The sequence below is a fragment of the Aeromonas sp. R10-1 genome, assembly GCF_040908465.1.
GTDB classification, from domain to species: domain Bacteria; phylum Pseudomonadota; class Gammaproteobacteria; order Enterobacterales; family Aeromonadaceae; genus Aeromonas; species Aeromonas caviae.
Genome location: NZ_JBFODT010000027.1, coordinates 54837 through 110454 on the forward strand (window position 1 = coordinate 54837; position 55618 = coordinate 110454).

Genomic DNA, 55618 nt, shown 5'->3' on the forward strand with positions numbered 1-55618 from the left:
CTGGCCTTCCTGAGCGAAGCCGAGAAGGCCGAGCTGAGTGCCCGCGCGGCTCAACGCTGAGCAGGGGTAAAACCCAATAAAAAACCGCCGAAAGGCGGTTTTTTATTGTCCAACGACATTGCCCGGCCTAGATCACCCGGGAGAACTGCTGCTGGCGCGTCTTGTTGCGCAGGTAGACATCGAAGCACATGCAGATGTTGCGGATCAGCAGCTGACCGGTGGAGACCACCTCCAGCCCCTCTTCGGTCATGCGCACCAGACCGTCGTCGATGAAGGTCTGCAACAGCTTGAGATCCTCGGCAAAATACTCCTTGAACACCAGGCCGTGGGCCTGCTCCACAGCGGCGAAGTTCAGGGAAAAATCGCAGATGAGGCGCTTGATCACCTCACGACGGATCAGATCGTCCCGATTGAGGGAGCACCCCTTCCACTGGGCATGGCCCAGTGACTCGACCTGGGCATAGTAGGTTTTGAGATCCTTCTGGTTCTGGGAATAGGCATCCCCCATCATGCTGATGGAAGAGACCCCCAGCCCCAGCAGATCGCAATCCCCCTGGGTGGTATAACCCTGGAAGTTGCGATGCAGCTTGCCCTCGCGCTGGGCGACGGCCAGCTCGTCATCGGGCTTGGCAAAGTGGTCCATGCCGATGAACTGATAACCCTGGCCGGTCAGGAAGGCAATGGTGTCTTGCAGCATGGCCAGCTTCTCCTGCGGCGCCGGCATGTCCGCTTCTTTCAGCTTGTGCTGGGCGGCAAAACGGCTCGGCAGGTGGGCATAATTGAAGATGGAGAGGCGAGCCGGGTCGGTCTTGAGCACCTCTTCCAGGGTGTGATGGAAGCTCTCCCGGTTCTGGTGCGGCAGACCGTAGATGAGATCCAGATTGGTGGAGCGGAACCCCAGCTCGCGGGCACGGACCAGCATGGCGCGGATGAAGTCGTTGTCCTGCTCCCGATTGACCGCAACCTGGACCGCCTTGTTGAAGTCCTGAACGCCAAGGCTGATGCGGTTGAAACCGAGCTCCCGCAGCACATCCAGCATGGACAATTCGATCTCGCGGGGATCCACCTCGATGCTGATCTCCCCCTCCTCGGCGAAGTGGAAGTGCTCCCGCAACATGGCCATCAGGCGACGAGTCTGGGGTTCGCTCAGATAGGTGGGTGTGCCGCCACCCCAGTGCAGCTGGGTGACCAGTCTCTCCTTGAACAGGGGGGCCTGGGCCTTGATCTCCTGTTCGAGGTAGTCGAGGTATTGATCTGCCTTGTGCTGGTGCCGGGTAATGACCTTGTTGCAACCGCAGTAGTAGCAGAGCTTGTGACAGAAGGGGATATGCACGTAGAGCGACAGATTGCGTGCAGGATACTGGCCCGCTGCCTGGACAAAGTCCGGATAGCCGAACCCCTCGTTGAACTCCAGCGCAGTGGGATAGGAGGTGTAACGCGGACCACTGTAGTTGTATTTTTCGATCAGGGCCTGATCCCACACAATCTGTTCTGCTTGCACGCTTGCTTCCTCTGTCTTTGTTATGGGCTCACCGGCTTAACTGAAAATCCTTCAGTCTGGCGACATCCTCAAGGATCTGCGCCTCCAGCTCGGCCTCGTAGCCGCTGCGTTCGAGATCCATCTTCATCACTTCATTGCGCTTGAGTGCCCGCCTCGCCTCATGGGTCGGCATCTCCTTCACCTTCTCATAGAGGCCGTAGAGCCCCGGGAACTCGGTGGCAAAGGCGCGGCCCCCCTTTATTTGCAAGGCATCCAGCAGATTGGTCAGCCGGATGGCACCTTCTGAGTAGTCGCACTGACCATCTCGTACCGCGTGGGCGATCACCCTGACACTCTCCAGGATCCGCTCGTTGCGGGCCGTAATGGCGTGCTGCTGCATCTCTTGCTGGCGTTTGAGACGCGCCATCAGGGTGCCGGCATAGACGGCCAGCCCCAGCAAAATCAGGCCACCCAGCAGGGCGGCCAGCATCCATCCACTCATCACTTTTTCTTCGGCTCGGGTTTGGCTTCAGGCTGGTAGTCTGCCTGAGAGAAACGTTCCCACAGCTCCTCTTCGGAGGCAGGCTGACTCGGCTCGTCAAAATCGGCATCATCAAAATCCATGTCGCCATCTTCGTCATCGTCGTTGTCGATGATACCGAGCTCGTCCATCAGCTCCTGATAACGGTCAACCCGCTGATCGACCCATGCCTGCTCTGCGGCCTCCAGGGTTTCACCGGCATCCAGACGATCCAGCAAGGCATTGAGGCGATCATCATTCTCGATGGACGCCAGCTCCTGCTCGGGGGTCATCACCACCCGCTTCTCTTTCGCAGGCTTGGTCGCCACCGGCTTGCTGCCCTTCTCGTCGGCAATCAGCGCGATGGGCTTGCGAGAGCCGATGCGTGGATCCTTGGCCTGCTTGGAGCCGCTCTTTTTGCCCGCCTGCTCGACCTGTTGGCGGGAGCCCGCCTTCAGGCCCTTGCGCTTGGCGGCGCGCTTGCGCTCACGACCTTCCTGGGCACTGGCATCTGATTCTTTGCGCTTGCCGGTAGGCTTGCGGTTGGGTTGTTTGGCCGACATGAATGACTCCGACAAATAACTGAATGGAAACCCCCGGAGCGTGTCGTCCGGGGAGGATGCTGAAGCGGGGAACAGTAAATATGGAACAAGAGTGGGATCCCGCACCAATTCGACCACTTTGAGTCGCTGAACACCGCAGGATCGGCATCCTCTGGGCATGTTGCTGGTATTTTGACACAGAATGTCTTGGCGGGTTAATGACCCAATAGAAAAAAGGCAGCCGAAGCTGCCTTTTTCCATCATGCGAGTGCCATTCCCTGGTAGCCAATCGCCTTATCCCTAGGCGAACCACGGCGCATCATTTCGTTGGATCATCCTGATCCTTATTGACCAGTCCTGAGTGTGCGTGTGTTTGTTTGTCTAACCCAAACCGGCGACATCCTGCCTCCCATCGGGGTGGTTGCCTCCCGCAGCCCCGCTCATCCCTGGCGGTCACCATCCTGGCTTTTTGCATCTATTGCTCATCGCATGCTCCGAGCCGACATCCTGTCAAACCGAAGACGAGTCTTGCACCCTCTCTCCGGCCAATCCTGATTGCCTACTGTAACTTCTTCGCTGGATGACTCAATCAACCAAAGCACATTTCGAACTGGTACAAAGTGATGCTCTATTTCTTAATTCATTGAAAAACAAAACATAAAAAAATATACGTGAGCAATCTTTCAGACACGACCAGCCCCGTATATAGAAGATCTCTTACAGCAACGCAGGCTGTTTACGGGCGATCGCTACAACCTCAAAAAAGAACAGGGAACACAATGGTTCCCTGTTCTTTTCAACAAGATAACTAACAGGCTATATCAGTGAAGCCCCGCCACATACTTGGAGAGCGCCTCGATGTCCTGATCCGTCAGCTTCTTGGCCACATCCCGCATCATGCCATTGGGATCGTTGTCGCGGGTCGCCGAACGAAAAGCGGTGAGCTGGGCCTTGATATAGGCGGGATGCTGCCCTGACAGGCTGGGGTACTTCGCTTGCTCGACGCCGGAACCCCGTGGGCCATGACAGGCGGTACAGGCGGCCAGGCCTCGCTCCATGTCTCCCCCCATATAAAGCGCCTTGCCTGCGGTAACCACATCATCGGGCACGGCAACCGGCGTCACCTTCTGGCTGGAGAAATAGGCGGCAAGATCGTCCATATCCTGCTCGGACAACGGCAACGCCATGGGTCCCATGACGGGCGCAACCCGACCAGTTTGGCCAGAAGCTGCAGCCTTCAGTTCAACTAATTGTTTTTTGATATATGATGCGTGCTGACCAGCAATCTTGGGATACATGTCGACTGGGCTGTTGCCGTCCGGTCCATGACAGGCCGCACAGACGGCAGCCTTGGTTTGTCCCGCAGCGGCATCGCCCTTGGCTTGTGCCATCCCAGTTACGCCAACCATCAGAGCAAGTGTAATGACTAGGTTCTTCATGGCGTTCCAACTTTCTCGTTATTAGGCTTCCAGATCCCATGCCGCTGAAGGCATGTTAAAATAAACGCGTTCAAGCGACGCCATTTTACACTATTTCACAAAAAAGTAACTCTATAACCCTCTATCTCTATGGGGAATTTACGTTGGATACACAAACTCTGAATTTCAATAAGGTGCATTTTGTGACCAGCGCACCCGACATCCGCCACCTGCCAAATGATGGGGGTGTCGAGATTGCGTTTGCCGGTCGTTCCAACGCTGGCAAATCGTCTGCATTGAATACCTTGACCAAACACAAGAACCTGGCGCGTACCAGTAAGACCCCTGGCCGTACTCAGCTGATCAACCTGTTTGAGCTGGAGCCGGGCAAACGCCTGGTTGACTTGCCTGGCTATGGATATGCCCAGGTTCCGCTGGAAATGAAGCTCAAGTGGCAAAAGTCACTGGCTGAATACCTGCAGCGACGGGAGTCCCTGAAAGGTCTGGTGATCCTGATGGACATCCGCCATCCGCTCAAGGAAACCGACATGAACATGCTGGAATGGAGTTCACACCGTGAACTGCCGGTGATGCTGTTGCTGACCAAGGCGGACAAGTTAAGCCCGGGGCCCCGCAACAACCAGGTGATCAAGGTTCGTCAGGCGGTGGCAGAACTGGGCCCGCAGATCCAGGTTGAAGCATTCTCTTCTCTGACCAATATCGGCGTCGAGAAGCTGGCCCAGACCCTGAGCGGCTGGTATCTATCCGAAGCAGACAACGCCCAGGCAGACGACGAAGATCATCAGAACGAGGAGTAAACGACTCCTCTCCCTGGCTGCAATTGGCGGAGTTGGACCTCCGCTGATTGAAAGGCTTTCATGATCCCCCCATCTCCGAGCCCTTCCTCCCCGCCTTCGCCATCTCTGAAGAATAACCTCAAAAAATATATTTAAATCATACTGATAGCATATTTCGACGCGAAAAGAATTAACTAATCATCAACATGATACCGTTTTCATGGATATCGAGTAAAAAATCAAAATTGAAGGCTGTAACAAACGAAACTGAAATTTAATTACACGATGAGGCAATGTAGGGATAAAAATGAGGCCGGTCTTGCCATTGCAAACCGGCCTGAAGAAATGAGTTCAAAAATTTGGGAAAAAGCGAGTTCTCGAGAACAAAGACGATTGGTTTTCCTCAAGAAACGCCTTCATTCTAACAAAGAACGGCAACAATTAAAGCATTTACTCTAAATGTTGCTCATAAAAAAACGCCCCGACAATGACTCATCGGGGCTGCTATTCAGCCACATTCAATTACGTGAAATAAAAGGTCTGAAAGATAGAACATCTTACCTCTGTACCCTACGCCGACAACTGTACAGCAAAGCAGCAGAAAGTGAAAGTAATTTATGTAATTTAGTTTCAAAGATAGGGAAGGAAAAAAATATTCATAATTTTCATGCAGATAAAAAAATCCCCAGTACGAATACCGGGGAGTTATAAAGGTGACTAGCTAGCACTTCCTCAACTATCCAGTTAGTCAGCAGTCCGTTACAGAAGTTCCGCTGCTTTGAGAAAAAACTCAAAAAAATTCTGCGAGTGACGGCAAAGTAAAAGTAACTTATTGTTATGCAATGGTTTTATAAAAATGGCACCTGTTCTGCCACACACCCACCGCAGAACGACCGTTTCACATCACACGTGCCGTGCCGCATCACGAGGGAGCCCTTATCCAGAGATGCAGAATCTCTACATCAGATCTGCCGACAGCCCAATATAACGCACAAGCTGGTTCACACGACGCCCAGATTGCGCTGCAACTCTCTCAATACCTGCTTGGTGCCGGGCCGGATCCCTCGCCATACGGTAAAGGCCTCAGCAGCCTGCTCGACCAGCATGCCCAATCCATCCATGGTATGGCGCGCGCCATGTTGTTTGGCCCAGCCGATGAAGGCTGTGTCCGTTGCGCCATACATCATGTCGTAGATCGCGATGTCCGGGTGGATGAGGGTTGGCGCCAAAGGTGGCAACTCTCCTTGCAGACTCGCTGAGGTGGAATTGATGATGAGATCGAACGGCCCCACCAGCTGTTCATAGGATTGAGCATTGATGCTGCCCAGATCCCTGAACTCCACAGCCAGCTGTTCCGCCTTGGCATGGGTACGGTTGACCACGACGATCTCGCCCGGCGCTTCCGCCAGCAGGGGGGCCAGGGCACCACGAGCTGCGCCACCGGCCCCCAGAAGCAGGATCCTGCTACCGGCAAGGTTCACTCCGTGAGCCTTGAGATCGGCGACCAGCCCGGCGCCGTCGGTATTGTCACCCAGCAGCACACCATCATCAGTCAGTTTGATGGTGTTGACCGCTCCCGCCCGCTTGGCCCTGGGGCTCAGCCGCTCCACCAGCACGAAGGCTTGCTCCTTGAAAGGCACGGTCACGTTGCACCCCTTCCCTCCTTCGGCGAAGAAGTGGTTCAGAGCGCTGGCAAACTCATCGACAGCAGGTTCTGCCAGACCATACTCCAGCTCTTGCTGGGTCTGCCTAGCAAACAGGGTTTGAATGAAGGGAGATTTGCTGTGGCGCACGGGGTGGCCAAAAACCAGATAACGATCCATCAAGGCGTTCCTTTTGAGAGCAATATCCCGATTTAACGGGTTTTCTCATGAAGGAACAAGCCGAATATCGGCAATAAGAAGAGGCCATCATGGCCCCTCTGGTCACAACCACTCGCGCGGTTTGAGGTAGTCGCTATAGAGCAATGCCTCCGGGCTGCCAGCCTCCGGCTGCCAGTCGTACTCCCAGCGCGCCAGCGGCGGCATCGACATCAGGATCGATTCGGTGCGCCCCCCCGTCTGCAGTCCGAACAGGGTCCCGCGGTCGTAGACCAGATTGAACTCCACGTAGCGGCCACGGCGATAAAGCTGGAACGCCCGTTCCCGCTCCCCATAAGCAAGCTCCTTGCGTCGCTCGATAATCGGCAAGTAGGCCGCCAGGTAACCCTCACCCACTGCACGCATGAAGGCAAAGCAGTCGGCAAAGGGCCAGCGGTTCAGGTCATCGAAGAAAAGACCACCCACCCCGCGCGTCTCGCCCCGATGCTTGAGGAAGAAGTAACGATCGCACCAGGATTTGAACTCGGGATAAATGTCGGTGCCGAACGGCTGACAGAGCTCATGGGAGACCTGGTGCCAATGCCTCACGTCCTCTTCGAACGGATAGAAGGGCGTCAGGTCGAAGCCGCCACCAAACCACCAGATCGGCTCCTCCCCCTCTTTCTCGGCGATGAAGAACCGCACATTCGCATGGCTGGTCGGTACATAGGGATTATGCGGGTGGATCACCAGCGACACCCCCATGGCCTCAAACCTGCGGCCAGCCAGTTCGGGACGATGTGCGGTCGCGGATGCCGGCATGGCATCGCCATAGACATGGGAGAAGTTGACCCCACCTTGCTCGATCACCGCCCCCTGGCGCAGCACCCGTGTTCTACCGCCACCACCACCTTCGCGACTCCAGGCATCTTCCACAAAGTGCCCGCATCCATCGGCCTGCTCCAGGCCACGGCAGATATCATCCTGCAATTGCAGCAGGAAGGCTTTTACCTGGGCCACATCCGGTTTGCTCATTTTATCTCCTGTCAGACAGGCATCATGCATGCACAGCCTGCACTTCTCGTATTGTCATGACCTCATCGCACAACCTGCATGAAACAGGGTCGTGCCCAACTCAGGATGGGCGAATGATGGCCCCGGTGCGGGCGTCCTTGATTTCGGACGGGTTGGCTTGCCCCCCGACTTCGCCGGGCAGAATGTAAGCCAGCTGGCTTGCCAGCAGATCGCCAATATCAGCCACCCGGCGAGCGGGTTCCTCACCGGTTAGATTGGCACTGGTGGACACCAGCGGTTTGCCAAATGCCCGGCAAAGCCCTTGCACCTGGGGATGGCCTGTGACCCGCACCGCCAGGGTCTCGAACTGACCGGTCAACCAGGACGGCGTCGTCGCGCGAGCGGGCATGATCCAGGTGAAGGGACCAGGCCAGCTCGCCTGCACGCGAGCAAGCTGCTCATCGCTGAGCTGGCTCAGGTCGATGTAGTCCTGCAATTGCGCCAGATCTGCCGCGATCAGGATCAATCCCTTCTCCACCGGCCGCTGCTTGATGGCCAGCAGCCGCTGCACGGCGGCTTCGGAATCAGGATCACACCCCAGACCAAACACGGCTTCGGTGGCATAGGCGATAACCCCTTCTCCTTGAAGGGCGGCAACCGCTTGTTCAAATTCATTTGGCATAAGCACATGCGACAGCCACGCTGCCGCCTCTCATCACTGGATTGTATGTTGAACCGACATGACGGCATCGGGGCCATCACTGCTGCGATATGGGCTATATCCCTGCTCCTCTTCAGTCATGCATTTCGGCTCAGACGCTTGCGTGCATCAGTGAACCGAACAACCGCAGGGAGCTTGAGATGGCGATCAGGAGCAGGGCGACTTGGGCGATGCGCATCGGCTCACAACCTCACGCTGACCAGCCATCCGCCTGCCTGATCACGGGCGGCGAGATTATACCCGCTCAATCTGGTGGGAGCATTTCTTTTGCGGGCAGACCCAGCGCAGGTTTCCCCGCACCTTCTTCTCGACCATGATGCCCCAGCCACACTCGGGACAGGGTATGGGAACCGGCTTGTCATTCACCACATACTTGCAGTGAGGATAGGCGTCACACGAGTAGAACTGTTTGCCATAACGGGATGTGCGGCTCACCAGATGACCTTTGCCACACTCCGGGCAGAGGATCTGGGTATCGTCACTCTCCTGAAGGGATTCGATATGCTGACAGGCCGGGTACTGGGTACATCCCACAAACAGACCGTAACGACCCTTCTTGATGGCCAGTGGATGGCCACAATCCGGACAGGACGACCCCTCGAGCACTTTCTCTATGTCGCGGCCAGAGGGGTTGAGGGAGCGAATGTAATCGCAAGCGGGATAGGCTGAACAACCAAGGAAGGGACCGTGCTTGCCCTGGCGGATCACCAGTTCAGCACCACACTGCGGGCACGGCTCGCGCTCGAAGGCATGTTCGTGGGCAGAGAAGAGGTGGTGATCGATCTTTGACATGGGCCGCGCCTTGAAATCCAGATGGCCTGAATTCTACCAGCGCGGCACCGGGCTGTCAGTGGATGACGCCGTCCGACTCGTCAAACACCAGCTCTTCCATCTGCTGGTAGGCGTTTTCGCTGCCTGGCACATTGAACAGCACCATCATGACGACCCACTTCAGATCGTCCAGCTCGATGTCCGGCTTGTCCAGCTCGAGCAACCGTTCGATGCAGATTTCACGGGTTTCGGCATTCAGCACTTGCGCCTGCTCCAGGAACAGCAGGAAACCGCGACATTCAGTACTGAGGCGAACCAGCTCCTGCGGCGCATAGATCCGCATAGAGCCCTGCTGGCTTGCTGTGACATAGACTTCCCGCTCGCTGTCGTGCAGGTTGGCCAGTCGCTCCAGCCAGTTGAGCGCTTTCTCGATCTCGTCCTTGTCGAAACCGGCCCGGCTCAGTTCGTCGGTGAGTTCATCCTGCTCGACCATCACATCTGCATCGCTGTGGATGTAGGTCTCGAAAAGGTACATCAATACATCAAACATGATTCGCCCTCCTCGCTCTGACGTATCCACCGGCTACCGCCATCACTGCACCAACCAGCTCCAGCTCTACCAACCTGCCCAGTACGACATCGACAGGAAGCCGGGCCCGTTCGGCAACGGTATCCACGCTCGTGGTCTCATAATCTACGTTATCCAACAAATCGGCATAAGGCAATTCGCTATTATGCTGCGCCTCGGAAGAACCGTTGGCGGGTCCAGGGGGCAAGACCAGCCTTGGAAACTCTTCTAGGATATCGGCGGCATTCAAGACCAGCTTGGCACCCTGTTGAAGCAGACGGTTGCACCCTGCTGCCTGTGCATTTTGCGGGGCGCCGGGAACGGCAAAGACCTCGCGGCCCTGCTCCAGCGCATAACGGGCCGTGATGAGCGAACCACTCTGTTCTGCCGCTTCCACCACCAGTGTCCCCAGCGACAGGCCACTGATGATACGGTTGCGGCGAGGGAAGTGTTCAGCCAGGGGGCCTTGCTGGGGCGCCAACTCGGAAACAAGCAGACCTTCCTGCTCAAGGATCTGCATCGCCAACCCCTGATGACGCTTGGGGTAGAGACAATCCAGACCGGATCCCAGCACCGCCAGGGTGATTCCGCCCGATGCCAGCGCCTGCTGATGGCAGACTCCATCGATGCCCAACGCGAGGCCGGAGGTGATCGCCAGACCACAGCCCACCAACTCGGCACACAAGCGTGTCGCATTGTCTTTGCCGGCATAGGTGGGGTGGCGGGTACCCACCATCGCCAACTGTGGCAGGGAGAGGGATGAGACGTTCCCGCGGCAGTAAAGCAAGAGCGGGGCGCCGGGAATCTCTTTGAGCAGGGCAGGATATGCGGGGTCATCGGGACAGAGGAGGTGATTGCCGGACTCGGCGGCCCAGCTCAATCCCTGCTCCACGACAGGAAGAGGCCATCTCATCTGCTGAATCTGGGCACTCTGCAGACCAAGAACTCGCAGGGCGCCATCGTCTGAGTCAAACAGAGTTGTGATGTCACCACCCACATGAGCCAGCAGGCGAGCGGCGGTGACCGGGCCTATGCCTGTAACGGCATCCAGCGTCAGCCATAGCGACAACCGCTCCAGTGGCAAGGACACGTCAGAAATTACTGACCTGATAACCAGAGCCGACCAGATCCTGACTCTGCAGGATAAGACCGTAACTCAATTTGTCGTAGACCTTGAACAACATGACTCTGGCAACGGCCTCGGCAGGCAGCGATGACTTGCCGGCAGAATAGAACGCCTTGTCATAGACGGATGAATATTCCCGGTATGACACCTTGCCATTCTTGTCCACCATCTCGGCTCCCGGGCGCAGGATCTCGAGCACATCGCCCGGGGCCACCTGATCACGCTCCCCCTTGTTGATGAGTACCACATCAAATTTGCCCCCACCATGTACCTTGCTCGGCAGCTCGATCACATAGCCGGGGGAAATGGAGGGTGCCGCCTTTGGCATGAACACGGCAGAGATGCTCTCCTGCGATGGCAGCGGCATCACCTTGTCGCCCTGATACACCTCACGCCGGTTATGGGTCAGCGTCACTTTGGTGGTGTCGTGGGCAAGGTACTCCTCTGCCCGCACCGTGCCGACAAAAATCGCCTCCTGACCGAGCGACTCGCCGGTATGCTTGTCCTTGTATGCCACCCCCGGGCGATAGAGGCCATAACTCTGGCCCGGGTTCAGGGCTCCTTTCACATAGAGAATGTCGCCCTCCAGCATCCCGACATGCTTGTCATTGTTGCCGAGCACATAGGGCAGATCCTTGCTCTGCTGGCTGTTGGCCAGAATGTGGTCGGTCTGCAGGAAGGGCGCTATCTCGCTCAGAGGCAGGGTCGGTATGGGATTGGCCTTGTTTTCATAGCGGTTCTTGGGCGAGAGACGGATGACCTGCTTGCCCCCCTGACTGGCTTTGCCGAGCCGAGGCTCACCATTGACCCAGCTCAGGTGCAGCACGTCACCGGGATAGATCCAGTGGGGATTGGCGATCTGCGGATTGATGTTCCAGAGGCGTGGCCAGAGCCAGGGTTCGGCCAGATACTGGCCCGAGATGTCCCAGAGGGTGTCCCCTTTTTGCACCACATAAGTCTCGGGGTAACCGGATTTGAGCGTCAACTGCTGTGCCATGGCGCCACCGGCCAGGGCTGTCGCCAGGCAGGCGACGACGATTTGCTTCAGATACATAACACTCCCTGTTACTTCTGCACGCAAAGTGTTGCTGTTTTTTGTCGGCGTAAATGACTAGAATTACGTCAATATTGACTGCGTTTATATGAAACTAAAGAAAAAATTATGGCCATTCTAGATGTATTGCGTTTCCCCGATGAGCGTCTGCGCACAGTCGCGGCCCCTGTCGAAGCCTTTACACCCGAGTTACAACACATTGTAGATGATATGTTCGAAACCATGTACGCGGAGGAAGGCATCGGCCTGGCCGCGACCCAGGTCGACATTCATCAGCGCATCATCGTCATCGATGTCTCCGAGAACCGCGAAGAACAGCTGGTGTTGATCAACCCGGAGATCCTGGAGCAGTCCGGCAGCACCGGCATCGAAGAGGGCTGCCTCTCCGTGCCCGGCAACCGTGCTCTGGTTCCGCGCGCCGAGTGGGTCAAGGTCAGGGCGCAAGATCGCCACGGCAACACCTTCGAGCTGGAAGCGGACGATCTGCTCGCCATATGCATACAACATGAGATGGATCATCTGGTCGGCAAGCTGTTTGTGGATTACTTGTCCCCGCTCAAGCGCCAGCGCATTCGTCAGAAGCTGGAAAAGATGGCCCGTGAAGATCGCAAAGTCCTCTGAGGATCCGCTCCATTGAACAAGCTGAAACTGATTTTTGCCGGTACCCCCGACTTCGCCGCCCGTCATCTGGCGGCGTTGTTGTCTTCCGGCCACGAGGTCGTCGCCGTTTATACCCAGCCGGACAAGCCCGCCGGTCGCGGCCAGAAGCTCACTGCCAGCCCGGTCAAGGAGCTGGCGCTAGCCCACAATCTGCCGGTCTATCAACCTGCCTCCCTGCGCAATGAAGCGGCGCAGGCCGAACTGGCCGCTCTGGGTGCCGATCTGATGGTCGTCGTGGCTTATGGCCTCATCCTCCCCAAGGCGGTGCTCGATACGCCGCGTCTGGGTTGCATCAACGTGCACGGCTCCCTGCTGCCGCGCTGGCGCGGTGCCGCCCCGATTCAACGCTCCATCTGGGCGGGGGATGCCGAAACCGGCGTCACCATCATGCAGATGGACGTGGGGCTGGACACCGGCGCCATGATCCGCAAGGTAACCTGCCCCATCGCCAGTGATGAGACCTCTGCCAGCCTCTATGACAAGCTGGCCGGTCTGGGCCCGCAGGCACTGGTCGATACCCTGGACGCCATGGCTGCCGGCGACACCGCCGCCGAGCCCCAGGACGATGCGCTGGCCAACTACGCCGAGAAGCTCTCCAAGGAAGAGGCCCGCATCGACTGGTCGATGGACGCCGTTGCCATCGAGCGCTGCATCCGAGCCTTCAACCCCTGGCCCATCAGCTGGTTCGACGTCGCCGGACAGACCGTCAAGGTGTGGCAGGCCGAGGTCGTCGCACAGGATCACGGCCAGGCAGCCGGTACCCTGCTCAAGGCCGACAAGCAGGGGATCGAGGTTGCCACCGGTCAGGGCGTGCTGCGCCTACTGACCCTGCAACCTCCCGGCAAGAAGGCCATGTCCGTTTCGGATCTGCTCAACTCTCGCCGCGACTGGTTTGAACCTGGCACGCAACTGATTTGATCTGGATTGAATTGACACAAGCGGGGCCCTGGCCCCGACTTGTGCATCTAAGGTAACGCTATGAAAACACGCGCACAGGCTGCTCTCGTCATTCAACAGGTGCTGGATCAGGGTCAATCTCTCTCCGCCGTTCTGCCTGCTGCCCAGGAGAAGGTCGCCCCTCGCGATCGCGCCCTCCTGCAAGAACTCTGCTACGGCACCCTGCGCTGGCTGCCCCGCCTCGATGCGGCGGTCAGCGAGATGATGGACAAGCCGCTCAAGAACAAGAGCCGCATCTTCCACTACCTCATCCTGGTCGGCCTCTACCAGCTCATCTATACCCGCATTCCGGCTCACGCCGCCGTGGCCGAGACCGTCAACGCCGTCAAGCTGCTCAAGGGCTCTTCCCTGCGCGGCCTCATCAACGGCGTACTGCGCAACTTCCAGCGCAGCGCCGAAGTGATCCTGCTGCGCATCGACCGCATCCCCAGCGTCCGCCTCGGCCACCCCGAATGGCTCACCAAGCGCCTGCGTCAGGCCTATCCCGATGACTGGGAGTTCATCATGGAGGCCAACAACCAGCGCCCGCCCATGTGGATCCGCAACAACAGCCAGCGCCAGAGCCGCGAGGCCATGCTGGCCCGCATGAGCGAGGCGGGCATCCCGGCCATGGCCGGTGTGGAAGGGGAAGATTGCATCCTGCTGGAGCGCCCCTGCGACGTGACCAAGCTGCCCGGCTTCGAGCAGGGTGACTGCTCGGTGCAGGACGGTGCCGCCCAGCAAGCCGCCGCCCTGCTCGATCCCCAGCCGGGCGAGTGGGTGCTGGACGCCTGCGCCGCCCCCGGCGGCAAAACCGCCCACCTGCTGGAACGCCAGCCGGCCCTTGCCGGCGTGGTTGCCGTCGACGCCGATGACAACCGCCTCAAGCGGGTGCAGGAGAACCTGGATCGCATCGGCCTTCAGGCCCAAGTGATCCACGGTGATGCCAGCACGCCGGATCTGTGGTGGCCACAGGGGCAGTTCGACCGCATCCTGCTGGATGCCCCCTGCTCCGCCACCGGCGTCATCCGCCGTCACCCCGACATCAAGTGGTTGCGCCGGGATCAGGACATCCGCGAACTGGCCGAGCTGCAACGCCGCATTCTCGATGCCCTCTGGGGCAAGCTGAAGCAGGGCGGCACCCTGCTCTACGCCACCTGCTCCGTGTTGCCGGAAGAGAACCGGGAGCAGATCCGCGCCTTCCTGGCCGATACCCCGGATGCCCGCCTGGTGCCGTTGCATGCAGAAGACACCCCGGCCTGTCCGGGTCGCCAGTTCCTACCCGGCGAGGCGGAGATGGACGGCTTCTACTATGCCAAGCTCATCAAGCTGTAGGCCGAACCGGCGGATGGCAGGCCCGGTGACGGGTCGCCTCATTACGAAGCAACAACCTTGAGTAAGATGGCCTTATGAAAATCATCATTCTGGGCGCAGGTCAGGTGGGTGGCACCCTGGCCGAGAATCTCGCCGGCGAGAACAACGACATCACCATCGTCGACACCGACAGCGAGCGCCTGCGCGAACTGCAGGACAAATTCGACCTGCGGGTGGTGAACGGCCACGGCGCCCATCCCAGGGTGCTGCGCGAAGCCGGCGCCCAGGATGCCGACATGCTGGTCGCCGTCACCAACAGCGACGAGACCAACATGGTCGCCTGCCAGGTCGCCTACTCCCTGTTCAACACCCCAAATAAGGTGGCGCGCATTCGCTCCCCCGCCTATCTGGTGGAGCGGGATCGCCTGTTCCTGCCCGAATCCGTCCCCGTGGATCACCTGATCGCCCCCGAGCAGCTGGTGACCGACTACGTGCGTCGCCTGATCGAGTATCCGGGGGCGTTGCAGGTGGTGGATTTTGCCGACGGCAAGGTGGGCCTGGTGGCGGTCAAGGCCTATTACGGCGGCCCCCTGGTGGGCAATGCGCTCTCCACCCTGCGGGAACACATGCCCAACATCGAAACCCGGGTCGCCGCCATCTTCCGCCAGGGGCGCTCCATCCGCCCCCAGGGCACCACCATCATCGAAGCCGATGACGAGGTGTTCTTCGTGGCCGCGGCGGGCCATATCCGCGCCGTGATGTCGGAGCTGCAACGCCTCGAGAGCCCCTACCGGCGCATCATGATCGTCGGCGGCGGCAACATCGGCGCCGGCCTCGCCCGCCAGCTCGAGAAGCGCTACAGCGTCAAGCTCATCGAGCGCAACCAGAAGCGGGCGGAGCAGCTCTCCGAGCATCTGGAACACACCATCGTCTTCTGCGGCGATGCGGCGGATCAGGAGCTGCTGGCGGAGGAGCACATCGACCAGATCGACGTCTTCATCGCGGTGACCAACGAGGATGAGGCCAACATCATGTCGGCCCTGCTCGCCAAGAAGATGGGGGCCAAGAAGACCATGGTGCTGATCCAGCGCGGCGCCTACGTGGACCTGGTACAGGGCGGCTCCATCGACATCGCCATTTCCCCCCAGCAGGCCACCATCTCTGCCCTGCTGACCCATGTGCGCCGTGCCGACATCGCCAACGTCTACAGCCTGCGCCGCGGGGCGGCCGAAGCCATCGAGGCGATCGCTCACGGGGACGAGAACACCTCCAAGGTGGTGGGCAAGACAGTGGGCGAGCTCAAGCTGCCCCCGGGCACCACCATAGGCGCAGTGGTGCGCGGTGATGAGGTGCTGATCGCCCACGATCGTACCCAGATACAGCAGGATGACCACGTGGTGATGTTCCTGGTGGACAAGAAGTACATCCCGGAAGTGGAGCGTCTGTTCCAGCCCAGTCCCTTCTTCCTGTAAGCCGGCCATGTCTCTGGCAACGGTATCCGGACCCGGCCCCTTTTCTCAGGAAAGGTCCGGGTCTTTTTTCAATCAACGACCAGGTTATCTTGCATGATCAAGCTGCATCCCATCGTCTTCACGCTCGGGCTGGTACTCTCCAAGCTGGCGCTCTTCATGTGGCTGCCCACCCTGCTGGCCCTGCTGACCGGTTCGGAAGGTTTCGTCGAATTTCTCAAGTCGGTCTTGATCACCCATGGTGCCGCCCTGCTCTGCCTCCATTACGGTCGCAAGGCAGAGTTTCACCTCGGCGTGCGGGAAATGTTCCTGCTCACCACCTCGGTCTGGGTGGTCGCCTGCGTCTTCGGGGCCCTGCCCTTCGTCTTCATCACCCATATCGACTTTGCCGACGCCTACTTCGAGACCATGTCGGGGGTCACCACCACGGGATCCACCGTGCTGTCGGGGCTGGACGGCATGGCCCACAGCATCCTGCTGTGGCGATCCATCCTGCAGTGGCTGGGCGGGGTCGGCTTCATCGTGATGGCGGTGGCGGTGCTGCCCTACCTCAACGTCGGTGGCATGAAGCTGTTCCAGACCGAGAGCTCGGATTGGTCCGACAAGAGCGCCCCCCGCGCCAAGACGGTGGCCAACAACATAGTGCTGGTCTACCTGGTGCTCTCCATGCTCTGCTTCCTCGCCTACTGGGTGAGTGGCATGAACCTGTTCGAGGCGGTCAACCACGCCATGACGACCCTCAGCACGGGCGGCTACTCCACCTCGGACCAATCCATGTCCCACTTCTCCCACGCGGCGCACTGGATAGGCACTCTCTTCATGTTCCTCGGCGGTCTGCCCTTCCTGCTCTATGTACAGGCCCTCTCCCGCCGTGACAACAGCCTGTTCAAGGATGCCCAGGTGCAGGGCTTCTTCTGGCTGATCGTCTGGGTGACCCTGGTCGTCACCTTCTACCTCTGGGTGAGAGATATCTACGGCTTCATGGATGCCTTGCGCATCAGCAGCTTCAATATCGTCTCCGTGCTCACCACTACAGGCTACGGCCTCGGCGACTTCGGCACCTGGGGCCCGCTCACCACCATTATCTTCATCATCCTGCTGGCGCTAGGTGCCTGCTCTGGCTCCACGTCGGGCGGCCTCAAGATCTTCCGGGTCCAGGTGGCCTTTGCCCTGTTCAAGAAACAGATGCGCCAGCTGATGCACCCCTCCGCCGTGTTTCCCCAGAAGTACAACGGCCGTCCGGTCAATGACGCCATCATCCGCTCCCTGATCTCCTTCGTGCTGGTCTACTTCGCCATCATCCTGCTCATCGCCGCCCTGCTCGCCGCCATCGGGCTGGACCCCCTGACCGCCATCTCGGGCTCCATCACCGCCGTGGCCAACGTGGGCCCGGGCATGGGGCCTGTCATCGGTCCCAGCACCAACTTCGCCAGCCTGCCGGATGCGGCCAAGTGGATACTGTCGTTCGGCATGCTGCTGGGACGCCTCGAGATCCTGACGGTGGCGGTGCTCTTCTTCCCCTCCTTCTGGAAGCAATAAGCAGCCGTCCAGGCTGTTGCATGAAACGAAAAGGGCAGCCAATGGCTGCCCTTTTCGTTGTCCCGGCGAATGACGACTCCCCTCAGTCCGCCGACTCCTCCCGCTCCAGCGCCCTGTCCACCAGCGCGTCCGGCAAGGGCTTGGTCACCTCGACCCCCAGCTCGCGAAAGCGCTCGGCCTGGGCGATCAGGTTGCCACGACCGTTCACCAGCCGGCCCATCGCCTTGTCGTAGCTCTCCTGCGCCTTGTGCAAGCTGCCCCCCATCTGCTGCATCTCCTCCACGAACAGCCGCAACTTCTCGTAGAGGCGACCGGCCCGCTCCGCTATCTGGCGCGAGTTCTGGTTCTGCCGCTCGTAGCGCCACAGGTTCTCTATGGTGCGCAGCGCCACCATCAGGTTGGTAGGGCTCACCAGCAGGATGTTGTGTTCCAGCCCGTAGCGCACCAGGGAAGGGTCCGCTTCAAGGGCAGCGAGGAAGGCAGGCTCCACCGCCACGAACATCAGCACATAGTCCAGGGTGCGCACCCCGGGCAACTGCTGGTAATCCTTGCGGCCCAGCTCACGGATATGGTTGCGCACCGAGGCGACGTGCTCCTTGAGCGCCACCGCCTTCTCCAGATCGTCAGCGGCGTTGTACCAGCGCTCATAGGCGGTCAGCGACACCTTGGCGTCGATGATGATGTCCTTTTCCTGGGGCAGGTGGACGATGACGTCGGGCTGGTAGCGCTTGCCCTTGTCCACCTCGATGTTGACCTGGGTGTGGTACTCATGCCCCTCGCGCAGGCCGCACTCTGAGAGGATCCGCGCCAGCACCACCTCCCCCCAGTTGCCCTGCTGCTTGCTGTCGCCCTTGAGGGCCCGGGTCAGCGCCGCCGCCTCTTCGGTCATGCGGGCGTTGAGCTCGGCAAGGCGCTCCAGCTCGAACTTGAGGTTGTGGCGCTGGGCCGTCTCCTGGGCGTGGGTCTCTCCCACCTGGCGGCGAAAGCCCTCCAACTGCTCCTTGAGTGGAGTCAGCAGGATATCCATGCTGTTCTGATTCAGTTCGCGGAAGTTGCCGGCATTTTGTTCAAAAATACGATTGGCGAGGTTCTCGAACTGCTGGCTGAGGCGCTGTTCAGCCTCTTGTTGCAGTTGCAGCTTCTCGGCGCTGGCGATGCGCTCGCTGCGCAGGGTCGCCTCGGCTTCCTTGAGACGGGCGGTGAGCTTGAGCAGCAGGGTCTGCTGCTGATCCAGCTTCTGCTGAACCAGCATCTTCTCGTCCTGCAGCGCGTCCCAGCGATCCTGCAACCCCTGATGACGCTCCTCCAGCAGCAGCGCCTCTTCACGGCCGCTGCGTCGCCCCCACCACCAGCCGAACAGCAGCGCCAGCCCGCCAGCCAGCATGGCAGGCCACCAGGTCAGCAGCGGGGTCATCGGCGCCCCCGCTGGCGCAGGAAGAGTTCGAGATAGCGGTTGAGCAGCAACCAGATCAGCACATAGAGCAGATAGGCCGCCAGCACCACCCACTTGTGGCTGTTGACCCCGGTATCCAGTTCACTGAACTCGATACCCTTGAGATGGCAGTAGGCCCACATCAGCAGGGGGAAGACATAGAGCAGAGAAGCACGCCACAGAAATAGCCACATGAGTTCATTCAATCCCGCAAAAAGACCCGCCTAGCTTACACAAGGGCAACCCGGCTTGCGATCCTGCCCGCCGCTATTCTCTGGCTTGCCGGCCTAAAACTGGATAAAATTAACCCCTAATAGGTATAGGGGTGGGCATGACGCATTTTTTCTGTCGCTGGCTGGCACACGCATGGGGGAGCCCCCGCAGACCCGAGGTGGTCTGCCATGAGGCACGCCCGCCCTGGGCCATCGACGAGTCCCAGTTCCTCACCCTCTGCACCCGTTGTGGCGACTGCTTCAAGGCGTGTCCCAACGGCCTCATCAAGCCCGCCGATCGCCCCGAATATGACGGCAGCCCCATCGCCGGTACCCCAGTGCTGGATCTCGCCTGTGGCCAGTGCAGCTATTGCGGCAGCTGCGCCAGAGCCTGCCCCACGGGCGCACTGGATCTCTGCCTCGGCCGTCAGGTGCAGACCCGGGTCAGGATAGAGGCGAGCTGCCAGGCCCGTCAGGGCTACTACTGCCTGCTGTGCGAAGATGCCTGCCCCCAGCAGGCGATCAAGGTCGGCAGCGAGGGAGTGACCGTCAACATGGCCGCCTGCGATGGCTGCGGCGCTTGCGGCCTCGCCTGTCTGCACGGAGCCATCACCCTTGTGCCCCAGCTCTGACCGCTGGCAATGACAGAGGGGCCCGCAGGCCCCTCTGTCATTCACCGTGGCATCATGCCATGGTCAGGATATTATCCTGCTCTATGCCGAGAAGGTGGCACAGACGAGTGGGATCCCGCACCGCATCCGCCAAAGTGTACTCCCCCAGCACCTCCAGGAAGGCGTGCATGGCGCGGCGCAGAATGCCCTGGATGCGGCAGCCCCCGGAGAGACGGCAGTTTTCGCGCTTGCAGTCCACCGGGCAGAGCACGTGCTCCATGTCCATCACCACATCGCGCAGGTTGATGGAGACGGCGGCACGGCCGAGGCGGATGCCCCCATGCTTGCCACGCACCGTCTCGATGTAACCCTTGATGCCGAGCTGATGCACTATCTTGACCACGTGATTGCGGGAGATGGCGAAGGTGTCGGCCACTTCCGTGATGGTCGACAGGCGATCACCGGGCTGGATGGCCAGAAAGGTCAGGGTACGCAGGGCGTAATCGGTAAATCGTGTCAGTTGCATGGTCGCACTTGCCTCTTACTACAAGCCAGAAATCAGGACGACAGCCGGTGGACAAAGAGGGGGTCTGCACATGCGTGCGCACGGGATGGGCTTCTTCGACCGAGTCGTGAAGTCACAAGGGTAAGAGCAGCCCGGGCGGGTGTCGACGAAGATGTACATAAATCGACACTTTCTTTGATTGATCGCAAACTTGCCGCCTCGGCGAGGGGTTTTGGCGGTTTCCGTCGACAAATCCCCACCTCCTCTGTCATCGCCGGAGCCGTTGTCCGGCGAGTTCAGTGGGGCTGTTTCAGCCAGTTGCGCAGCGCCTGGGAGGGGATGGAGCTCTCGGAGGCCACCGCGAAGGCGCCCCAGTCCACGGCGCACTGCAGCGCATCGGCCATGGCCATGCCCCGCGCAAGACCGTGGATGAGACCGCCCGCGAAGGCATCCCCCGCCCCCGTGGTATCCACCACGGAGACCGGTCGCGCCGCCACCCTGACCTGCTCCTCCCCGTGAATGGCCACGGCTCCCGCCTTGCCCTCGGTCAGCACCAGCCATTCGAGCTGATCCCCCGCGAGCTGGCGGGCATGCTGCCAGGGGTCGCTCACCTCGCCGAGATCGGAGCGGGAGGCCACCAGCACGTGGCAAGGGCGGCGGGCCTGCCCCCCCTTGGGATACTGGGCCACCACGAAACTCTTGGCGAGCATCTGGCGCATGTAGCCCACGATGGCGGTGCCCGGATAGTTCACATAGAGGCAGTCCACCCCTTCGGTCGGCAGATCCCCCGGCAGATCCGGACGACGTGGGCGCCTGAGGATGGTGCGCTCACCGGTGGCGTCCACCAGCACCAGCAGCTCGCCGGTCTCGCCGCCAAAGCGTTCCACATGGCTGCAATCCAGGCCGTATGAGGCCGCCTGCTCCAGCAGCCAGTCACCGGTGTCGTCCAGCCCGACCCGGGAGGCGATGATCACCTCGTGCCCCGCCCACACCAATCCGATGCCGGTATTGGCGGCGCCGCCGCCGAGCCTGCGCCCCTGATCCACATATTGCAGCCGCGCCCCCGCCACCAGGGGTTCGGCCAGGGAGAGCACATGATCACAGTTGAGATTGGCGAGCAGCAGGATGCGGGACATGGAAACCTCGGCGGGAGGAGGCCGACACCCCGGGGTGCCGGCACAGAAACGGAAGCGGGATCAGTAGACGGGCAACTCCACCCCTGACAGCAGCTCGTCGATGCGTGCCTGGGTCGGCTGCTGCATCACGTTCTGGATCATCTCCTTGGTGAGATGGGGGGAGAAAGAGCTGATGAAGTCATACATGTAGTTCTGCAAGAGGATGCTCTTGCTGAAGCAGATCTGGGCCGGGCAAGGCTCGAACAGGTGCTCCAGATTGATGGCCACGAGGCCGGGGGCATCGCTATCGTTGGCTACCAGGGAGGAGATGATGCCGATGCCAAAGCCCAGCTCCACGTAGCGCTTGATGACGCCTGCATCCATCACCGTCATGTAGTAGTTGGGAGTGAGGCCGGCCGCCTGGAACACCCTGTCCTGCACCTGACGCCCGGTGGCGCCGCTCTCGTAGCTCAGGATGGGATACTGGCAGAGCTGCTCCAGGGTCGGCTTCTTCACCTTGGCCAGGGGGTGCTCCTGGGGCACCACCAGGGAGAGGGTCCAGAGGTAGGCGGGCAGCGCGATCAGCTCCTTGTCGAAGCCTATCTCGTGGGCCACGATGGAAAAATCCGAGTATCCCTTGCTGATCTGCTCCTTGGTGGCGGACATCACAGGATGCAGGTGGAACGAGATCTTGGGGTACTTTTTGGTGAAGTAGGTGACGCTTTTCGGCAGCAGGTAGCGGGCGATGGTGTGGGTGGTGTGGATGTTGAGGGTGCCCACGGTCGGATCCAGGTACTCCCGGGAGATAGCCTTGATCTTGCTCTCGATATTGAGCATGGCCTCGGCACACTTGATGATCTCCTCCCCCACAGGGGTGATCCGGTGCAGGTGCTTGCCGCGGCGCTCGAAGATGCGCACCCCCAGCTCGCTCTCCAGCAAGCCGATCTGCTTGCTCACCCCAGGCTGGCTGGTATAGAGCGCATCGGAGGCAACGGAGACGTTGAGATTGTGGTCCCGCACCGCGATCAGATACTTCAACTGCTGTAGTTTCAAGGTTGCCCCCTCACAGACTGACGCGGCGCTCGTCGATGGACTAGGCCGCCAAAAATGGCGGCCAGTGTATCATCCGGACTGGGCATATCGCCGCTTGATCCTTCATTTTGCTACAAAATCTAGCATCAGCGCGGTGGATATGACAAACGGGGTTCAGCGCGCGTCGGCCCCGATCGGCAGGATGCCGAGGAACTGCAGCAGCCACTGCATCATGGTGGCGGAATCCACCTCCCCTTCCAGGGAAGAGAGACTGCTCTGGTAATGTGCATCGGGCAGCCTGTCCCGTCGCCGCTCGATCAGGGCCCGGTTGTACGCCACCGAGAATTCCGGGTGCCCCTGGATGGCGACGATGTGATCCCCCTGCAGGAACATGAAGTTGGGGCAGAAGTCGTTGCCCGCAAGCAGGGTCGCCCCCGGCGGAAGCTGCTCCACCTGATCCTGGTGGCTTGCCAGGATGCGGATGGTGTCCAGACCCGGCGCCATCCAGGGTTTTGTCGTCTGCATGGCATGGACCGACACCCCCAGCCCCCACCCCTTGGTGGACTTCATCACCTCCCCTCCCAGCGCCTGGGCGATCACCTGGTGGCCGAAGCAGACCCCGGCCAGCTTGACGTTGGCATCGTGGGCCCGGCGGATCCAGTCGCGCAGCGCCAGGATCCAGGGGATGTCACTGTAGGCATCGTGACGCGAGCCGGTGATGAGCCAGGCATCGCATTCGGTCAGATCCGGGGGCAGATCGCCGTCGAGGGCGGACCAGACCCGAAATTCCAGCTCGGGGGCCAACGCCCGGAAACCCTTGATAAACATCTCGGAGTAAACGGGACCAAAATCCCCCACCAAATCGGGGTCCAGCCGGTCACAATCGAGAATACCCAGTCGCATCTGTTACTCCTTGACAGAAGCGCCCCCGCAGACCGGCGGCCTGCGGGGGCAAGAGATTAAAGCCATGGCAGCGAGCCGGTGGCTCACTTCATGGTCGGCATGGAGAACTCGGCGCCGGCGCGCAGGCTCTGGGGCCAGCGGGCGGTCACCGTCTTCATCCGGGTGTAGAAGCGCACCCCATCCGGCCCGTGCATGTTGAGCGGCCCGAAGATGGACCGTTTCCAGCCACCGAAGCTGTGAAACGCCATGGGCACCGGAATGGGAACGTTCACCCCTACCATACCGACCTGAACCCGCGTGGTGAAGTCCCTTGCGGTATCTCCGTCACCGGTGAAGATGGCGGTGCCGTTGCCGTACTCGTGTTCGTTGATGAGGCGCAGGGCCGTCTCGTAGTCCGGGGCCCGCACGATGGCGAGCACGGGGCCGAAGATCTCCTCCCGGTAGATGCGCATCTCGGGGCAGACTCGATCGAACAGGCTGCCCCCGATGAAGTAGCCCTCGCCATGGCTCAGGCCCCGGCCATCCACCACCAGCTCGGCCCCCTCGGCCACCCCCTGATCCACGTAGCCGCGCACCTTGGCCAGGTGTTCCCGGCTGATGAGGGGCCCCATCTCGTTCTCCGGACTCTGACCGAGGCCGGGGCCGACCCGCAGGGCCGCCACCAGGGGCGAGAGCTTCGCCACCAGGGCATCGGCGGTCTCGTCACCCACCACCACGGCCACCGATATCGCCATGCAACGCTCGCCCGCCGCGCCGTAGGCGGCCCCCATCAGGGCGGAAACCGCCTGATCCAGATTGGCATCCGGCATGACCACCATGTGGTTCTTGGCGCCGCCCAGGGCCTGCACCCGCTTGCCGTGGGCCGAGGCGGTGGCATAGATGTACTGGGCGATCGGGGTGGAGCCGACAAACGACACGGCACCGACCCTCGGGTCGGTCAGCAGCACATCCACCACCTCCTTGTCGCCGTTGACCACGTTGAGCACCCCGTCCGGCAGGCCCGCCTGCTTGAGCAGTTCGGCCATGCGCAGAGAGAGGGACGGATCCTTCTCCGAGGGCTTGAGGATGAAGGTGTTGCCGCAGGCCAGGGCCACCGGGAACATCCAGAGCGGCACCATGGCAGGGAAGTTGAACGGGGTGATGCCGGCGCAGACCCCCACCGGCTGCATCATGGAGTGACTGTCCACCCCGCGGCCCACGTTGAGAGAGTGCTCCCCCTTGAGCAGGTGGGGAATGCCGCAAGCAAACTCCACCACCTCCAGCCCCCGGGTCAGCTCCCCCTGGGCGTCGGAGAAGACCTTGCCGTGCTCGCGGCTGATGAGCTGGGCCAGCTCGTCCCTGTGCTGCTCCATCAGCTCCTTGAAGCGAAACAGCACCCGGGCCCGCACCAGCGGCGGGGTCTGGGACCACTCCCCAAAGGCGCGCTCGGCGCAGGCAATCGCCTCGGCACACTCGTCGGCCGTGCTGAGAACGACGGAGCCCTGCTGCTGGCCGGTGGCCGGGTTGAAGATGGCACCGAAACGCTCGCTGCGACTCTCGGTCGTCTCGCCGTCGATGAAGTTGTCGATCCTGTAACTCATAAATCCTCCGTGATGGGTCATCCGTCCTCCCCTCGCCGCGCCGGGGCAGCACAGGGGGATGACGCCCGGGACGAGCGCCATCCTGTGTGATGTGGGGGTCAGTCCTGGGCCTGCAGGGCGTCCTGCAGCAGGGTGAAGAGATCGTCTATCTGGCTGCGCTCGATGATGAGGGGAGGCGACAGGGCGATGATGTCGCCGGTCACCCGGATAAGCGCCCCCTTCTCGAAACAGCGCACGAACACCTCGTAGGCCCGCTTGCCCGGTGCATCGGGCATGGATTCGAGCTCGATGCCCGCCACCAGGCCGTAGTTGCGCACGTCCTTCACGTGCTTGCAGCCCTTGAGGGAATGGGCAGCCTCCTCCCAGTAGCCCGCCAGCTCGGCTGCCCGGGTCAGCAGATTTTCGCTCCGGTAGATCTCGAGGGTGGCCAGACCCGCCGCCGCCGCCACCGGGTGACCCGAGTAGGTGTAGCCGTGGAACAGCTCGATGGCCCCCTTGCCCGCCGCCATCATGTCGTCATAGATATGGTTTTGCACCAGCACGGCCCCCATGGGGATGGCTCCGTTGGTGAGCCCCTTGGCGCAGGTGATCATGTCGGGGATGACGTCGAACTCCTGGGCGGCGAAGGGGGAGCCGAGGCGGCCGAAACCGGTGATCACCTCGTCAAAAATCAGCAGGATGCCGTGTTTGGTACAGATCTCCCGCAGCCGCTTGAGATAGCCCTTGGGGGGCATGATGACCCCGGTGCTGCCGGCGATGGGCTCGACGATGACCGCCGCGATGTTGCTGGCGTCGTGCAGGAAGACAATCTTCTCCAGTTCATCGGCCAGGGTGAGGTCTTCTGCTGGCAATCCCTTGGTGAACGCATTTTTCCCTATGTTGAGGGTGTGGGGCAGATGATCCACCCCGGTCAGCAGGGAGCCGAACCACTTGCGGTTGCCGGGAATGCCCCCCACCGAGATGCCGCCAAAACCCACCCCGTGGTAGCCGCGCTCGCGGCCGATGAGCCGGGTACGGGTCCCCTGGCCGCGAGCCCGCTGCCAGGCCAGCGCAATCTTGAGCGCGGTGTCCACGGACTCCGATCCGGAGTTGGTATAGAAGACGTGACCGAATCCCTTGGGGGCGATCTCCACCAGCCGGTTGGCCAGCTCGAACGGCAGGGGGTGGCCCATCTGGAAGGTGGGGGCAAAATCGAGGTGGGAGATCTGCTGGGAGACCGCCTCGGCGATCTCGCGCCGACCATGGCCTGCGTTGCAACACCAGAGTCCGGCAGTGCCATCCAGTATCTTGCGGCCATCCTCTGAGTGATAATACATCCCCTCTGCCGACTTCAGGATGCGCGGCGCCGCCTTGAACTGCTGGTTGGCGGTGAACGGCATCCAGAATGCGGACATGTCGGGGGTATTGATGTCGCTGACAGGTTTCATGGTCACCTAATCCTTAAGGCGTTTAGTAACACCTGGCTCATGCCTATTAAATTAAACACCTGAATCCATAAAAAAGGGCTTTTATCGCCCGGCTTGGTGTCACCCCTCAGGGGTGGTATAAGATATTTAACACAATTTTAATAATAGTAAACAGTCAAGGAGTGTCTATCGATGGATATCGGTCACCGCCTCAAGGCGGTTCGCACCAAGGCGGCCCTCTCCCAGCGCGAGCTGGCAAAACGCTCCGGTGTGACCAACGGCTTTATCTCCCAGATCGAGAAAAATCAGGTGAGCCCCTCGGTGGCCTCCCTGCGCAAGGTGCTGGAAGGCATCCCCATGTCATTGGCCAGCTTCTTCACCGACGAGACGGAGATGGATTCCGAGGTGATCTTCCGTGCGGACGACATGCCGGATCTCGGCACCCACCCCATCAGCTACCGTCTGGTGGGTCACAGCCGCGCCAACCGCGCCATCGGCATGATGCAGGAGATACTGCCCCCGGGCGCCGACACCGGTGACGACATGCTGAGTCACGAAGGGGAAGAGTGCGGCATCGTCATCCGGGGTCAGGTAGAAGTCACGGTAGGCGAGCAGGTTCACCTGCTGGCACCGGGGGATGGCTACTACTTCGACAGCCGCACTCCCCACCGTTTTCGCAACGTGGGGGATCAGGAGTGCGTGCTGATCTCGGCCAACACGCCCGCCAGCTTCTGACGGGCCTTCTCCCGGAACAGCCCGCCGGGATCCCCCCTGCCCGACCCGGGGATCAGACCCGCGACACGGGCTCCCGCCCCGCCGCGCGACCCCCGACACCACAGGCCAGGGCGCCCGGTTTGCCCCGCCGTTGGCCCGGGTTGTTCGGGGTCAGTGTTTAATGAATTGTTACAAGATGGATTTACAAGCGGCAGGATGTTTAGCATATTGATACGCGGAGACTGACTTTCTGCCGGTTCAAGGAGTGAACATGAGTGACCTGACCCTGGCCCAGTGGCAACACAAGGCCGCCCATCTGACCCTGCCCTCGCAAGCCTTTATCGACGGCACCTACCGGGATGCCGTCAACGGCGCCACCTTCGATTGCATCAACCCGGCCAACGGCCAACTGCTGACCAGGGTCGCCTCCTGCGACGCCGCCGATGCCGAGCTGGCGGTCAAGGCGGCCCGTGCCGCCTTCGACGACAAGCGCTGGTGCGGCCTCTCTCCCAAGCAGCGCAAGCTCATCATGCAGCGCTTAGCCGAGCTGATGCGCCTGAACCTGGTGGAGCTGGCACTGCTGGAGTCGCTGGATATGGGCAAGCCCATCGGCGACGCCATGGGGTATGACGCCCCCGCCGCCGCGAACTGCATCGCCTGGAACGCCGAGGCGATAGACAAGATCTACGATCAGGTCGCCCCGGTGGAAGAGTCCGCCCTGGCCCTGGTGACCCGCGAGCCCCTCGGTGTCGTGGCTGCCATCGTGCCCTGGAACTTCCCCCTGGTGATGGCCTGCTGGAAGCTGGGCCCGGCGCTCGCCACCGGCAACTCGGTGATCCTCAAACCCTCCGAGAAATCCCCCCTCACCGCCCTGCGCATCGCGGGTCTGGCGAAGGAGGCGGGCATCCCCGACGGTGTCTTCAACGTGCTGCCGGGCTTTGGTCACACCGTGGGCGAGGCGCTGGCCATGCACATGGACGTCGACTGCATCACCTTCACCGGCTCCACCAAAATCGGCAAGCACCTGGTGCAGTGCTCCGGCAAGTCCAACCTCAAGCGCGCCTTTATGGAGTGCGGCGGCAAGAGCCCCAACATCGTGCTGGCGGATGCACCGGATCTGGACGCCGCCGCCCGCAGCGCCGTCGGCGCCATCTTCTACAACCAGGGGGAAGTGTGCACCGCCGCCTCCCGCCTGCTGGTGCAAAACAGCATCAAGCCCCAGTTCATGGAGCGGCTGCTGGCCCATGCCCGCGAGTGGATCTCGGCCAACCCGCTCGACCCCACCACCCGCATCGGTGCCATGGTGGACCACATCCAGATGGAGCAGGTGCTCAACTACATCGCCATCGGCCAGCAGGAGGGCGCCAAGCTGCTGCTGGGAGGCAAGCGTACCCAGCCCGAGGAGGGCGGCTACTACATCGAACCCACCATCTTTGACGACGTGACCCCGACGATGCGCATCTTCCGCGAGGAGATATTCGGCCCCGTGCTGGCGGTGACCGGCTTCGACACCCTGGAAGAGGCCATCGCCCTTGGCAACGACACCGACTACGGCCTGGCGGCCGCCATCTGGACGGCGGATCTCAACCAGGCGGTGAAGGGGTCGCGCGCCCTGCGCGCCGGCACCGTCTTCGTCAACAACTGGGATGGCGGCGACATGACCATGCCGTTTGGCGGTTTCAAGCAGTCCGGCAACGGGCGCGACAAGTCCCTGCACGCCCTGGAGAAGTACACCGAGCTGAAAAGCACCTGGATCCAGCTCGAATAACGTCATAAATGACGCTTATCAACAACACAGGGGGGAGAAATCCCCCTTTCTCATTTTTACTCTTTTATCCCCTCGCTCAATCGATATAATCGTCAAATAGCAAGCCATTAAATTTAAAGATAAAAATGCTGTTTTTTCTGGGAAGTGTACTGTTTCTGGTGGTGGGACTGCCGCTGTTGTTCTTCGTGCTGGGTCAGGGGGAAGCCTATGTCACCTGGGGCCCCTGGATCTCCGCCATCGCCCTCATGCTGTGGCTGCTGATGGACGTGGAGAAGATCCGCCGCGGGGGCGGTCGCTGAAGTCGCTCCTGCTGTTAAAATCCCGTCAGACCCATTTATTGTCTTCTTTCCCTGCAAAAGGATCGCTACACTGACTTTTTGCGATGTTTCCCGACATCCGCACTCCAGTGAAGGTTATCCGCATGCAACAACAGATCCAGCGCCAGGGCGTCCTCTATGCCCTCGGCGCCTACACCCTTTGGGGCCTGGCACCCATCTACTTCAAGTCCCTCTCCGCCGTGCCGGCCGCCGAGATCCTGACCCACCGCATGATCTGGTCCTGCGCCCTGCTGATGGTGCTGGTGCTGCTCGGACGCCAGTGGCACAAGGTGCAGGCGGTGCTGCGCCAGCCCAAGGTGCTGCTCACCCTGGCCTTCACCTCCGTCACCGTCGGCGGCAACTGGCTGCTGTTCATCTGGGCCATCAACAACGGCCACATGCTGGATGCGAGCCTGGGCTACTACATCAACCCCCTGTTCAACGTGCTGCTCGGCATGGTGTTTCTGAGCGAGAAGCTGCGCCGCCTGCAGTGGTGGGCGGTGGGGCTCGCCTTTGTCGGTGTCGCCGTCCAGCTCATCGCCTTCGGCTCCCTGCCCTGGATAGCCCTGGTGCTGGCCTCGAGCTTCGCCATCTACGGCCTCATTCGCAAGAAACTGGCCCTGGACGCCCTCACCGGCCTGCTCATCGAGACCCTGATCATGCTGCCGCCAGCTGCCTTCTATCTGTGGGGCATCGCCGACAGCCCCACCAGCCACCTCACCCAGAACGACTGGCACCTGAACCTGCTGCTCATCGCCGCGGGCGCCGTCACCACGGCCCCCCTGCTCTGTTTCACCGCGGCGGCCACCCGGCTCAAGCTCTCCACCCTGGGCTTCTTCCAGTACATAGGCCCCAGCCTGATGTTCATCCTGGCGGTGACCCTCTATGGCGAGGCGCTGGCGCTGGACAAGATGATCACCTTCGGCTGCATCTGGAGCGCCCTGGTGCTGTTCAGCCTGGATGGCCTGCGCAGCGGCAAGCGGCGCCAGGAGGCCGGCTGAGGCGCCGGCGCAATAATCTACAAGCCAAGGGGCCGCTTTCGGGGTATCAATAGGGGATGAACGCACCCCAATCCCGCATCCACTACTGGCAATCCCGGCTGCTGCCGGGGGTTGAACTCTCCCACTCCCACCATAGGGAGTTCAGCTATGGCCGCCACGTGCATCTGGACTACCACATCGGTCTGGTGCAGCGGGGCGGCCAGAGGTTCATCCACAAGGGGAACAGCCACAACCTGGTGCGCGGCGAACTCTCCACCGTCAACCCGGACGAGATGCACGACGGCCTCAGCCTGCTGCCGGAAGGGTACGAGGTGCGGGTCTTCTCCATCGCCCCCGAGCAGCTGGCCCGCTGGCTGCCGGAACACCCCGAGCCCTTTTTCCACCAGGGATTGCAGAGCCGCCCCGACCTCTATCAGGGCTTTGCCCGCCTGCACATGCACCTGGACGGCCCCGCCCCCGACGGCCTGCTGGCGGAGAGCCAGTTGCTGGCCCTGCTGGGCGAACTGTTCCGACTCGCCCCCGAGCGCCACGCCCTGGCGGATCCCCAGCTCAGGTTCCTGCGCGACCATCTGCTGGCCCGGCTGGACGAGCGCCACACCCTGGAGGATCTGGCCGCCCTGTTCGGGCTGGATCGCTTCGCCTTCCTGCGTCAGTTCAAGAAGAAGACCGGCATGACCCCCTATGCCTGGCTCAAGCGGCTGCGCCTCGAACAGGGCAAGCGCCTGCTCGGCAGCGGTCTGCCAGTGAGCGAGGTGGCACTGGCGGTGGGCTTCTTCGATCAGAGCCACTTCCACCACGGTTTTCGTCAGGCCTTCGGGCTCACCCCGGCGGAGTATCGCCAGCAGATGCTGCCCGCCTGAATCGTCGCCGCTGCAATCTTTTACAATCTCCCGTCCCCCGTCCTGCCCCATGCTGTCACCTCCATACCGCTGTCGGAGGTCTTTTATGTTCACCAGCCTGTTTCTGACCCTGGGTCTCGTCCACCTCGTTGCTCTGGCGAGCCCGGGCCCGGATTTCGCACTCATCCTGCGCACCAGCCTGCACAGGCCCACTGCCCTCGGAGCGGCCCTTGGCATCGCCCTCGCCATCCTGCTCCACGCCACCCTGAGCCTGACCGGCATCAGCCTGCTGATCGCAAGCCAGCCCTGGCTCTTTCTCGCCGTGAAACTGGTGGGTGCCCTCTATCTGGGCTGGCTGGGCTGGGGGGCGCTGAAAGCGGCCTGGCAGGGAAGCGGGGATCTGGCGCTGCGCGCCGGAGGCGAGCGGCCGGGCTGGCGCAAGGGGGTGAAGAGCGGGCTGGCCACCAATCTGCTCAACCCCAAGGCGATGCTGTTCTTCATGGGACTGCTGGCCGCCATGGTGACGCCCCAGGTGGATGGCCTGACCCGGGGCTTGCTGATCCTGGAGCTGTTCCTGCTCTCCCTCGTCTGGTTCAGCGCCCTGGCCTGGAGCCTCTCCACCCCCCGCGCCCAGCACCTGCTCGGCCGCATCCAGCGCCCGCTCAACCTGATGACAGGCCTGCTGTTTGGCGCGGTCAGCCTCTCCATCCTGGTGGATCTGCAAGGGCACTGGCCAGCGGCCTGACCGGCACGTCCTTGTTGGCGGCAAACAGGGAGGGGCCTTGACGGACCGCGCGACTACTCCCCGCGCCGCATCCCCTTGCGCAGGTAGACGTAACCCTCCCCCGGGCTGCCCCAGCGCTGATGGGCGCCGTTGTCATAGGCCCTGTCCAGCAACCGGACGCTGTCCGGGCCGATCCAGAGGTACTGCACCAGGGTGGTGGCACCGCCAAAATCGGTGGCGCAATGCCCGACCCGGGTCTGTCCTTTGTACTCCCCGCCCGGCTGGCGGGTCAGCCAGATCTCGCACCCTTCGCGCAGGGAGAGTTGCTGCGGGGTGAGGGAGTCGAGCAGCTCGGGCCGACGCCAGGCGCCGGCAAAATCCGTGGCCCTCGGCATGGTCAGTTCGGCCATCAGGATGCGGCCATCGGGCAGGGAGGAGAAGCGGTAGATGCGCTGGCGAAACGGTCGCTGCGCCCGCTCGGTCAGAAACTGCTCCGCATAGACCCAGCGGAAGGGGCCCTCCCCGGGCCAGATCTCCACCAGCCGCAGCTCGGCGCTGGTGAAGCGGGCATCGAAGGTGGCCTGCTCCTGGCTGGAAAACTCCCCCGAGAACCAGGAGAGCAGGGGCTCCAGCCTCCCCTGCGTGGCATGGGGGCCGGGGGCCGTCACGAAGGGGACGGGCGCCGCCCAGATCAGGCTGGCGTAAAACAGCCCCAGCAGGGCCGCCATCAGCTGTGTCATCGAATCCTTCCGAGTCGCTTGCATGGCGGCGATTATATGAGCGAACGGTGACAATAACCTCTATCTTGATCAACTCCTTGAAGAGAAAACGAAAAATCCTCTCTGCAGGCGAAAGGAGGCGACGCACCCCCGCAGGCCACGGGGATCACGGCTATCTTTGCTGCGACCCGTCCCTGTTGCCACCAAGAGGAGTCCCCCATGAACACAGTCACTCTGCATCGCGTACTCAAGGCCCCGCCGATGCGGGTATACAGAGCCTTTATCGAGCCGGACGCCCTGGCCAAATGGCTGCCGCCCCATGGCTTCACCTGCAAGGTGGCGGCGCTGGATGCCCGTGTCGGCGGCCAGTTCAGGATGTCGTTCACCCACTTTGCCAGCGGCCACACCCACGCCTTCGGCGGCGAGTATCTCGCGCTGGAGCCGGGCAAGCGCATCCGCTACACCGACCGCTTCGACGACCCCAACCTGCCGGGGGAGATGCAGGTCACCATCACCCTCACCCAGGTGCTGTGCGGCACCGATCTCGCCATCGAACAGGCGGGTATTCCGGCGGTCATCCCGGTGGAGATGTGCTACCTCGGCTGGCAGGAGTCCCTGATGCAGCTCGCCACCCTGGTGGAGCCCGAGATCCCCGCCGAGTGACCCGACACGGGGGCTCCCCCGGTAGCCCCCACACAGATACCCCTTGTGAGATAGGGGCCTGATCAGGTATCTCTGTGGGCAGGGCGGGCTGCGTTCTTGCAGCGACCATCCACCGCCAGGAGCCCCCATGAAACGAGTCTTGATGATGACCATGGCCGCCGCCCTGCTGGGCGGGTGCGCCGTGAAGAACCAGGTCACCCACAGCCTGCAGGCGATTCCGCTCACGGCCTTCCAGCAAAGCGAGAGCAACCCCAACCAGCGCATCTACAAGGAACCCGGCGTGGATCTGCGCCAGTACCACGCAGTGCTGCTCGACCCCTTGCAATTCATCCGCCAGGAGAACGGCCAGTGGTATCTGCTGACCGCCAACGAGCAGAACGAGATCGGCCGCTACTACCACGCCACCTTCCAGCGGGAGCTGATGAAGCAGGGCGTCAAGATTGCCACCGAACCCGGTCCCGGCGTGATGCGGGTGCAGGCGGCCATCACCAACTTCGACCTGACCCGGCCCGACCCCAAGCTGCGGGATCTGCTGCCCGCCAAGATCGCCATCAACGTCACCCGCGAGGTAATAGGCAAGGAGCCCTATCTGCTCAGGGTGGGCAGCATGGCCCAGTTGCTCGACGCCCAGAGCGGCAAGCTGCTGGTGCGGGTGATGGATGCGCGCGAGAGCCCGGACACCACCCACAAGGATTCCCCCATCACCGCCCTGGAGATGGAGAAGATGATCGATCAGTGGGCCGCAAGTCGCGCCAAACAACTGGCCGACAACCTGGGGCGCTGAGCCGGACCGAAAACGACAAAGCCTGCCAGGGGGCAGGCTTTGTCGTCGCTGAAGCGCGGTTTATTGCAGGTTCAGACCGCCCAGGTAATCCCGCTTGCCCAGATCCACTCCGGCCTGGCGCAGCAGGGCATAGGTCATGGTGAGGTGGAAGTAGAAGTTCGGGATGCCGTACTCATGCACGCAGCTGTGGCCGTCCATCCCCTTGCCACCGGCCCAGTAGGGGTAGTAGTGGCCGCTCGCATACTGGCTGAAATCGGCGTCCAGCTTGCCTTGCAGGTAGGCGATGGTCTTGGCCACGTGGGCGCGCAGATCCGCCATGGTCTTGGGATCATCCCCCAGCACCGGCGGCTCGCTCAGGCTGGCGGTGGCCACCACGGCGCGGGCGCTGTCACAGCAGATCAGCACCTGCTTGCTCAGGGGCAGCATGTCGACGATGAGGCGCTCATTGAAGAAGTTGTCCACGTTGAATTTCTTCGCCTCGGCGTGGGCCTCGGCCTTGGCCAGACACTGGTCCAGGTTGGTCAGCATCTTGATGAACTGGGCTGCGATATCACGATTCATAATGCACTCTCGGTTGGTTGAAGGCAGTAAAACGAGCGGCTCCACTATAGCGCATCCCCCTTGCAGTGCGAGCCCGAGGGGATGAAAAGCGAGGGCGTCCTCCTTGCCCTGCGACAGGCAGTGGCGATCACCGGCGGGCTGCGAGGCCAGAGCGCCATACCCCGTCGCCGCACCGAGTCCCTCTTTCCCCTTTTTTTGATCTGTGACAGGCATCTCGTTTTTCGAGGGGCGTAGTCTGGAGCCCGCTGCCCCGGCACGGGCCGGGGCACCCATCCCACAAGGAGAATGCCATGAAGATCTACGATCGAAACCGCAATGTGCTGACCCTGGGCCAACGGGTGATGATTGCCACCACCGGCGCGGTCGACACCCTCAAGGAGGCGCACACCGACAACCTGACCCCCTATGAGGCGGAACATGAGAAGTGCGTGCTGCTGACAAACAGCCAGGAGCGCTACGCCCCCATCGAGTTGATTAGACTAGGCTGATCCCGTTTTCCGTCACCCTACTCTTTACAATTCACCCGGCCGCCGCGCCCCGTCGCTGGCCGGGTTTCTCTCTCCGCTCTACTCCTTCTCCGAGCCGCTGCCACTTTACGAGGGCGAGGCGATGCAGCTGGCCGGGATCCAGCCTGATTGCCCCGCTTCGTTATGTACCCAGAGCCAGCCTGCCAGCTCCCGTTCCACTCGAACCCGCTCCCCCGCCGCCACATCCAGCTCCCGGGCGGTATAGTCCTGGCGCGCCTGCGCCTCCCCGGCGCCGATCGGGGTCAGCAGGGACAAGGGCGCCCACCCCTCGTTGCCGTCTCCGGTAAAGGTGCGCACCCAGCCCGGGAACTCGTCGTCCTCGTGGCCGATGCGCACCCGCTCTCCGGCCCGAAAGGCGATGGGATTGGGGTAGCAGGTGTGGTGCGCCGTGGTGATCAACGCCAGCATTGTCTCTTCCTCCGACAGGTTCTGATGAGTAACGTCCAGAGTCATACCACAACCCGGGCCTGACGGCTCTATGCCGGGCCGACTCTTTCTGGTCACCCCCGGACTGCCAGGATCCCCACGGCCAGCGGCAGGCCATAAAAAGACCCGGACTGACAGTTCAGTCCGGGTCCAGTCACCCCTGCTCTTGATGAGAGAGGGGGTTATTGACTGCTGCTGATGTCTTCCAGGATCAGCAACTCGGGATCGACGCCCCCGACGCTGTCAGACAAGGCCGCCGCAGTTAATACCTGGCTGGTCGACAAGGTGACCGGCAGGGGGCCAATGACCGGGCTCTTGTCACCCGAGGCGGTGACGGTGACAAAATAGTCTCCGGCGGCAACCGCAAGATACCCGCTATCCCCCTTGAAGGGCACAGCCTTGAGCACGGGGGTGCTGGCGCTGATGTCTGACCCTGTCGTCAGATAAACGTCCACTGCCGGAGCCGTGGGTGCCGCATGAAGCACGCGAAGCTGCGCCTCTGTCGCCACCGCGCGGCCCGTGTCCGTCAGCAGCAAGGGCTCAATGGTTTCGCCTGCGGGATCCAGCAACTGGCCGACGGCAAACAGGGAGTAGCGGGTGCCCGCCTTGAGCGGCACGTCGCTGGCATTGATCACTTCAGGGGTCGTGGCGCCCGTCGGCGTGACCACAAAATCATAATCCGCCGCCGCCAGATCCAGATATCCGGTATTTCCCTTGAACGCCAGCCCCTGCAACGGTGCGGCGGTCGGGGCGGCACCATTGACCCGGATATCCACGGCCGGGGCGTCAGCAACCCCATGGACCACCCTCAACTGGGCCTGCTCATCCACAGACAGGAGAGGGGTTGCACCAGCGCTGTCGATGGCAAGCAGCTTGACCGGGCTTGGCCCCGCCCCCAGGTTGTCGATCGCCGCAATCAGCAGATCCGCACCGCCGGTGAGAGACAATGGACCCGAGTCATACACCACATCGCTGCTGCCCGGCAGCGTCAGCCTGACCTGATACTCCCCGGCCGGCAGAGTCAGGGGATCGCTATAGGTCTTGAAGGGAATGCCGGACAGCGTCGGACTGCCCAATGCGGCACCGGGCGCGGTGACATGAACATCCACCGCAGGTGCGCTCGGGGCGGCATGCACTACCTGCACCCGGATCTCGCCGCCAGCGGGCATCTGGTCCGGCCGTTCAATCACCAGCGGGCCAAACGCGGTATCGCCGCTGCCCGTCAGTTTACCCACGGCCAGCACGTCGTACTGGGTGTCGGGTTTGAGGTCGAGGGAGACCGGCCCGATGACCGTCTTGGTACCGCTCGGCAAAATCCCGTCCACAGCCACCTCGTGGCTGCCAGCCGCCACCGGCTTGAGCCCGCTGCTCGAGCCAAAATCAACGGCCGTCAGGAAGGCAGCCCCATCGACATTGACATTCACCCTGGGGGCATCGGGGGCGAGGTGGCTGATCCTGATGGCCGCATTGGGCGGACTGCTGTCATTCTCACTGCCTCCGCACGCAGTCAGACCCAATATCATTGCAAGTGCGGCACAACGTTGAATCCATTTCATCTGGTCATTCTCCATTGGTTGGTCCCCACGGGCATATGCATCTCGCTAATGACTGGATCATCACTTTTTGTGCTTTTTTCACCCTTTTTGTGACGCAGCATGGTGCACCTGGCAGGCGTGCTCGTCCCTTTGTTCCGCCATTCATTACTGTCAGTGAATTTTCATATCATTCGAGTGTCATTTCAGTGAACACATCACCGCCCTAGACTGCTTCTCGAACCTTAACGAGGAGTCTTGTATGAAACTCACCCCTATCCCGTTGCTGGCCGGCACCCTCGCCTCGGCCTTCTCTTTCAACACCTTCGCCGGTGACCTTGTCTCGGTGCAGTTCAGCGATGGCCGCCCCGCCGTGACCGGCATCGAAGCGGTCAACAACGCGCTCAACCCCATCGGCGTCAACGTGGTCACCGTCGACATCCCCGACGCCGCCAGGCCGCTGCTTGAAGCCTCCCACCGCCGCGCGTTGACCAAAGCGGAGCACGGCGCCCTGATTGCGGCCTTCAACCTGAGTCAGGGGGAACTGCTGGAGCAGGCCAGGCTCGCAGGGCGCGAGCCTGCGGTGCAAGGGGGCGGCGTCGCCACCGAGGAGACCGGCGTCGGCCCCTACCCCAAGGTCTATGACCTGATGGCGCTGGACGAGCGCACCCGCAGCGCCGTGCTCGGCAAATATGGCCGCATGCACGTCAACTCCGCCGAGGACGGCACCGACATCGACGAGGTGATGACGGTGGTCAGCGGCGGGCCGTTCCGCTGGGGCTTTACCCTCAAAGACGGCAGCATCGCCCGCTTCCAGATAGACAAGGTGGGCCTGGAGGACAAGGCCGTGCGCGTCAGCTATCACGGGCTCGGCATGCACGCCGGGTTGATGGATGCAAAACAGGGGCTGCTGGTGGCCTTCGCCCACGGGCCCAGGGCGTTCACCATGCGCTACCAGGCCGACGTGCCCCACGCCCAGTTGCTTGGCACCAACCCCTGGGCCGATGTCGGCATTACCCTGCCCCCCGCCCCCGGCAAGGTGCAGTAAGCCGGTGCGTGCCATCTGGCGGCGGGGCCCGGGCCCTGCCGCCTGCTTTTATGCCTGCCGTCACGGGCCGGGGCCCATCGCCTCTCTTTCGTCTGCGTCTCTGCCGGGCCCGCCACGCCCCGGAGGGCCATGATCCGGGCCGATCTGCCACGGGCAACTCTCTGTCTGGCGGGGGATGGGGGGTGGACACCCCGGGGAACCGCACTATTGTGATAAAAGTGCGCAATGATGGCGCCATCATTTACCAGTAGTGAATTAACGGGGGCAGGATGAACAAGATCACGGCGCTGAACGTCTTTCGCCGGGTGGTGGAAATGGGCACCTTCAGGGCGGCAGCGGACGACCTGCGCCTCTCCCAGGCGGCGGTCAGCAAGAACATCAACGAGCTGGAAGCCTTTCTCGGCATTGCGCTGATCAACCGCACCACCAGGCGGCTGAGCGTCACCGAAGCGGGCATGGCCTATTACGGCCAGATATGCGCCGTACTGGACAGCCTGGAGGCCGCCGACCAGTCCATCATGGCCGCCTCCTTCACCCCCAGGGGCAGGCTGAGGATCGGCATGCCCATGTCCTACGGGCTGATCCGCCTCAACCCCCTCGTCTGCAAATTCCAGCGCCGCTATCCGGAAATCGGCATCGAGGTGATCCTGAGCGACGCCTACATGGATCTGGTGGATCAGGGGCTGGACGTGGTGATCCGGGGGGCTGGCACCCTGGAGGACTCCACCCTGCGCGCCAAACCCCTGTGCGAGGTGCAGCGGGTGCTCTGCGCCGCCCCCGACTACCTGAAGGAGGCGGGCCAGCCTGCCCACCCGGCGGATCTCAAGGGCCACAACTGCCTGCGCTACAGCCTCTCCTCCTCCCCCAACAAGTGGTTCTTCACCCGGGACGCGGAGAGCGTGGCGGTGGAGCTGCCCCCCGCCAGCTTCTGCGCCAACAACGGCATCGCCCTGAAACAGGCGGCGGTGCAGGGGCTTGGGGTGATCCTGGTACCGGATGAATTCGTGTCGAACGAACTGGCAGACGGCACCCTGGTCAAACTGCTCCCCGACTGGCAACCCGACCCCCACGCCCTATTCGCCGTCTACCCCTTCCACAAGGAGCAGTCCCGCAACGTGCGGCTCTTTATCGAATTTCTCGTCAAAGCGTTTCAGTTGAGGTAAGCCCGATAGGCGGCTCAGCCAGACATGCGAGCAACAACCTGTAGGTTCGATTAGCGAAGCGTAATCGGACGTTCACCTAATCGGTCGATCCCCCTGGCTACCGTCCGTCGTCCAGGATGACGCCCCCTGCCTGTGTTGCCGATGTATCCGCAAATAGTCGCCTGCCAAGCTGGCGGATCAGCAGCAGCGGCGACAACAGGGTGAGCAGCAGCCAGTGGGTGTGAGGCAGGATAAAGGTCCAGATGATCTCGTGGGGCAGCCAGGTCGACGCGGTTGCCGTCATCAAGGCGATGTCATAGGTCTGCCACAACCAGAGCCCGGCAAAGAGCGGCAGCAACAGCGGCCGGGGCGTCAGCAAAAACAGAGGCCAGAAGAGTGTGCCCAGAAGGGCACCCAGCTTCAGCATGGGCAGAGCCAGCTCGGCAAAGGTATTTCCTTGATAGGAGCCGCCCCACACAAGGAATGCATTGTCTGACAGCGTTGGCCACCAGGAAGCGTACTGGAACAGGGTAAACGAGATCATAAACAGCAGGCTGGCCAGCAGCGCCAGCACCGTTTTTCGCAACAACCACAACCCCAACCGGTGCAGTGTCGGTATCCATGTAGACATCAATGACTCCCATCTGGTGACGGGGCAGTATGCCTTGGCTGGTTTCAGCGTCAAAGCGGTACGCCATGTCCGTTAATTGTTGAAATATTGAATCCCGTCACATCGGTACCAGTCTGAGCGATTGCGTGTCAGCAAGGCCCCATGCGAACCTTTATTTGCCTTTCTTCCAACCAAAACAGAATGCACCGGGCAGCCGCATCTCTTACAGGTCGGAGAACGACGCCACCCAGACTCTTAGTGCCGAGGCGGGCAAAAACTGCTGCGTTTGGCATGAGGTCGAAATGGATCTACTGATGGCCCGCTCCAAGCTGAGTCAGGTCAGTGAGGAGGAGGGCAAACAAGGGGTGATGGAGAGCAAGTTGGTTAAGTGATCCGATACGTTTATCTAACAAATGAGGCGTAGCCTCACCAGCTATGCCTCTGTCAGAAAGCTGTGTGTCCCAGACTCTCATTTTGTTGGCGTTAGATATAAAAAAGTAGATATAGTGAAGCTAATAAGAAATTGTCGCATATAAATAACGTATTGTTCCAGATATCATTTACTTATTAGGGAAGGCGATGAAATCAAATATTCTTGGAGATATTCGTGCAGAACACGATACAAAAATGTTAGAAGCTGCATTTTGGCCGACATCAGACTACAAAGCTTTATTAGAATCCAATGAACGCTGCATAATAGTTGGTCGCCGAGGGACAGGGAAGAGCGCTCTTGTACATATGTTATCGAAACATTGGCATCAAAAACCAAAAACTCACGTCATGAATATAGCTCCTGTAGAGGAGCATATTATTGGTTTTAGAGATACTATGAGAGAGTTTGGAGATAACTATTTACATGTGAAGGCTGGAAGTAAACTGGCATGGAGATATGCAATATGCATGGAAGTATTAGTTGAATTAACAAACCATTACAAATTAAAATCACATCTTGATATTAAATCTATTGAGCATCATATTTCATCTTGGGGAGCAAGAAAGAAGAATATAGCAAGTAAAATTAGAATTAAACTAAATTCTATTTTTGATAAAAAGAAAGGAAGTTCCTCTGAGGCAAAAATAGCTGATCTATCTGATGATTTTGAACTTGAGTTGTTAGAAGAGGTTATTTTAGATTGTTTAAGTCGAGTAGGATATCAAGTTGTAATATTTGCAGATAGACTTGATGAGGGGTACTCACCAGATCCCAGCGGGGTTGCAATTATCGATGGGTTCATTCAAGCAGTCTCGGATATTCGTCAGCGTTTAAATGGGAGAGTGTCTGCTTTTGCATTTGTGCGAGACAACATTTATAGAGCAATATCTAAAATGGACCCTGACTTCACAAGAAACATCGAGGGGCAGGCATTAAGGTTGCATTGGGATGAATACAATCTTTACAATATGGTTTGCAACAGGCTGCGTGTTGCATTTGATTTAAAAATCGAGAATAACACTCGTGTATGGAATGCCTGCACTGCAAATGAATTAAAAGCAAAAGAAGGGTTTAGATTAACCCTGAAGTTAACGTTATATAGGCCAAGGGACATTTTAGTACTATTAAATGATGCTTTTTTAAGAGCAAATTCACAAGATAGACGAGAGATCATACTTGAAGATATTGATGTTACAGCAAAAACCATATCAATAAATAGATTGAATGATTTACAAAAAGAGTATGAGGTGGTTTTTCCTGCCCTTGATGAATTTGTTTCTCAATTTAGTAATACTAGCCCTGAGCTGTCTTTTAGTAGTGTAGAATCGATTATTGAATTTACACTCCAAAGATCTGATGTGAAAGAGAAAAACAAACTTCAAGATATACTATTGTTTAGGAGTGTACCCGAGGTTATACAGCGGCTATATAGCATAGGTTTCCTTGGTCTTTACAATAAGCAGTCATCATCATATGTTTTTTGTCATGATGGTAAGGATCCTGATCGAGATTTTTCTATTGAATCAAAATTTTTAATACACCCATGTTATTGGTTGGCTCTTGGTGCTACACAATCACAGTTGCGTGCGGCTGAAGCAGAGGATATTCATGATGAATATGATATTGAAGTAAGCTCTGTTTCAGAAGAACAAAGAAAGCAGCAAATTGGAGCATTACTTCAAGAGCTATCTTCAATTCCTGAAGGTATAGCAGGAGCTCATGATTTTGAGCAATGGTGCTTAAAAACAATCAGGGTAATATTTGCAACCGACCTTGTTAATATTGAACTCCATTCCAACAAGAATGGTTTACAGCAGCGTGACATTGTAGCTACCAACTTAGGTGATACTGCTGTTTGGAAACGAGTGCTGTCTGATTATCAAACTAGGCAGGTTATATTTGAAATTAAAAACTATAATGAATTAGGTGCAAATGAATATAGACAGATCAGCTCTTACATGAGTAAAGAATACGGGCGACTGGCTTTTATTGTAAATAGAGATCACTCAAATAACCTAGAAAAAAACAAAGAATTGAATTGGGTGAAAGAGTTATATGACAGACATGACAAAATAGTAGTAAAATTATCTTCAAAATTTTTGGAAAAAAGTTTATCAAAAGCTCGCAGCCCACAGAAACATGATGCTGTAAACACGGAGTTAAATAAATTACTGGACATGTACATCCGAGTTTACTTAACAAATAAATGTAAATAAATATTGTTTGACATCCACCTACGCGGCAATAAACCAACCCGGATTAGAGATGACCCGGGTTGGTCGGGTAAAAACGTCAGAGCGCTGCCAATCTGGCGTAGGCCGTCACCAGCCACTTGGCACCGACCTCGTCGAACTGGATCTGCACCCGGCTCTGCTGGCCGACCCCTTCGAAGTTGAGCACGATCCCCTCCCCGAATTTCGGATGGAGCACCCGCTGGCCGAGCTTGATGCCGCTGGCGTCGAAGCTCTGCTGCACCTCGTTCTGGCTGAAGCGGCCGTACTGGGTGGGGCGGCTCACCTGGGTGCGCAGCCGGATCTCTTCGAGGCACTCGGCGGGCATCTCGCGGATAAAGCGGCTCGGCTTGTGGAACATCTCGCGGCCGTAGATGCGGCGGCTTTCCGCATAACAGATGTAGAGCTTCTCCATGGCGCGGGTCATGCCCACGTAACAGAGGCGGCGCTCTTCCTCCAGCCGCCCCGACTCCTCGGTGGATTGCTGGCTGGGGAACATGCCCTCTTCCACCCCGACCAGCAGCACCAGGGGATATTCCAGCCCCTTGGCGCTGTGCAAGGTCATCAGCTGCACCGCGTCGGCATATTCGTCCGCCTGATTCTCGCCGGACTCCAGCGCCGCGTGGGCGAGGAAGGCGGAGAGATCGCTCATGTCTTCCAGCTCATCCGGGCGCTGGTACTGGCGACAGGCGGTGACCAGTTCGTCCAGGTTCTCTACCCGCGCCTGGGATTTCTCGCCTTTTTCCGCCAGATACATCGCCTTGAGGCCGGAGTGCTGGATGGCGATGTCCGCCTGCTGGTGCAGTGGCAGCAGGGAGACCTGTTCCTCCAGCGCGTCGATGAGATGCACAAAGCCGCGCACCGCGTTGCCGGCGCGGCCGGTCAGCACCTTGTCATTGAGCAGTGCCTTGGCCGATTGCCACAGGTTCTGGCCCTGATCCCGGGCGTTATTGCGCAGGATCTCCAGGGTGCGATCGCCGATGCCGCGGGTCGGGGTGTTGACCACCCGCTCGAAGCTGGCGTCGTCGCCACGGTTGTTGATAAGGCGCAGGTAGGCCATGGCGTCTTTGATTTCCTGCCGCTCGAAGAAGCGCAGGCCGCCATAGATGCGATAGGGCATGGCGTCCTGCATCAGCGCCTCTTCCAGCACCCGTGACTGGGCGTTGGAGCGATAGAGGATGGCGCAGTCGGCGAGCAGACCCCCCTTCTCTTTCCAATCCTTGAGGCGGCCAACCACGAAGCGGGCCTCGTCCACCTCGTTGAAGGCGGCGTAGAGCGAAATCGGCTCCCCTTCGGCCCCTTCGGTCCACAGCTCCTTGCCAAGGCGCTCCGAGTTGTTGGCGATGACGCTGTTGGCGGCTTTGAGGATATTGGCGGTGGAGCGGTAGTTCTGCTCGAGGCGGATGGTCTGCGCCCCCTGATAGTCGGTCAGGAAGCGCTGGATGTTTTCAATCTTGGCGCCGCGCCAGCCGTAGATGGACTGGTCATCGTCGCCGACGATCATCACCTTGCCGGTGTCGCCGGCCAGCATGCGCAGCCAGGCGTACTGGATGCCGTTGGTATCCTGGAACTCGTCCACCAGGATGTTCTGGAAGCGGTCGCGGTAGTGCTCGAGGATGTGGGGCTTGCCCAGCCACAGCTCGTGGGCGCGCAGCAGGAGCTCGGCAAAGTCCACCAGCCCGGAGCGATCGCAGGTCTCCTGATAGGTCTTGTAGATCTGCTGATAGGTGCGGGTGACGGGATCGCCGTAGAGGTCGATGTCGCCGGGGCGCAAGCCCTCATCCTTCTTGCCGTTGATGTAGCCCATCACGGCGCGCGGGGCCCAGTGCTTCTCGTCGAGGTTGAGCGCCTTGAGCACCCGGCGAATGAGGCGGTACTGGTCGTCGGAGTCGAGGATCTGGAAATCCTGCGGCAAGCCCGCATCCAGATGGTGGGCCCGCAGCAGGCGGTGGGCGATACCGTGGAAGGTGCCGATCCACATGCCGCGCACGCCGTCGCCGATCACCTTCTCGACCCGGCCGCGCATCTCGGCCGCCGCCTTGTTGGTAAAGGTGACCGCGATGATGGAGAAGGGTGAACAGCGTTCCACCTGCATCAGCCAGGCGATACGGTGCACCAGCACCCGGGTCTTGCCCGAACCGGCACCGGCCAGCACCAGCAGGTTGCAACGGGGGGCCGCCACCGCGTCTCTTTGCTTGTCATTGAGCCCGTCGAGCAGGGTTGAAACGTCCATCACCACTCCTGTTTATTTATACAGGCGGGGATTATACGGCCTGAGCCGCCAGAGACCAACCGGCAGGATCAACGAAGGGGGCGGTGATAGTCCCGGTATTGGCCCAGTACCTCACCGGAAAAGCTGAGCAACCGGGCGCGGGGGGCATCCAGCACCTGCTGGACGGGATCAAATCGCAGTGAAGCGGCCAGCATGCGGCCCTCAGGCAGGGTCACTTCCGTGTTCCCCATCACCAGCATGCCGTCCTGATAATGCCCATGCTCGAAGCGCACGATGACGTCATTCACCATCAAGGTGCCCTGCTTGAGCTGCAGTGATGCTCGTTGCATCTCTCGCAACGCAAACAGACTGGACAATGACGGACGCCCGCTGGGCATCCGCTGCAAGTATTCGTGGGTGGTCAATTGATATTGCAACTGACCCTGACGATCGAAGACACGCTCCCGATAATCGGTGTAGCGCGTCAGCATGCCGGCAGCCTGTGCCACCGGCATCCACAACAGGAGCGCCCCCGTCAGGAGCGCTCCCACTGGTTTACAGCTGATCGGCACAGCTGACCTTGTTGTCATCCAGGTCGGTACAGGAGACGAATACCTTGTCAAAGGTCGACCCGGCCACCGGCGTCATCTGGGTTGACCAGTCATAACCCACCCCCTTGGCATAGATGGCGGTGTGGCTCTCCTGATCTTCCTGCATCCAGCCGATGTACTTCAGTGCGCCGCGATCGCTCTGGGCAAGTGCCTTGAACTCGTCGCTCGTGATGAGACACATGGGCTCTCCCATGGCCTTGGACAGCTCGGCATCCCGCGCCCCCACGGCGCCATCACAGCCGCCGGTCACCTTGATGGTCATGTCACTGCGATCCAGCATCTCATCGAAGAACGGCAGCACATTGATGTTGTACTTCACCCCCACCTCTTGAGGCTGCCAGCCCATGCCGGTATTGACGTATCGGGTCTCGACGCTTTCCCACTGGATAGTGGGCACAGTGCCTGCAAAGTGGTTCGCCAGCTCCTTGAGAGTCGCGGCATTGGCCTCGATCTCATCCTGGGTCAACGATTCGTCCAGCTTGCTCTGATCGATGGTCAGAGCGAGGCTCACCGCATCCTTCAACTGCGACTTGGCCTTGGCCAACCGTGCCTTGGCATCGTCGGTCAAACGGAAGAAATCGGCGTGCGCCACCAGCGCATCCGGCTCGATTTCCTGCTGACTGAACTGGGTCTCGAAGGTGCTGCTGCTCTCTTCATAGGTGGTGGTCGGCTGCATGCCCCAGGTGTCCTTGATGTGCATACGCGGCAAGGTCACTTCTTCCTGCTGGGTGACATAGGCGCTGTCCGGACCGTACTGGTAGGAGGCGGCGATGTTGAGGGCCGATGCCATCGCCATCGCAGACGCCCGCAGTGCCTTGGCACCGTCGAGGTTGAGGGTGACGGTATCGTCATCGCCATAGGTGGCGCTGTAATCCGGATCCTGGATATCGGCCAGGGCAGCCGCGACGTTTTCCAGGCTGTCGGCATAGGCGCCCATCAGCTTGGCCACGTCACGGGTATATCCCTTGCCACCTTTGAGCGCCACGGAGGCGGTGCCGGGGGTGTGGATGATGACATCCATCACCTTGGCCAGGCTGGTGCTGTAACCACTGCCAATGGCGGACGAGGTGAAGCCCAGGCGTTCAGCCACCACGGGGTTGTTGGTCACCTCCAGCATGGTCAGCATGGCCAGCACGATCTGGCGATCGGCCTTGCCGCTCTCACCGGTCTCGGCCTGCAGGGTCTCCTTGTACTCCTTGAACTTGCTCTCGACGTCCAGGTTTTTCAGATCGGTCAGTCCCTGCAGATCGCTCAGCACCTTGTCGACCGCCACGGAGCGGCCATTGACGCCAGCCAGGGTGGCGGAGAGGTGGGCTTTCGCCGCAGCCAGAGAGACGACGGCCTTGGTGAGGCCCGCTGTTTTCAGCGCCTCGACCAGGGAGGTGTTGAAGGCGTCATCGCTACCCAGTTCGACGATCCCCAGTTGCGCGACCTGCGCCTTGTCGAGGGTGATGCCGTTCTCCGGATTGCTGTCGCTGTCGAGCGTCTGCAGCAATGCCGCAATGCGGATCGCTTTCTCCTTGTCGTCACCCGCCAGGGTGTAAGGGGTCACCAGCGAGTTGCCCGCCTTGAGGGTCACCGCCCCCAGGCGTTGGTTGCCCAATGCGAATTCGCAGGTGTCGCCATCATCAAACAGGAATTCACCCTTGGCATTGGTGACACCGGTGTAATCGTTGCACCGATAGTCGAGGCCACCCACGACGGAATCCAGGAAGACGGCAGTGTGAAGAGGCTTGCTGCCGGTGTCGGTGCCACCGCCATTGTTGCCACCATTGCTGCCGCCACCGTTATCGTCACCACCGCCCCCGCAAGCGGTCAACATGACACCGGACAACACACAAGCCACTGCCATACTCAGCACGTTTTTTTTCATTTTTATCACCCGAACAAATGTCAAAAATACGGCCCCATCCCGGGGGCCAAGTTAATCCGGGTATAACCTAGCGTACCCATATGACAAACACCAATGCATTTCCATATGAGTGTGCTTGCCATCACGCAGGCCCCGAGCGAGCAGGAAAAACGGCCACAGACGACGGCCCTGGGAGGGGAAATAGCCACCCATCGTGGGCTGTCACACCCGGGGCGGACCTCCTGGCGATCAGCCAGCCCGCCCGCCAACGTGGCGTCGATGAGGCCGCAGGGCTGGTGCCGATAGAAGCCAGTTTTTTCATCAGGGGAGGAAAACGGTTGCGCCTAACGTCATGAATCCAAACACAAATGTCGATCGAGCCCTATTAATCCCGGAATTTAATTCTGCAAAAACACCATAAAACAAACACTTATAAGGCAATTTGCTTATATTTCAAACCGTTAACGCAAACGTTTTTCCTCTATGATCCCCTTGACCAACGGGCTGGCTCACTTACAGTTAGCCAGCGTGCTTTATGACCTGCCAAGACAGGTTGTGGACCCTCACATAACAATCAAGGATACGATCGTGACTAAAGTGCTCAAGCTGGCCACCGTGGCCGCCCTCACCCTCGCTGCCCTGTCCGCCCAGGCAGCCTCCGAGCCCGCCGTCATCTATGACACCGCAGGCAAATTCGACAAGTCCTTCAACGAAGCCGTGTTCCGCAACGGCGTCGAAGTCTACAACAAGGACAAAGGCGTCAAGGTCAAGGAGTTCGAACCCCAGAACGAAGCCCAGCGCGAGCAGGGCCTGCGTCGTCTGGCCAGCCGTGGCAACGGCCCCATCGTCGCCGTCGGCTTCAACATGGGTTCCGCGGTAGAGAAAGTCGCCACCGAGTTCCCGAACACCCAGTTCACCATCATCGACATGGTGGTCGACAAGCCGAACGTCCAGTCCCTCATCTTCAAGGAGCATGAAGGTTCCTTCCTGGTGGGTGCCCTGGCGGCCATCGCCTCCAAGACCGGCAAGGTCGGCTTCGTGGGCGGCATGGACATCCCGCTGATCCGCAAGTTCCAGTGCGGCTATGAGCAAGGCGCCAAGTACATCAATCCGAAGATCGACGTCTATCAGAACATGACCGGCTCCACCCCGGCAGCCTTCGCCGACCCGGCCAAGGGTGCAGAACTGGCCAAGTCCCAGTTCGCCAAGGGCGCCGATGTGGTCTATGCCGCCGCCGGTGGCACCGGTATCGGTGTCTATCAGGCTGCCAAGGACGAAGGCAAGCTGGCCATCGGTGTGGATTCCAACCAGAACCACCTGCAACCGGGCACCATGCTGACCTCCATGGTCAAGTCCGTGGGTCTGGCCGCGTACAAGAGCTGGGATGACGCCGCCAAGGGCAGCTGGAAGCCGGGCATCCAGTCCCTGGGTCTGGCCGAAGGCGGGGTTGACTGGGCGCTGGACGAGAACAACGCCAAGCTGATCACCCCGGAAATGAAAGCCAAGGTCGAGAGCATCAAGGCCGACATCATCGCCGGCAAAATCAAGGTGCACGACTACATGAGCGACAACTCCTGTAAGTACTGATCCTGCAAATACCGAGTCACTGCTACGACTCTCAACCAGTGATGACCGGCCCGCACGGGCCGGTTTTTAGTCTCTACTTCATGACCCGCAAGGACTGCATCATGGACCAGACAGATCGCTATGCCATCGAATTAAGGGGTATCGATAAGCGGTTCGGCGACGTGTACGCCAACAAGCAGATCGACCTTCAGGTTCGTAAAGGCAGCATTCACGGCATCGTCGGCGAAAATGGCGCCGGCAAGTCGACCCTGATGAGCATCATTTACGGTTTCTACCACGCCGACAGAGGCGAGATGCTGATCGACGGGAATCCGTTCAAACCCCATGGCTCCCAAGATGCGATTGCCGCCGGGGTGGGCATGGTGCACCAGCACTTCATGCTGGTGAACAACTTTACCGTATTGGAAAACGTCATCCTGGGGGCCGAGAACGGCTGGCGCCTGGGCAAGAGCCTGGCGGCCGCCGAGAAGCTGCTGGGCGAGCTGGCACGGGACTATGGTCTCGAGGTGCCGCTGCACGAGAAGGTCGAGGATCTGCCGGTGGGCCTGCAACAACGGGTCGAGATCCTCAAGGCGCTCTATCGCGGTGCCCGCATCCTGATCCTCGACGAGCCCACCGGGGTGCTGACCCCGCAAGAGGCGGATCACCTGTTCGAGGTGCTGAAAAAGCTGCGGGATCAGGGGGCGACCGTCATCCTCATCACCCACAAGCTGCGGGAGATCCTGGCCATCACGGATCAGGTCTCCATCATGCGCCGGGGGGAGATGGTGGCCCATGTCGCCACCAAAGACACCGACAAGGAGCAGCTCGCCGAGCTGATGGTGGGCCGCAAGGTGCGCCTCAAGGTCGACAAGGGCACCGCCCAGCCGGGCGAGGCCAAGCTCAAGGTCGAGGGCCTCTCTTACGTCGATGACGCCGGGGTGGAACGGGTCAAATCCGTCAGCTTCGAGGTGCGGGCGGGGGAAGTGGTCGGCATCGCCGGGGTCTCCGGCAACGGCCAGTCCGAGCTGCTCAGCATGCTCGGCGGCATCCTCAAGCCCAGCAAGGGCGGCTTCACCATCGCCGGGGCGCAGCGCCACGAGGTGAGCCAGAGCCACCCGGCCGATCCGGAGCAGGTGCGCAACTTCGGCCTCGGCCACATCCCGGAAGACAGGCACAAGATGGGGCTCATCAACCGCTTCGAGGCGAAAGAGGCCTTCATCCTCGGCTATCACCGCCGTGCCCAGTACAACAAGGGCTGGCTGCAGGACAAGGAGGCGATCCGCCAGGATTGCCAGGCCAAGATGGACAAGTGGGACGTGCGCCCGCCGAGCCCGGAGCACAAGACCGCCAACTTCTCCGGCGGCAACCAGCAGAAGCTGGTGATCGCCCGGGAAGTGGAGCAGGACCCGGATGTGCTGCTGGTCGGCCAGCCGACCCGGGGCGTCGACATCGGCGCCATCGAGTACATCCACCAGCAGATCATCGCCATGCGCGACAAGGGCAAGGCGGTGCTGCTGGTGTCGGTGGAGCTGGACGAGATCATGAGCCTCTCCGACCGCATTCTGGTCATCGCCGATGGCCGCATCGTCGGCGAGCTGGACGGCGCTAGGGCGGATGAACGCACCATCGGCCTGATGATGGCGAACATAGTCCCCGACGACGTGGCGGCAAGCCAATCACAAGGGGCCACATCATGAAGGTCACAACCACTTGTAACGGATTCGGCCTGATGATGGTCAACACACCAGTCCCCGACGATATCAAGGAGGCCCATTCATGAGCCAAGCACGTGTTCCTGCCTGGATATCCGTGGGCGTGCTGCCCGCAGTCAATATCCTGCTGGCCTTCCTGGTGTCGGCCATCCTGTTCTATTACCTCGACATCAGCCCCATCGAGGCAGCCGAAATCATGTGGTACGGCGCCTTCGGCACCGGCGAGGGGATAGGCTTCACCCTCTATTACGCCACCGGTTTCATCTTCACCGGTCTGGCGGTGGCGGTGGCCTTCCACGCCGGCCTGTTCAACATCGGCGGTGAAGGGCAGGCCTATATCGGCGGCCTCGGGGTCGGTCTGGTCTGTCTGCTGCTCGGGGACGTACTGCCGTTCGCCCTGCTGCTGCCGCTGGCCATCATCGCAGGCGGCCTGTTCGGCGCGGCCTGGGCCTTCATCCCGGCCTGGCTGCAAGCCAAGCGGGGCAGCCACATCGTCATCACCACCATCATGTTCAACTTCATCGCCGCCTCCCTGATGGCCTACCTGCTGGTAGACGTCTTCAAGCCGCCAGGATCCATGGCCACCGAGAGCAAGGTGTTCGCCGTGGCGAGCTGGCTGCCGAAGATGAGCGAGCTGGCGGCCGGTTTCGGCATCGCCATGCCCAACAGCCCCCTCAACATCAGCTTCTTCTGGGCGCTGATCTGTGCGGCCCTGGTGTGGGTCTTCATCTGGCATACCCGCTGGGGCTACGAGATCCGCTCCGTGGGCGCAAGCCAGAGTGCCTCCGCCTATGCGGGCATCTCCTACCCCAAGGTGGTGATCCTGGCCATGGTGATCTCCGGCATGCTGGCGGGCTTCTTCGCCCTCAACGTGCTGCAGGGTGAGCTGCACCAGATCAAGCTCAACTTCGTGGAAGGCTTCGGCTTCACCGGCATCGCGGTGGCCCTGATGGGCCGCAACCACCCGGTCGGCGTCATCATCGCCAGCCTGCTGTTCGGCTTCCTCTATCAGGGTGGCGCCGAGCTCAGCTTCGAGTTCGGGGTGGACCGCAACATCGTCGTGGTGCTGCAGGGTCTGGTGATCCTGTTCTGTGGCGCCCTGGAGCACATGCTGCGCCCGCGCATCGAGCAGGCCTATCTGACCTTTGCCAACCGCCCGGCCGCCCAAGTGAAAGGAGCCTGATCATGTTCGAAATGCTGATCCTGATGCTGGATGCCACCATACGTACCGCTCCGCCGCTCATTCTTGCCGCTATGGCCGGGATGTTTTGTGAACGCTCCGGGGTAGTCAACATCGCCCTGGAGGGCAAGCTGCTAGCCTCCGCCTTCGCCAGTGCGGCGGCCGCCGCCGTCACCGGTTCCGCCTGGATTGGGCTGGGGGTCGGGGTGGGGATCTCCATCCTGTTCGCCCTGCTGCACGGCTTCGCCACCATCACCCACCGGGGTGATCAGGTGGTGAGCGGCATGGCCATCAACATCCTGGCGGCCGGTCTCACCGTGACCCTGGGGCGCTACTGGTTCGATCAGGGGGGCCAGACCCCGGCGCTCTCCGGTGCGGCGCGCTTCGCCCCCATCGACCTGCCCTATGCCAAGGAGCTCTATGACGTACCCGTCATCGGCCAGCTCTACAGCGAGCTCTTGAGCGGTCACTCCCTGCTGGAGTACGTGGCCTTCGCCGCCGTGCCCCTGGCCTGGTGGGTGCTGTTCCGCACCCGCTTCGGCCTGCGGCTGCGGGCGGTGGGCGAAGCCCCGGCGGCGGTCGACACCGCAGGCATCTCCGTGGTGCGCATGCGTTACACCGCCCTCATCATCGGCGGCCTGCTGGCGGGGATCGGGGGCACCTATCTGGCGGTGGCCCAGACCGCCCAGTTCATCCCCAACATGAGCGCGGGCAAGGGCTTCATGGCGCTGGCGGCCCTGGTGTTCGGCAAGTGGCGCCCCTGGAACGCCATGGCGGCCTGTCTGCTGTTCGGCTTCCTCGACGCGGTCGCCATCCGGCTGCAAGGGGTCAGCATCGGCGATTTCCCGATCCCGGTGCAGGCCATCGAGGCGCTGCCCTACATCCTGACGGTCTTCCTGCTGGCCGGTTTCATCGGCAAGGCGGTGGCCCCCAAGGCCCTCGGCACCCCCTACGTCAAGGAGCGGGAATAGCCCCGCCCTTCATGCCATGCAAAAGGCCCGCACATGCGGGCCTTTTCTGTTTCGGGCGACGGCTCAACCGATGGGCCGCACCAGGGCGGGTTGATGGGGATCACTGAGGCGCTCGGCCAGATAGTCCACCAGCAGCCGCACCTTGGGGGAGAGGTGGCGGTTGTGGGGATAGAGGGCCCAGATCCCCTCCTCGGGGGCCCGCAGCTCCGGCAGCAGCTCGATGAGCTCCCCCCGGGCGAGGTGGTCGCTCACGTAGTAGTCCGGCAGCTGGATGATGCCGATCCCCTTGATGGCCGCATCCAGCAGGGCGTGGCCGCTGTTGCACTGCAGCAGACCGCGTACCCGCACGCTGTGGGGTTTACCGTTCAGGGTGAAGTGCCACTCGTCCCCGTTGCCCACCAGGCAGGTGTGACGGGCCAGCTCCGAGAGACTGTTGGGCATGCCGTGGCGGGCGGTGTAGGCAGGGGAGGCGCACACATAGGGAACCCGCTGCGCCAGCTTGCGGGCCACCAGGGTCGAATCCTTGAGGTGGCCGAGGCGGATCGCCAGATCGAACCCCTCGTGCACCAGATCCAGCAACTGGTTGGTGAGGTTGAGGGTCACCTCCAGCTGGGGGAAGCGCACCATGAAGTCGTTCACCAGGGGGGCGATGCGGCTCTCGCCGTAGGAGACCGGGGCCGTGATGCGCAAGGAGCCCTGGGGCACCGCCTGATGGCGTCCCACCGCCAGCTCCGCCTCGTAGAGGTTGTCCAGCAACTGGCGGCAGTGACGAAAATAGATCTCCCCGAGTTCGGTGAGTCGCACCTGGCGGGTGGTGCGCAGCAGCAGCTTAGCCTGCAGCCTGTCTTCGAGCTGCGCCACCTGGCGGCTCACCTGGGCCACCGACACCCCGAGCTTGCGCGCGGCCGGGGTAAAGCCCCCCTGCTCCGCCACGCTGACAAATTCACAGACCCCTTCCCAGCCGAACATTATTACCTGTGTGTAAAAGTGATTTGATACTTAGCGTTATTATCACCAAATCGGCGGGAAACTACACTGGATCTCCGAACTCATTTCCGTTCATCCAACCACTACGAGGACGTCATTCATGGCACAGGTTCAGAGCATCAAGTGTAAAGCCGCCATCGCCTGGGGACCGGGTCAGCCCCTCTCCATCGAAGAGGTCGAGGTCATGCCGCCCCAGGCCGGCGAGGTGCGGGTGCGGATCGTCGCCACCGGCGTCTGCCACACCGATGCCTTCACCCTCTCCGGTGAAGATCCGGAAGGGGTCTTCCCCTGCATTCTGGGTCATGAAGGGGGCGGTATCGTCGAGTCCGTCGGCGAGGGCGTCACCAGCGTCAAGGTCGGCGATCACGTGATCCCGCTCTACACCCCCGAGTGCGGCGAGTGCAAGTTCTGCAAATCCGGCAAGACCAACTTGTGCCAGAAGATCCGCGCCACCCAGGGCAAGGGGCTGATGCCGGACGGCACCACCCGCTTCTCCAAGGACGGCCAGCCCATCTACCACTACATGGGCACCTCCACCTTCAGCGAATACACGGTACTGCCCGAAATCTCCATCGCCAAGGTGGATCCGGCCGCCCCGCTGGAAGAGGTCTGCCTGCTGGGCTGCGGCGTCACCACCGGCATCGGCGCCGTGATGAACACCGCCAAGGTGAAAGAGGGTGAGAGCGTCGCCATCTTCGGGCTGGGGGGCATCGGCCTCTCCGCCATCATAGGCGCGCGCCTGGCCAAGGCCGGCCGCATCATCGCCATCGACATCAACGAGAGCAAATTCGAGCTGGCACGCAAGCTGGGCGCCACCGACTGCATCAACCCGAACACGTTCGACAAGCCCATTCAGGAGGTGATCGTCGAGATGACCGACGGTGGCGTCGACTTCTCCTTCGAGTGCATCGGCAACGTCAAGGTGATGCGCGCGGCGCTGGAGTGCTGCCACAAGGGCTGGGGCGAATCCGTCATCATCGGCGTGGCCGGTGCGGGCCAGGAGATCAGCACCCGCCCGTTCCAGCTGGTCACCGGCCGGGTGTGGCGCGGCAGCGCCTTCGGGGGCGTGCGCGGTCGCAGCGAGCTGCCGAGCTATGTGCAGCGCTACATGCAGGGTGAGTTCAAGCTGGACGACTTCATCACCCACACCATGCCCCTCGAGCAGATCAACGAAGCGTTCGATCTGATGCACGAAGGCAAGAGCATCCGCACCGTCATCCACTACTGATCCCATGAGCGCCCCGCCCATCGCATGGGCGGGGCAAGGAGTCCTTACATGAATCTGGACATCATCAGCAGCAACAAGAGCTTTGGCGGCTGGCACAAGCAGTATCGCCACCGCTCCAATGTGCTGGGGTGCGAGATGCGCTTCGCCATCTACCTGCCGCCCCAGGCCCTCACCGGCCAGAAAGTCCCGGTGCTCTACTGGCTCTCCGGTCTCACCTGCACCGACGAGAACTTCATGCAAAAAGCCGGGGCCCAGCGCATCGCCGCCGAGCTCGGCATCGCTCTGGTGGCGCCGGACACCAGCCCCCGCGGTGAAGGGGTGGCGGACGATCCCGGCTATGACCTCGGCATGGGGGCGGGTTTCTACGTCAACGCGACCCAGACCCCCTGGCGGGATCACTACCAGATGTACGATTACGTCACCCGGGAGCTGCCCGAGCTCATCGAGACCCACTTCCCGGTCTCGACGAAGCGCGCCATCAGCGGCCACTCCATGGGAGGCCACGGCGCCCTCATCGCCGCCCTGCGCGAGCCGGGTCGCTACCGCTCGGTGTCCGCCTTCAGCCCCATCAGCCACCCGAGCCGCTGCCCCTGGGGCCAGAAGGCCCTCGGCGCCTACCTCGGCAACAACCCCCTGCTGTGGCAGGAGTGGGATGCCTGCCAGCTGCTGCGACACCACGACAGCCCGCCCCTGCCGACCCTGGTGGACGTGGGGCTGGACGACCCCTTCCTGG

Annotated in this window: 54 protein-coding genes and 1 pseudogene (2 of these 55 only partly in view); 27 read left to right on the forward strand and 28 right to left on the reverse strand. The window is 60.8% G+C overall.

Translation table 11 applies throughout. From position 1 onward, the window contains the following. Positions 1–60 carry the 3' end of an adenosine deaminase gene (gene add / locus AB5Y93_RS14175; protein WP_041212164.1) on the forward strand. The gene continues 942 nt to the left of window position 1, outside the view, so only the last 60 of its 1002 coding nucleotides appear in the window; its start codon lies beyond the left edge, outside the window; its stop codon occupies positions 58–60. A gap of 67 nt (positions 61–127) precedes the next feature. Here add and hemN read toward each other — a convergent pair whose 3' ends face one another. The 4 genes from hemN to AB5Y93_RS14195 all read right to left on the reverse strand — a co-directional run bounded on the left by hemN (position 128) and on the right by AB5Y93_RS14195 (position 3981). Beyond that, positions 128–1501, reverse strand: a complete 1374-nt coding sequence (hemN, locus tag AB5Y93_RS14180) for an oxygen-independent coproporphyrinogen III oxidase (RefSeq protein WP_368229658.1) — start codon at positions 1499–1501, stop codon at positions 128–130. Between the two features lie 28 nt (positions 1502–1529). Continuing rightward, a complete protein-coding gene (locus tag AB5Y93_RS14185) occupies positions 1530–1970 on the reverse strand; it encodes a DUF2489 domain-containing protein (RefSeq protein ID WP_043153541.1) in 441 nt (146 codons plus the stop codon). An 11-nt stretch (positions 1971–1981) separates the two neighbouring features. Next, complete coding sequence (gene yihI / locus AB5Y93_RS14190) at positions 1982–2563, reverse strand: Der GTPase-activating protein YihI (RefSeq protein ID WP_039039515.1); 582 nt, start codon at positions 2561–2563, stop codon at positions 1982–1984. 800 nt (positions 2564–3363) lie between these two features. Then, complete coding sequence (locus AB5Y93_RS14195) at positions 3364–3981, reverse strand: cytochrome c (RefSeq protein WP_368229660.1); 618 nt, start codon at positions 3979–3981, stop codon at positions 3364–3366. A gap of 143 nt (positions 3982–4124) precedes the next feature. Between AB5Y93_RS14195 and yihA the strand changes: the two genes are divergently transcribed. Beyond that, positions 4125–4778 (forward strand): ribosome biogenesis GTP-binding protein YihA/YsxC, encoded by a 654-nt coding sequence (yihA, locus tag AB5Y93_RS14200; protein WP_041212162.1) that lies wholly within the window; start codon positions 4125–4127, stop codon positions 4776–4778. A gap of 980 nt (positions 4779–5758) precedes the next feature. On the opposite strand, the gene aroE is transcribed toward yihA, so the two are convergent. From aroE to AB5Y93_RS14235, 7 genes are all read right to left on the reverse strand, one after another. Then, positions 5759–6580, reverse strand: a complete 822-nt coding sequence (aroE, locus tag AB5Y93_RS14205) for a shikimate dehydrogenase (RefSeq protein WP_368229662.1) — start codon at positions 6578–6580, stop codon at positions 5759–5761. Positions 6581–6682: 102 nt separating this feature from the next. Beyond that, positions 6683–7591, reverse strand: a complete 909-nt coding sequence (gene hemF / locus AB5Y93_RS14210; protein WP_151027781.1) for an oxygen-dependent coproporphyrinogen oxidase — start codon at positions 7589–7591, stop codon at positions 6683–6685. Positions 7592–7691: 100 nt separating this feature from the next. Beyond that, positions 7692–8252, reverse strand: a complete 561-nt coding sequence (locus AB5Y93_RS14215; protein ID WP_039039520.1) for a Sua5/YciO/YrdC/YwlC family protein — start codon at positions 8250–8252, stop codon at positions 7692–7694. Between the two features lie 273 nt (positions 8253–8525). Continuing rightward, positions 8526–9083 carry a type I DNA topoisomerase gene (locus AB5Y93_RS14220; RefSeq protein WP_279990326.1) on the reverse strand — a complete coding sequence of 186 codons (558 nt, stop codon included), beginning with the start codon at positions 9081–9083 and terminating at the stop codon, positions 8526–8528. A 55-nt stretch (positions 9084–9138) separates the two neighbouring features. Beyond that, positions 9139–9612, reverse strand: a complete 474-nt coding sequence (locus tag AB5Y93_RS14225; protein ID WP_010672510.1) for a DUF494 family protein — start codon at positions 9610–9612, stop codon at positions 9139–9141. Continuing rightward, entirely contained in the window at positions 9605–10720 is a 1116-nt protein-coding gene (gene dprA / locus AB5Y93_RS14230; protein ID WP_041212158.1) for a DNA-processing protein DprA, read from the reverse strand. The genes AB5Y93_RS14225 and dprA overlap by 8 nt, the downstream gene beginning before the upstream one ends. A gap of 1 nt (position 10721) precedes the next feature. Continuing rightward, positions 10722–11810, reverse strand: coding sequence for a LysM peptidoglycan-binding domain-containing protein (locus tag AB5Y93_RS14235; RefSeq protein ID WP_041214093.1), 1089 nt, complete (start codon positions 11808–11810; stop codon positions 10722–10724). Positions 11811–11918: 108 nt separating this feature from the next. Between AB5Y93_RS14235 and def the strand changes: the two genes are divergently transcribed. From def to AB5Y93_RS14260, 5 genes are all read left to right on the forward strand, one after another. Further along, complete coding sequence (gene def, locus AB5Y93_RS14240) at positions 11919–12431, forward strand: peptide deformylase (RefSeq protein ID WP_010672507.1); 513 nt, start codon at positions 11919–11921, stop codon at positions 12429–12431. Positions 12432–12443: 12 nt separating this feature from the next. After that, the gene (gene fmt / locus AB5Y93_RS14245; protein ID WP_368229664.1) at positions 12444–13388 is read left to right on the forward strand and encodes a methionyl-tRNA formyltransferase; all 945 of its coding nucleotides are present in this window, start codon (positions 12444–12446) and stop codon (positions 13386–13388) included. A gap of 60 nt (positions 13389–13448) precedes the next feature. After that, on the forward strand, positions 13449–14741 hold the full coding sequence (gene rsmB / locus AB5Y93_RS14250; protein ID WP_368229666.1) for a 16S rRNA (cytosine(967)-C(5))-methyltransferase RsmB: 1293 nt from the start codon (positions 13449–13451) through the stop codon (positions 14739–14741). A 74-nt stretch (positions 14742–14815) separates the two neighbouring features. Beyond that, complete coding sequence (gene trkA / locus AB5Y93_RS14255) at positions 14816–16192, forward strand: Trk system potassium transporter TrkA (RefSeq protein ID WP_010672504.1); 1377 nt, start codon at positions 14816–14818, stop codon at positions 16190–16192. Between the two features lie 93 nt (positions 16193–16285). After that, complete coding sequence (locus AB5Y93_RS14260; protein WP_368229667.1) at positions 16286–17728, forward strand: TrkH family potassium uptake protein; 1443 nt, start codon at positions 16286–16288, stop codon at positions 17726–17728. 82 nt (positions 17729–17810) lie between these two features. Here AB5Y93_RS14260 and rmuC read toward each other — a convergent pair whose 3' ends face one another. Continuing rightward, on the reverse strand, positions 17811–19142 hold the full coding sequence (gene rmuC / locus AB5Y93_RS14265; protein WP_368229669.1) for a DNA recombination protein RmuC: 1332 nt from the start codon (positions 19140–19142) through the stop codon (positions 17811–17813). Continuing rightward, complete coding sequence (locus tag AB5Y93_RS14270; protein ID WP_010672501.1) at positions 19139–19354, reverse strand: hypothetical protein; 216 nt, start codon at positions 19352–19354, stop codon at positions 19139–19141. Before AB5Y93_RS14270 ends, rmuC begins: the two co-directional genes overlap by 4 nt. Before the next feature lie 137 nt (positions 19355–19491). Between AB5Y93_RS14270 and AB5Y93_RS14275 the strand changes: the two genes are divergently transcribed. Further along, positions 19492–20004: a ferredoxin-type protein NapF gene (locus tag AB5Y93_RS14275; protein WP_010672500.1), complete on the forward strand. Its 513-nt coding sequence runs from the start codon at positions 19492–19494 to the stop codon at positions 20002–20004. A 52-nt stretch (positions 20005–20056) separates the two neighbouring features. Here the strand turns inward: AB5Y93_RS14275 and AB5Y93_RS14280 are convergent, their stop codons facing one another. The 6 genes from AB5Y93_RS14280 to AB5Y93_RS14305 form a co-directional block, all read right to left on the reverse strand. Then, on the reverse strand, positions 20057–20509 hold the full coding sequence (locus tag AB5Y93_RS14280) for an Rrf2 family transcriptional regulator (RefSeq protein WP_010672499.1): 453 nt from the start codon (positions 20507–20509) through the stop codon (positions 20057–20059). A gap of 275 nt (positions 20510–20784) precedes the next feature. Further along, complete coding sequence (locus tag AB5Y93_RS14285; protein ID WP_010672498.1) at positions 20785–21624, reverse strand: PfkB family carbohydrate kinase; 840 nt, start codon at positions 21622–21624, stop codon at positions 20785–20787. A 60-nt stretch (positions 21625–21684) separates the two neighbouring features. Further along, positions 21685–22656: a LysR substrate-binding domain-containing protein gene (locus AB5Y93_RS14290; RefSeq protein WP_041212153.1), complete on the reverse strand. Its 972-nt coding sequence runs from the start codon at positions 22654–22656 to the stop codon at positions 21685–21687. A 153-nt stretch (positions 22657–22809) separates the two neighbouring features. Then, on the reverse strand, positions 22810–23538 hold the full coding sequence (locus AB5Y93_RS14295) for a glutamine amidotransferase (RefSeq protein WP_010672496.1): 729 nt from the start codon (positions 23536–23538) through the stop codon (positions 22810–22812). 83 nt (positions 23539–23621) lie between these two features. Then, positions 23622–25118, reverse strand: coding sequence for a CoA-acylating methylmalonate-semialdehyde dehydrogenase (locus tag AB5Y93_RS14300; RefSeq protein ID WP_368229671.1), 1497 nt, complete (start codon positions 25116–25118; stop codon positions 23622–23624). A 98-nt stretch (positions 25119–25216) separates the two neighbouring features. Then, on the reverse strand, positions 25217–26545 hold the full coding sequence (locus AB5Y93_RS14305) for an aspartate aminotransferase family protein (RefSeq protein ID WP_045522440.1): 1329 nt from the start codon (positions 26543–26545) through the stop codon (positions 25217–25219). Between the two features lie 171 nt (positions 26546–26716). On the opposite strand from AB5Y93_RS14305, the gene AB5Y93_RS14310 reads away from it, so the two are divergent. The 6 genes from AB5Y93_RS14310 (at position 26717) to AB5Y93_RS14335 (ending at position 31908) form a co-directional block, all read left to right on the forward strand. Continuing rightward, positions 26717–27259, forward strand: a complete 543-nt coding sequence (locus AB5Y93_RS14310) for a cupin domain-containing protein (protein ID WP_010672493.1) — start codon at positions 26717–26719, stop codon at positions 27257–27259. Positions 27260–27509: 250 nt separating this feature from the next. Then, a complete protein-coding gene (locus AB5Y93_RS14315; RefSeq protein WP_270830039.1) occupies positions 27510–29006 on the forward strand; it encodes an aldehyde dehydrogenase in 1497 nt (498 codons plus the stop codon). A 125-nt stretch (positions 29007–29131) separates the two neighbouring features. Further along, the gene (locus AB5Y93_RS14320; protein ID WP_010672491.1) at positions 29132–29305 is read left to right on the forward strand and encodes a hypothetical protein; all 174 of its coding nucleotides are present in this window, start codon (positions 29132–29134) and stop codon (positions 29303–29305) included. 122 nt (positions 29306–29427) lie between these two features. Further along, a complete protein-coding gene (gene rarD / locus AB5Y93_RS14325; protein ID WP_010672490.1) occupies positions 29428–30324 on the forward strand; it encodes an EamA family transporter RarD in 897 nt (298 codons plus the stop codon). Positions 30325–30380: 56 nt separating this feature from the next. After that, positions 30381–31184 carry an AraC family transcriptional regulator gene (locus tag AB5Y93_RS14330; protein WP_134996685.1) on the forward strand — a complete coding sequence of 268 codons (804 nt, stop codon included), beginning with the start codon at positions 30381–30383 and terminating at the stop codon, positions 31182–31184. A gap of 85 nt (positions 31185–31269) precedes the next feature. Further along, on the forward strand, positions 31270–31908 hold the full coding sequence (locus tag AB5Y93_RS14335; protein WP_010672488.1) for a LysE family translocator: 639 nt from the start codon (positions 31270–31272) through the stop codon (positions 31906–31908). A 53-nt stretch (positions 31909–31961) separates the two neighbouring features. On the opposite strand, the gene AB5Y93_RS14340 is transcribed toward AB5Y93_RS14335, so the two are convergent. Continuing rightward, positions 31962–32627, reverse strand: coding sequence for a chromophore lyase CpcT/CpeT (locus tag AB5Y93_RS14340; RefSeq protein WP_041212148.1), 666 nt, complete (start codon positions 32625–32627; stop codon positions 31962–31964). 198 nt (positions 32628–32825) lie between these two features. Here AB5Y93_RS14340 and AB5Y93_RS14345 point away from each other — a divergent pair, with 198 nt between their 5' ends. Together AB5Y93_RS14345 and AB5Y93_RS14350 are read left to right on the forward strand one after the other, a co-directional pair. Further along, entirely contained in the window at positions 32826–33269 is a 444-nt protein-coding gene (locus AB5Y93_RS14345) for an SRPBCC family protein (protein WP_270698172.1), read from the forward strand. 127 nt (positions 33270–33396) lie between these two features. Next, positions 33397–34053 carry a DUF3313 domain-containing protein gene (locus tag AB5Y93_RS14350; RefSeq protein WP_368229673.1) on the forward strand — a complete coding sequence of 219 codons (657 nt, stop codon included), beginning with the start codon at positions 33397–33399 and terminating at the stop codon, positions 34051–34053. Between the two features lie 60 nt (positions 34054–34113). Here AB5Y93_RS14350 and AB5Y93_RS14355 read toward each other — a convergent pair whose 3' ends face one another. After that, complete coding sequence (locus AB5Y93_RS14355; protein ID WP_041212145.1) at positions 34114–34614, reverse strand: DUF1993 domain-containing protein; 501 nt, start codon at positions 34612–34614, stop codon at positions 34114–34116. 290 nt (positions 34615–34904) lie between these two features. Here AB5Y93_RS14355 and ydfZ point away from each other — a divergent pair, with 290 nt between their 5' ends. Continuing rightward, entirely contained in the window at positions 34905–35102 is a 198-nt protein-coding gene (ydfZ, locus tag AB5Y93_RS14360) for a putative selenium delivery protein YdfZ (RefSeq protein ID WP_219604178.1), read from the forward strand. Between the two features lie 105 nt (positions 35103–35207). Here ydfZ and AB5Y93_RS14365 read toward each other — a convergent pair whose 3' ends face one another. Beyond that, positions 35208–35549 (reverse strand): SH3 domain-containing protein, encoded by a 342-nt coding sequence (locus AB5Y93_RS14365; RefSeq protein WP_368229674.1) that lies wholly within the window; start codon positions 35547–35549, stop codon positions 35208–35210. 200 nt (positions 35550–35749) lie between these two features. Further along, positions 35750–37123 (reverse strand): DUF4397 domain-containing protein, encoded by a 1374-nt coding sequence (locus AB5Y93_RS14370; RefSeq protein WP_368229676.1) that lies wholly within the window; start codon positions 37121–37123, stop codon positions 35750–35752. Between the two features lie 238 nt (positions 37124–37361). Here AB5Y93_RS14370 and AB5Y93_RS14375 point away from each other — a divergent pair, with 238 nt between their 5' ends. Together AB5Y93_RS14375 and AB5Y93_RS14380 are read left to right on the forward strand one after the other, a co-directional pair. Next, positions 37362–38147 carry a hypothetical protein gene (locus AB5Y93_RS14375; RefSeq protein ID WP_368229678.1) on the forward strand — a complete coding sequence of 262 codons (786 nt, stop codon included), beginning with the start codon at positions 37362–37364 and terminating at the stop codon, positions 38145–38147. A 269-nt stretch (positions 38148–38416) separates the two neighbouring features. Then, on the forward strand, positions 38417–39310 hold the full coding sequence (locus AB5Y93_RS14380) for a LysR family transcriptional regulator (protein WP_368229679.1): 894 nt from the start codon (positions 38417–38419) through the stop codon (positions 39308–39310). Between the two features lie 97 nt (positions 39311–39407). On the opposite strand, the gene AB5Y93_RS14385 is transcribed toward AB5Y93_RS14380, so the two are convergent. Beyond that, a complete protein-coding gene (locus AB5Y93_RS14385; protein WP_368229681.1) occupies positions 39408–39920 on the reverse strand; it encodes a hypothetical protein in 513 nt (170 codons plus the stop codon). A 173-nt stretch (positions 39921–40093) separates the two neighbouring features. Between AB5Y93_RS14385 and AB5Y93_RS14390 the strand changes: the two are divergent. Together AB5Y93_RS14390 and AB5Y93_RS14395 are read left to right on the forward strand one after the other, a co-directional pair. Beyond that, positions 40094–40291: pseudogene (locus tag AB5Y93_RS14390) on the forward strand (hypothetical protein); the annotation flags it as partial. Positions 40292–40478: 187 nt separating this feature from the next. After that, positions 40479–42548 carry a hypothetical protein gene (locus tag AB5Y93_RS14395; RefSeq protein WP_368229683.1) on the forward strand — a complete coding sequence of 690 codons (2070 nt, stop codon included), beginning with the start codon at positions 40479–40481 and terminating at the stop codon, positions 42546–42548. 76 nt (positions 42549–42624) lie between these two features. Here the strand turns inward: AB5Y93_RS14395 and uvrD are convergent, their stop codons facing one another. From uvrD to AB5Y93_RS14410, 3 genes are all read right to left on the reverse strand, one after another. Beyond that, positions 42625–44796 carry a DNA helicase II gene (gene uvrD / locus AB5Y93_RS14400; protein WP_368229684.1) on the reverse strand — a complete coding sequence of 724 codons (2172 nt, stop codon included), beginning with the start codon at positions 44794–44796 and terminating at the stop codon, positions 42625–42627. A gap of 68 nt (positions 44797–44864) precedes the next feature. Continuing rightward, positions 44865–45326, reverse strand: a complete 462-nt coding sequence (locus tag AB5Y93_RS14405) for a hypothetical protein (protein ID WP_124244684.1) — start codon at positions 45324–45326, stop codon at positions 44865–44867. Between the two features lie 4 nt (positions 45327–45330). Then, a complete protein-coding gene (locus AB5Y93_RS14410; protein ID WP_128297287.1) occupies positions 45331–47238 on the reverse strand; it encodes a hypothetical protein in 1908 nt (635 codons plus the stop codon). Positions 47239–47826: 588 nt separating this feature from the next. On the opposite strand from AB5Y93_RS14410, the gene AB5Y93_RS14415 reads away from it, so the two are divergent. The 4 genes from AB5Y93_RS14415 (at position 47827) to AB5Y93_RS14430 (ending at position 52670) form a co-directional block, all read left to right on the forward strand. Beyond that, positions 47827–48825: a BMP family protein gene (locus AB5Y93_RS14415; RefSeq protein WP_041212138.1), complete on the forward strand. Its 999-nt coding sequence runs from the start codon at positions 47827–47829 to the stop codon at positions 48823–48825. Between the two features lie 101 nt (positions 48826–48926). Further along, positions 48927–50504 carry an ABC transporter ATP-binding protein gene (locus AB5Y93_RS14420; protein WP_039039558.1) on the forward strand — a complete coding sequence of 526 codons (1578 nt, stop codon included), beginning with the start codon at positions 48927–48929 and terminating at the stop codon, positions 50502–50504. Positions 50505–50583: 79 nt separating this feature from the next. Beyond that, positions 50584–51702, forward strand: a complete 1119-nt coding sequence (locus AB5Y93_RS14425; RefSeq protein WP_042864622.1) for an ABC transporter permease — start codon at positions 50584–50586, stop codon at positions 51700–51702. A gap of 2 nt (positions 51703–51704) precedes the next feature. Next, entirely contained in the window at positions 51705–52670 is a 966-nt protein-coding gene (locus AB5Y93_RS14430) for an ABC transporter permease (RefSeq protein WP_010672471.1), read from the forward strand. Between the two features lie 63 nt (positions 52671–52733). Here the strand turns inward: AB5Y93_RS14430 and AB5Y93_RS14435 are convergent, their stop codons facing one another. Then, the gene (locus AB5Y93_RS14435; protein WP_039039541.1) at positions 52734–53639 is read right to left on the reverse strand and encodes a LysR substrate-binding domain-containing protein; all 906 of its coding nucleotides are present in this window, start codon (positions 53637–53639) and stop codon (positions 52734–52736) included. A 118-nt stretch (positions 53640–53757) separates the two neighbouring features. Here AB5Y93_RS14435 and AB5Y93_RS14440 point away from each other — a divergent pair, with 118 nt between their 5' ends. Continuing rightward, a complete protein-coding gene (locus tag AB5Y93_RS14440; protein WP_010672469.1) occupies positions 53758–54885 on the forward strand; it encodes an S-(hydroxymethyl)glutathione dehydrogenase/class III alcohol dehydrogenase in 1128 nt (375 codons plus the stop codon). Positions 54886–54933: 48 nt separating this feature from the next. Then, a protein-coding gene (fghA, locus tag AB5Y93_RS14445) for an S-formylglutathione hydrolase (RefSeq protein WP_039039543.1) crosses the window boundary here: on the forward strand, positions 54934–55618 show its 5' portion. Its footprint extends 164 nt past the window's final position; only the first 685 of its 849 coding nucleotides appear in the window; its start codon is at positions 54934–54936; its stop codon lies beyond the right edge, outside the window.

Excerpts from the sequence above, each read along its gene's own strand:
- AB5Y93_RS14185 (WP_043153541.1), bottom strand. The coding sequence starts at position 1,970 with ATGCTGGCCGCCCTGCTGGGTGGCCTGATTTTGCTGGGGCTGGCCGTC.
- yihI (WP_039039515.1), bottom strand. The coding sequence starts at position 2,563 with ATGTCGGCCAAACAACCCAACCGCAAGCCTACCGGCAAGCGCAAAGAA.
- AB5Y93_RS14195 (WP_368229660.1), bottom strand. The coding sequence starts at position 3,981 with ATGAAGAACCTAGTCATTACACTTGCTCTGATGGTTGGCGTAACTGGG.
- aroE (WP_368229662.1), bottom strand. The coding sequence starts at position 6,580 with ATGGATCGTTATCTGGTTTTTGGCCACCCCGTGCGCCACAGCAAATCT.
- hemF (WP_151027781.1), bottom strand. The coding sequence starts at position 7,591 with ATGAGCAAACCGGATGTGGCCCAGGTAAAAGCCTTCCTGCTGCAATTG.
- AB5Y93_RS14215 (WP_039039520.1), bottom strand. The coding sequence starts at position 8,252 with ATGCCAAATGAATTTGAACAAGCGGTTGCCGCCCTTCAAGGAGAAGGG.
- AB5Y93_RS14220 (WP_279990326.1), bottom strand. The coding sequence starts at position 9,083 with ATGTCAAAGATCGATCACCACCTCTTCTCTGCCCACGAACATGCCTTC.
- AB5Y93_RS14225 (WP_010672510.1), bottom strand. The coding sequence starts at position 9,612 with ATGTTTGATGTATTGATGTACCTTTTCGAGACCTACATCCACAGCGAT.
- AB5Y93_RS14235 (WP_041214093.1), bottom strand. The coding sequence starts at position 11,810 with ATGTATCTGAAGCAAATCGTCGTCGCCTGCCTGGCGACAGCCCTGGCC.
- def (WP_010672507.1), top strand. The coding sequence starts at position 11,919 with ATGGCCATTCTAGATGTATTGCGTTTCCCCGATGAGCGTCTGCGCACA.
- rsmB (WP_368229666.1), top strand. The coding sequence starts at position 13,449 with ATGAAAACACGCGCACAGGCTGCTCTCGTCATTCAACAGGTGCTGGAT.
- trkA (WP_010672504.1), top strand. The coding sequence starts at position 14,816 with ATGAAAATCATCATTCTGGGCGCAGGTCAGGTGGGTGGCACCCTGGCC.
- AB5Y93_RS14260 (WP_368229667.1), top strand. The coding sequence starts at position 16,286 with ATGATCAAGCTGCATCCCATCGTCTTCACGCTCGGGCTGGTACTCTCC.
- rmuC (WP_368229669.1), bottom strand. The coding sequence starts at position 19,142 with ATGACCCCGCTGCTGACCTGGTGGCCTGCCATGCTGGCTGGCGGGCTG.
- AB5Y93_RS14270 (WP_010672501.1), bottom strand. The coding sequence starts at position 19,354 with ATGTGGCTATTTCTGTGGCGTGCTTCTCTGCTCTATGTCTTCCCCCTG.
- AB5Y93_RS14275 (WP_010672500.1), top strand. The coding sequence starts at position 19,492 with ATGACGCATTTTTTCTGTCGCTGGCTGGCACACGCATGGGGGAGCCCC.
- AB5Y93_RS14280 (WP_010672499.1), bottom strand. The coding sequence starts at position 20,509 with ATGCAACTGACACGATTTACCGATTACGCCCTGCGTACCCTGACCTTT.
- AB5Y93_RS14285 (WP_010672498.1), bottom strand. The coding sequence starts at position 21,624 with ATGTCCCGCATCCTGCTGCTCGCCAATCTCAACTGTGATCATGTGCTC.
- AB5Y93_RS14295 (WP_010672496.1), bottom strand. The coding sequence starts at position 23,538 with ATGCGACTGGGTATTCTCGATTGTGACCGGCTGGACCCCGATTTGGTG.
- AB5Y93_RS14300 (WP_368229671.1), bottom strand. The coding sequence starts at position 25,118 with ATGAGTTACAGGATCGACAACTTCATCGACGGCGAGACGACCGAGAGT.
- AB5Y93_RS14305 (WP_045522440.1), bottom strand. The coding sequence starts at position 26,545 with ATGAAACCTGTCAGCGACATCAATACCCCCGACATGTCCGCATTCTGG.
- AB5Y93_RS14310 (WP_010672493.1), top strand. The coding sequence starts at position 26,717 with ATGGATATCGGTCACCGCCTCAAGGCGGTTCGCACCAAGGCGGCCCTC.
- AB5Y93_RS14315 (WP_270830039.1), top strand. The coding sequence starts at position 27,510 with ATGAGTGACCTGACCCTGGCCCAGTGGCAACACAAGGCCGCCCATCTG.
- AB5Y93_RS14320 (WP_010672491.1), top strand. The coding sequence starts at position 29,132 with ATGCTGTTTTTTCTGGGAAGTGTACTGTTTCTGGTGGTGGGACTGCCG.
- rarD (WP_010672490.1), top strand. The coding sequence starts at position 29,428 with ATGCAACAACAGATCCAGCGCCAGGGCGTCCTCTATGCCCTCGGCGCC.
- AB5Y93_RS14330 (WP_134996685.1), top strand. The coding sequence starts at position 30,381 with ATGAACGCACCCCAATCCCGCATCCACTACTGGCAATCCCGGCTGCTG.
- AB5Y93_RS14335 (WP_010672488.1), top strand. The coding sequence starts at position 31,270 with ATGTTCACCAGCCTGTTTCTGACCCTGGGTCTCGTCCACCTCGTTGCT.
- AB5Y93_RS14340 (WP_041212148.1), bottom strand. The coding sequence starts at position 32,627 with ATGACACAGCTGATGGCGGCCCTGCTGGGGCTGTTTTACGCCAGCCTG.
- AB5Y93_RS14345 (WP_270698172.1), top strand. The coding sequence starts at position 32,826 with ATGAACACAGTCACTCTGCATCGCGTACTCAAGGCCCCGCCGATGCGG.
- AB5Y93_RS14350 (WP_368229673.1), top strand. The coding sequence starts at position 33,397 with ATGAAACGAGTCTTGATGATGACCATGGCCGCCGCCCTGCTGGGCGGG.
- AB5Y93_RS14355 (WP_041212145.1), bottom strand. The coding sequence starts at position 34,614 with ATGAATCGTGATATCGCAGCCCAGTTCATCAAGATGCTGACCAACCTG.
- ydfZ (WP_219604178.1), top strand. The coding sequence starts at position 34,905 with ATGAAGATCTACGATCGAAACCGCAATGTGCTGACCCTGGGCCAACGG.
- AB5Y93_RS14365 (WP_368229674.1), bottom strand. The coding sequence starts at position 35,549 with ATGCTGGCGTTGATCACCACGGCGCACCACACCTGCTACCCCAATCCC.
- AB5Y93_RS14370 (WP_368229676.1), bottom strand. The coding sequence starts at position 37,123 with ATGAAATGGATTCAACGTTGTGCCGCACTTGCAATGATATTGGGTCTG.
- AB5Y93_RS14375 (WP_368229678.1), top strand. The coding sequence starts at position 37,362 with ATGAAACTCACCCCTATCCCGTTGCTGGCCGGCACCCTCGCCTCGGCC.
- AB5Y93_RS14380 (WP_368229679.1), top strand. The coding sequence starts at position 38,417 with ATGAACAAGATCACGGCGCTGAACGTCTTTCGCCGGGTGGTGGAAATG.
- AB5Y93_RS14385 (WP_368229681.1), bottom strand. The coding sequence starts at position 39,920 with ATGTCTACATGGATACCGACACTGCACCGGTTGGGGTTGTGGTTGTTG.
- AB5Y93_RS14395 (WP_368229683.1), top strand. The coding sequence starts at position 40,479 with ATGAAATCAAATATTCTTGGAGATATTCGTGCAGAACACGATACAAAA.
- uvrD (WP_368229684.1), bottom strand. The coding sequence starts at position 44,796 with ATGGACGTTTCAACCCTGCTCGACGGGCTCAATGACAAGCAAAGAGAC.
- AB5Y93_RS14410 (WP_128297287.1), bottom strand. The coding sequence starts at position 47,238 with ATGGCAGTGGCTTGTGTGTTGTCCGGTGTCATGTTGACCGCTTGCGGG.
- AB5Y93_RS14420 (WP_039039558.1), top strand. The coding sequence starts at position 48,927 with ATGGACCAGACAGATCGCTATGCCATCGAATTAAGGGGTATCGATAAG.
- AB5Y93_RS14425 (WP_042864622.1), top strand. The coding sequence starts at position 50,584 with ATGAGCCAAGCACGTGTTCCTGCCTGGATATCCGTGGGCGTGCTGCCC.
- AB5Y93_RS14430 (WP_010672471.1), top strand. The coding sequence starts at position 51,705 with ATGTTCGAAATGCTGATCCTGATGCTGGATGCCACCATACGTACCGCT.
- AB5Y93_RS14435 (WP_039039541.1), bottom strand. The coding sequence starts at position 53,639 with ATGTTCGGCTGGGAAGGGGTCTGTGAATTTGTCAGCGTGGCGGAGCAG.
- AB5Y93_RS14440 (WP_010672469.1), top strand. The coding sequence starts at position 53,758 with ATGGCACAGGTTCAGAGCATCAAGTGTAAAGCCGCCATCGCCTGGGGA.